Below are 57,671 nucleotides of genomic sequence, written 5' to 3'. Positions count from 1 at the left end.
CCGGAGTTCAATTATGAATTCCGGGCTTTGTCATTGTGCGCCATGCATGACGATTAGCTAGGTGGTGTAAGTCCACTATGGGGGTTTGTAGTTACCAACCATTAGCCAAGAGCAAGGGTGCCCATCGTGAGGTGGGATCTGAAGGAAGCTTAAGGCAAAATTCCGACCCAAGGCACACGAACATCATCAGGCATAAGGTATGGGATGAGTTTGCAATACAAAACGAAGTCCAATCAACTACACGGACATACCAGTGTAAATGATGTGGGTACATGGAATGAAAGTTAATCGTCTTACCGTGGGAGGTCTCATGGACGTGGCAAGATGAACTTCGAACCACGGTTGAAATAAGATTTGTCATGAGAAGTCAGCAGATTCCATAGTACTTGATGAGGTCGACATCATTAAGGAAGGGATGAACCTAGGAGGAGATCAGTAAATGACTGTTACCAATAAAGGAATGAAGTGCCGCCAACTTCTGACAGGCGAAAGCTGCAAAGAAGGCTCACCGCAGAAGAATAGTGCGGAACACGAAGGATATGCGGGAGTGCACAGTTCTTTAAGGATAACTGAAAACAACATCTCCAATGCAAACTTGTCGAAGGGGAATTTGCTAGAGGAAATTTTGGATAGAGACAACATGAATAAAGCATTCAAGAAAATAAAATCCAACAAAGGCTCTCACGGGATTGATGGGATGGGAGTAGATGAACTTCTACAATATCTCAAAGAAAACGGGGACCACCTCAGGCAAAGAGTCCTGGACGGTAAATACCGCCCTAATCCCGTCAGAAGGGTAGAGATACCTAAAGAAGATGGGAAGAAAAGAAAATTAGGCATACCTACAGTGGTAGACAGGGTAATCCAACAAGCAATAGCCCAAGTACTATCTCCAATATATGAGGAGCAATTCTCAGATAACAGCTATGGTTTTCGCCCTGGACGCAGTACTCATGATGCAATTAAGAAAAGTCAACAAAACATAAATGAAGGATACAAATATGTAGTAGATATGGACTTGGAGAAATACTTTGACACAGTAAACCAGAGCAAATTGATAGAAGTGCTATCTAAGACAATAAAAGACGGTCGAGTAATATCTCTTATCAACAAATATCTAAGAGCAGGAGTAATGATCAAACACACCTATAAGGATACAGAAGTTGGCGTGCCCCAGGGCGGGCCTCTTAGCCCTATCCTCAGTAACATAATGCTCCACGAATTGGATAAAGAACTTGAGAAAAGGGGGCACGAATTCGTCCGCTATGCGGACGACCTGCTAATCTTTTGTAAAAGCAGAAGAAGTGCCGGACGCACCTTGAAGAACATACTACCCTTCATCGAAAATAAACTATTTCTCAAAGTAAATAAAGATAAAACTGTAGTTGCCTATGTAGGAAAGGTAAGATTTCTTGGGTTTGGCTTTTACAGACATAAAGGAAAAGCCAGATTAAGAGTTCATCTTAAATCAGTTACAAAGATGAGAACGAGAATAAAAGAACTCACATCTAGAAGTTATGGAATAAGCAACGAAGCCAGAGCAAAGAAACTTAGCCGATACATTATGGGTTGGGTTAACTACTTTAAACCAGCTGATATGAAGAATCTGTTAATAAATACTGACAGTTGGATGAGAAGGCGTATTCGCATGATTTACTGGAAACAATGGAAGAAAGTGAGAACAAAATTTAAAATGCTCAAGTTCTTTGGAGCCAATAAATACAAAGCATGGGAATATGCAAACACAAGAAAGGGCTACTGGAGAATTTCCAATAGCCCCGTCTTATCCAAATCCCTTGGAAATGATGTAATCAAAGGATTTGGTTTCCTATTCTTTTCGGAATATTATCGACAAGTTAAAGCGTAAACTAGGAACCGCCGTGTACCGAACGGTTTGCTCGGTGGTGTGAGAGGTCGGTAGATAAAATAATTATCTACCTCCTACTCGATTGATGGATTATAGTGAGATTATTCGGGGTGGTACATCTAAAACTCCTCAACAGTAGAAATAAAGCTTCCTGATCAACTGCTCATCCCTGAACATGATCAGAAAATAACATCCTGTTTTTTGACTTAAATTCTACTATTGATCGTTAGATGTAATATCAACCCTTCACAAATTCATTCAATCAAAGAGTTCAACTATCAATAACGGAGTAAAACATCGCTAAAATGATAATAAATTGACAGGAACTTTTGGCTATGTGTCGAATTTTAAATAAACAAGTTATCTCTTTAATGTACAAATGTATAAAATTGAATTTTATACTCAAATATTTTAAAATTTCCATGGAATTTAATTTAAATTTAGCAATGCAAGCTGTAAAGCTAGCTATTGAGAAAGATGATTCGGGGATTTAATATAAATATTGATAATATATAGAAACTTGGTAATAGGAGGGATAAGGATGAGTAGATCAATGTTTTACATTACTGCTGAAAGTATGGAGGATGCTGAGCAACTCGCAAAACAACTTGTGGAAGATCGTTTGGTAGCTTGTGTAAATGTAATACCTAAAATTAAATCTTTCTTCTATTGGGAAGGAGAGGCCCAATCCGAGGAAGAAGTTTTATTATTCGGAAAAACTAAAACTGAAACAGTCAGCAAGTTAGTAGAAAGAGTTAAGGAACTCCATCCTTACGATGTACCTTGTGTAGTTACTTGGGAAATGAAAGATGGTAATCCGGATTTTCTAAAATGGATTGATGATGAAGTGAATCAATGCTAAAACAAAATGGGGGATACTATGTATAAATTAAAAGAAGCTAAACTAGCTAGCCAAAAGGCAAAATTTGAAGATGTGGAAACTAGAAACACAGTGACCAAGATAATAGATCAAGTAAGGACAAATGGAGATAAAGCACTATTTGAACTGACTCAATCTTTGGATAATTGCTCTCTATCCAAATTGGAAGTTAGCCAAGAATATATGAAACAATGTTACGACAATTTAACGGATAAAACTAAAGAAGCGCTTAATTTTGCTAAAGACCAGATTGAATTTTTTGCAAGTCAGCAACTTGCAGGATTTAAAGAAATAGAATGTGAAAATATCCCTGGAGTAAAACTTGGTTACAAGATCAAACCGATTTCATCATGCGGTTGTTATGTACCTGCTGGTAGATATCCCTTACCTTCATCTGCTTTGATGTCTATAGTACCTGCCAGGGTAGCGGGAGTTGAGAGAATTGTGGCTATTGCTCCACCTGTCAGGAAATATGGTGGAATCCACCCGGAATTACTGGCAGCTATGTATCTAGCAGGGGTAGATGAGGTTTATATTGTAGGCGGTGCTCATGGAATTGCTGCTTTGGCATTGGGCACTGAGACAATATCTAAGGTTGATTTTATTGTGGGACCAGGAAATAAATACGTGACTGAAGCTAAGCGACAATTGAATGGTATTGTTGGAATAGATCAATTGGCTGGCCCAAGTGAAGTGTTGATAATTGCCGATAATACTGCCTCTTCAACTAATGTTGCTGCAGATTTATTGGCACAAGCGGAACACGACCCCGATGCCGTTTGTGTACTAGTGACCACTTCAGAACAACTAGCTAAAGAAGTGAATCAGGAAATTCATCGCCAGCTAGATGAATTGTTAACCTGGGAAACAGCAGCTAAAAGTTGGGAAGATTACGGAGAAATCATACTAGTGGATAATCTCGACCAAGCTATTGAAATTTCTGATCAGATGGCACCGGAACATTTACAATTGATGACCGATAATAACTCAAATATTATGGAGATGGTTAATCACTATGGTTCCTTATTTGTTGGAGAATGGGCCTCGGTAGCTTTTGGAGATTATGTATCCGGTACAAACCATATTTTGCCAACGGGTAATAGTGCCAGGTTTTCAAGTGGGTTATCTGTAGGGAAGTTCTTAAAGATGTCTTCATATCAAGTTTTAACAGAAACGGGTGCTCATGAATTATCAGATAAATGTATGCACTTAGCTGAGTTAGAGGGACTTGAAGCACATAAAAAGTCAGCTGAGTTACGAGCTGACAACAATAACCCAAAGGATTAATTAGTTAAGTGATATCTTTAAGTAATTTTTGTATCTTATAAGCAATATTGAGTATTATCAGTAAGGGTCAGATATAGACCCTTACTTTTTATTTGTTGATCTCTATTGGCGTCTTTATATTTATTGTTGATACTTTAAAAATTTTCAATTGAACGGATTAAGCGCGTTTAGTAATGAATCTTAACGCCTTTTATTAATTATTAGGGATAAATTGAAGTCTTATCAGGTAAACTAAGAGCTAGTTAATACTATACCTGAAATAAACCTTTATTCGAATTTTGTATTGTAATAAATCATACATAAGCGAAAGGAGAATTCTATGGATATGAGTCAAACAGAGTTAGATACGGGTATAAGGCTCCACTATATCCCAAAAACTAACTTAAAAACAACTTTAATAAAAGTATTCTTTCACTGGCCTTTAGGAGATTATAACGGTCACATGGCTGTTATCCCTAAAGTTTTAGAGCGAGGACCTAGTCCCTATCCATCAATTACAGAATTTTATCGTCAATTAGAGGAAATGTACGGAGCGGAATTAGTGACTGGTGTTCACAAAAAAGGAGAACGTCAGATGATAGAGTTTAGGTTAGAAACAGTTAGCCAAGACTTTTTATTGGAACAGGGAAAACAATATGTTAATTTAGATAAAGTTATTAAACTTATGAGTCAGGTTATCTTTGAGCCAGTAACAAAAGGGGCTGGATTTAAAAAAGAATTGGTTGAACAGGAAAAGAAAAACCAGATTGACCGGATAAAGAAATTGAAAGATGATAAAACAAATTATGCTGTAGAAAGATTAATTGCACATATGTGTGAAAATGAACCTTTCAGTAAATCAAAATTTGGCACAGAAGAGGAAGTAAAGAGCATAACTCCATATAGTCTTTATGAACAGTACAGGAAACTATTATCTTCTGCTCCTATTGATATCTTTGTAGTAGGACATTTTTCGCAGGAAGAACTGAATTCTGCTATTCAAAAACATTTTAATTTTCCTGATCGAGAAAACATCCCTAATTTTACAACAGAGATTATAAAAGATGTAGATGAAACAAAAGAGGTTAAAGAAAATGAAAAAATTAACCAAAGCAAATTATGCTTAGGGTTCAGAACACAAATTTCTTTCAAAGATGAATTGATATTCCCATTAATGCTATTTAACGGTGTATTAGGAGGATTCTCCCATTCCAGGCTATTTCGAGTAGTCAGAGAACAACATAGTTTATGTTATTATGTTTTATCTAGATTGGAAAAAAGTAAAGGTGTTATGGTTGTTAATGCCGGAATCCAAAAGGAAGATTATGAAAAAACGGTGGAATTAATCACAAAAGAATTAGAAAAATTGAGACAGGATGATATACAAGATAAAGAGTTGGATATGACTAAACAGTCCCTGTTGTCAGCTATGAGACAGATTGAAGACAATCCTGATGCTATCTGTGAAACAATTTTAGAAGGTATTATCAATGACAGAGTCATGACACCTGAGGAGATTAAAGAAAAGATTGCAAATGTAGACCGGGATAGAATACTAACTGCTGCTCAAAAAGTAGCATTAGATACAGTTTATATTATGGCAGATGCAAAACAAGAAAAGGTGGGTGTTACATAATGAGAACCATTGAAAAAACTCAGGAACGATTTCATCCTTTATTAAAAGAAACCATTTATTATGATAAAATATCCCCTGGACTTGACACCTATGTATTTCCCAGAAAAGGGTATCAAAAAAAATATGCAGTATATGCAGTGAATTATGGTTCTATTGATACACGGTACCGAAATCGTTCTGGTAAAATTGTGAAATTACCTCAAGGTACAGCTCATTTTCTTGAACACAAAATGTTTGAACAAAAAGACAGGAATGTGTTTGATGAATTTTCGAAAAAAGGAGCAAGTGCAAATGCATTCACATCATTTGGACACACTGCATATCTCTTTAGTGCCACTGAAAATTTTTATGAATGTTTGAATACCTTATTAGACTTTGTTAATGAACCATATTTTACTAAGGAGAGTGTAGAAAAAGAACAGGGGATAATTTCCCAGGAAATTAGAATGTATCAGGATAATCCAGATTGGAAAGTATTCTTTAATATGCTTGAAGGAATTTACCATAACCATCCAGTAAATATCAATATAGCTGGAACTGAAGAGGAAATAGGTACTATTACTCCTGAATTACTTTATGATTGTCACAAGACTTTTTATCATCCTTCTAATATGGTGTTGTTTATAATTGGTGACCTGGATGTAGCTGAAGTTTTTTCTGAAGTTGACAAAAATCTGTCGGCCAAAAACTTATCTCCTAGTTCTGATTTAGACCACAGAACTTTACCAAGTGAACCAGAAAGTGTGTTTATGTCACAAAAAACTGATGAACATGACATTTCCAAACCAAGGGCTTATATAGGTTTTAAAGATCAAGTGACTAAGCAAACAGAAACTCCCAGTCTGAAAGATGAAATCGTGACAGACTTTTTATTGGAATTAATCTTCGGAAAAGGTTCAAAAATTTACCAGTCCTTGTTGGAAGAGGGGCTGATTGACAATCAATTTGAATTTTCGTATTCTCATGGAGAAGGTTTTGGTTTTTCCCTAATCGGAGGACCAACGAAGGATCCAGATAAATTAATACATAAACTGGAAAAAGGGATAGAAACGACATTTGAAGAAGGAATTGACAAAAGGGATTTTCAAAGAATTAAAAACAAATTATTAGGTGATTATATCCAGGGATTTAATTCTTTAGAATACCTGGCCAATACCTTTTTAAATTTATATTTTTCAGATGCCTTCCTATTTGATTACTCTGAAATTCTTAATCAAATCAGTATCGATGAACTTCATAATCGTTTGGCTAATCATCTGTATACTGAAAACAAAACCAAATCTCTACTTTATCCTTCCAATTAGATCTATCCGAAAAATATCATAAAAAAACAGGAAAAAAAGTCAATTTTGCAGAATACTTTATATGCCACAAAAGATATTCCTATATTTTAGTAAGGATGGGAGGTATCTGAATAATGACCAATAAGGACCGGTTAAAGGAACTGTTTTTTGAATTAGCGGAGATCGATAGTGAATCAGGGAAAGAGCGTCAAATGGCAGATCGTCTGAAGGAGAAGCTGCGAGAGTTAGGCGGAGACCCTTACGAAGACAATGCCGGGGAAAAAATGGGGACTGAAGCTGGTAATGTAATATGCAGAATAGAAGGTGATAATTCTAAAGAACCAGTAATTTTAAGTGCTCACATGGATACTGTTAAACCTGGGGTTGGGAAAAAACCTGTCATAGAAGGCGATGTGATTAAAAGTCAAGGAGATACTGTTTTAGGTTCAGATGATGCTGGGGGAATAGCAGCTATTTTAGAAGCGATTAAAACAGCTCAAGAACGTAATGAAAGCCACGCACCAATAGAAGTTGTTTTTACAGCTTATGAAGAAGGTGGATTGAATGGGTCTAGAAGAATGGATTTTAATAGGTTGACAGCTAAGAAGAGTTACATATTTGATAGTAATGGACCTGTGGGAACCATGATAGTTGAAGCACCGGGACAAGATAAATACGATATTAAAATTAAAGGACGATCAGCTCATGCAGGTTTAAAACCAGAAGATGGAATTAATGCTATTAAAGTAGCGGCTGAAATAATATCTGACTTGAAGCTAGGCAGATTAGATGATCAAACGACAGCTAATATTGGAGTTATTAGGGCTGGAGAAGAAACTAATGTGGTTTGTCCCCTGGCGAAAATGGAAGGGGAGGCTCGTAGTCGTGATGAACAACGGTTAAAAGAAGTTACTGAAAAGATGCGCCAAACATGTGAAACATACTGTGAACAGTATGGTGCTGAACTAGAATTTGATGCACAACGACTTTACTCAGCATATAAGCTTGATCAAAAAGATGAAGTAGTTCAACACTGTTTGAATGCTTTGAATAAAGTGGGCTTACAACCTAAATATGAAGCAACTGGCGGCGGTAGTGATGCTAACATTTTTAATGCCAATGGAATTGAAACAGTTAATCTTGGAATGGGTTACGAAAAAGTTCACACTACTGATGAATACATTCCTGTTAAAGAATTGGAGAATGCAGCCGATTTAGCTTATTACTTAATAACGGTTTAATTTAAAACCCCTATATCTTAACTGTCAGGGGTGGTAAACCCGACAATTTTATAATAGAGTATATATATGAAGAGGGTAAAGGAAGTGACAATTATGAAATCTAATGATGAGTTCTTGGTAAAACAATGTCAAAATGGTCATTTAGATGCTTTTGAAGAGCTAGTACATAAATATCACCAAAAGGTTTATTCACTGTGCTATAGGTTTTCAGGAAATCACGATGATGCTAATGACCTGGCACAAGAAGCTTTTATTCGGGTTTATCATTCCATAAACAAATTTCATTTTAAATCCGCATTTTCAACCTGGTTGTACCGAGTCACTTCTAATGTGTGTCTTGATGAAATGAGAAAACGGAAACGTAAATCTTCAGTATCTTTAGATTCGCCTATGGAAACTGATGATGGGGAATTGTATTTTAATTTACCTGATCAAAAATTCAATCCGGAATTAATGGCAGAGCGTAAGGACGTTCAAGAAATTGTACACAAAGCTATTCAAGAACTACCAAAAGATCAAAAGTTAACATTGCTTTTACGAGAAATGGAAGGTTTTTCATATGACGAAATGGCAGAGGTGATGAATGTTTCCGTGGGAACTGTCAAGTCGCGTTTGAGTAGGGCTAGAAACAATTTAAAGGAAATCTTAGTCCAAAAAACGGAACTTTTTCCAGATAAATCACATCTAAAGGGTAAGGAGGTGTAACAGACAATGAATTGCAGTTGGATAATAGAGCGGCTTTCAAGTTACTTGGATGATCAACTTTGCCCTTTAGATGTGAAAAAAGTTGAAAAACATTTGAAAAACTGTGAAACTTGTAGTGCTGAACTGAACAAACTAAAAAATACCAGTACTTTAGTGAGTTCTTTAGAAAGGGTATCACCCCCTGCAAATTTTGTTGAAAGTGTTTGTGAGCAAGCGACTGGAGTAGAACAAGTACAACAGGAAAATAAGCAACACTTTATTTTTGATAACTTGTTATCGTTAAAAAATGTAGCGGCAGTCTTATTAGGAGTGCTTTTACTTGGAAATGGAATGATATTTGCTTTTTATGAAGGTGACGAAATGGCAGAATCTGAACATGAAATTAATTTAAGTGAATCCGAACAAGAAAAGTTTATTGAGAAAATGGCAGGGGTTTTAGATAGAGATTACTATCACCCCGACGCAGGAGAGGCTGATGTTAGAATGGCTTCCTCTGTTGGGGAAATTGATATAAGCAAGTACGAGGAAACTGGTGAAGACGCGGATGAAACAAATTCAACACCATTTATGATATTCAATGGTGCTTTTTTACCCATTGCCGCATCAATGGTGATTATATTTAAAAATCGCGAGAGAGGGGAATAATTCCCCTCTCTTTGTTTGCAACGGGGGGATAGAATTTGAATAGTAATGATTACCAAGCCAATGATAAATTTGTTGTTATAGATGGAAACAGCTTATTGAATAGAGCTTTTTATGCCCTGCCTTTATTACAAACAAAGCAGGGTTTTTTCACAAATGCTATTTATGGTTTTACAACTATGTTGTTAAAACTTGTTCAGGACGAATCACCTAATTACCTGGCAGTAGTGTTTGATACCAAGGCAAAAACATTTAGACACCACAAGTTTCCCGAATACAAGGGTCACAGGGATAAAGCACCTGATGAGATGCGTCCACAAATGCCCATGTTGAAAGAACTGCTAGAGGCGATGAATATTAATTACTTTGAAAAAGATGGTTATGAAGCAGATGACTTAATTGGAGCTTTCACTAAAATTGCAAAACAAGAGGATAAAGAAACAATGGTGGTTACTGGTGATAAGGATTTATTACAATTACTCGATGATAAAACAACTATATTACTGACTAAAAAAGGCATTACTCAAATGGAAAGCTATGATGGAGAAAAAGTTAAAGAGGAATTTGGTGTGAATGTCGATAAACTAATTGACCTAAAAGCGCTTACAGGTGATAAATCAGATAATGTGCCGGGTGTCCCGGGTGTAGGTAAAAAAACCGCCTTAAAATTACTTAATAATTATGGTGATTTAGAGAAACTATATAAAAGTTTAGATGGAGTAGGTGGAAAACTACAATCTAAGTTAGCAGACAATAAAGATAAAGCTTTTTTAAGTAAAGAATTAGTTACTATTGACTGTGAAGAATCCCTGATTGAAAACCTTGACTGGAACCAACTTTCTAAATTCGAAATTGCTTCTCCAAAAGCGCGTGAATTATTACAAGAATGGGAAATGAATAGTATTCTAGAAAGATTACCTGCCAGTGATGAAGAACAGAAGAAAGACCAAAGCCCAGTAAATGAGGGGAAAACCTCTAGTTTTAACTGGGATAATTTTTATTACATATCCGAATTTCCCCATGAGAATAGTGATAATCTTGAAAGTGAATTAGAAAAATTCATTCAAGACGGAAACCATAAAATGGCTTTGTATAGGCATTTACCCAAAAAATTAAGTACTGCTAAGCAAAAAGATAGTTATCCTGAACCCGAAGGTGGTTTGGTTGTTTCTATTAATGATTTAATTTTTTATGTTCCTGAAAAGCTGCTTAGTCAGGTGTTAGCTGAAACTATTGCGCCTAAACTGATAAAAGGGAATGACAAAGGAACTGAAACAGAGGATGCACCAAAATTAAAAATAGCTTCCTATAACATTAAGAGGATTTGGCATTTATTTAAAAACAATACAGAACTTGATCTTTACGATTTAGATACAAATAAATTTTTATTTTATGATACCGAACTAATGGCTTATTTGTTAGAACCTACTGAAGCTCCACATTCCATTGAAGACATGATGAATAGGTATTATGGACAATTTGACTTAACGCCTTATGGTCAAGATTGGCAAGCTGTTTGCGAGAGAGGAGCAATCTTGTTGGATTTGATTTCTCCTTTAGAAGATATATTACAGGAAAGAAATCAATGGCAATTATACAAGAATATCGAGTTACCATTAGCTTTTATACTGGCAAGAATGGAATTTAGAGGTATTAAAGTAGATGCAAGGGTTCTGACGGAAATGGAAGCAAATATTGATCATAGGCTGTCTGAGATCAGCACTAAAATATTTGAAATTGCAGGGGAAGAGTTTAATTTAAATTCTCCCAAACAGCTAGGTTATATTTTATTTGAGAAACTTCAACTACCAGTTGTTAAGAAAACAAAGACTGGTTATTCTACCGATGCTAAAACATTAGAAACTTTGTCTCATGACTATGAGATTTGCAAGCTGCTATTAGACTATCGCCAGTTACATAAATTAAAGACGACCTACTTGGTTGGACTAAAAGACTTGATTTCTAAAACAACCGGTAAAATCCATACAACTTATAATCAAACAATTACTGCTACAGGAAGGCTCAGTAGTACAGATCCTAACTTACAAAATATACCAATAAAATTAGAAGAGGGTCGTAAAATCAGAAAGGGATTTGTGATACAAAATAGCGATCAGTTGTTCTTGGCTGCTGATTATTCCCAAATAGAGTTGAGAATTCTAGCCCATGTTTCAGAAGATACTAATTTAATTCAGGCTTTTCAAGAACAGCAAGATATTCATACACAGACAGCAGCCCAGGTCTTTGAAGTAGAATCAACACAGGTTACTAGGGAGATGAGATCCCATGCGAAAGCTGTCAATTTTGGAATTGTGTACGGGATAAGTGATTATGGATTATCAAGACAACTGGGGATTTCGAGAAAACAAGCTAAAACTTATATTGACAACTATTTAACAAGATTTTCGGGAGTCAAAGAGTATATGGATCAAATAGTTAACCAAGCTAAGATGAATGGTTATGTTGAAACTTTGTACAATCGAAGAAGAAACTTACCAGATATAAGCCACAGAAATTTCAATATTAGGTCCGCTGCTGAAAGAACAGCCATTAATACGCCTATTCAAGGTACTGCTGCTGATATCATTAAAGACGCTATGGTAAAAGTGGAAAAGGAATTGGAAAAACAGGACTTACTTGATAAGGCCGCTTTGCTTTTACAGGTCCACGACGAATTAATATTAGAAATTAATAAAGAAGTTCTATCAGATGTTGCCACTAAAGTTAAAGAAATAATGGAAAATATCATTGAATTAAAAGTCCCTCTAACCGTTGATCTAAAAACTGGACCAAACTGGTACGATTTAAATCCTTATCAATCAGGAGAGTGATTTTCGTGCCCGAATTACCTGAGGTAGAAACAATTAAAAAGAGTCTCCTTTCGGATCTGACCGGTGATAGAATAAGTCGGGTAGAAATATATTTTCCAGGAATGTTACAAAACATGAGTCCCGAGGATTTTAAGGAAAGTGTAATTTCTAATCAGATTAAAGATGTAAAGAGGCGGGGAAAATATCTTCTGATTTATGTGTCATGTAATGGCAAAATGAAGGATCAAGTAAAAGTGATAATTATACACTTGCGAATGACTGGTAGATTGATCTTAAAAAACAACGAGGTCGAGAAGTCTCACAATCATTTAGATGATGAGGAAATCATCCAAGAATACCGGCATCTTCGATGTTTATTTCAATTACAATCTGGTATTACTTTAGAATTCCATGATCAAAGAAAGTTCGGTACTATGGCTCTAGTTAATCAAGGAGAAGAATTCTACTGGAAAGGTTTGGCTAACTTAGGACCTGAACCCTTAAGTGAAGAGTTTGATTACGAGGACTTTTATAAAGGTGTGAAAAAATCAAAAAAGCCCATTAAAGGTATTCTCTTAGACCAAAAACTAGTGGCAGGTATAGGAAATATTTATGCGGATGAAGTCTTATTTGCATCTGGGATTCATCCGGCTCGAAAGGGCGAAGAGTTAACAGAACAGGAAGTTGGGAGTTTGTATAAAACAATAATACAAATATTAGAACTGGGAATAAAATATCGTGGAACAACTTTTAGCGACTACCGTGATTCGGAAGGTAATAAGGGTAATTTTCAGGACCTATTAAAGGTTTTTAATAGGAACAAAGAAGAATGCCTGATTTGCCGTAGAGAAGTTCAAAAAACAAAAGTTGCCAATAGAGGCACCTATTATTGTCCAAACTGCCAACCCCTTTAAACAGAATAAAGGACATGCACTCCGGCTTTGTTCCTCCCATATATTATTATTAACTGTCTAGTTTTAGGGGGGAAACAAATGCCGGAGCTTTTTCCTTTAGTGGCATTATCACTGGCTGTGAGTTTAGACGGATTGGCAGCTGGTTTTGCTTATGGATTAAAAAATATTAAGATACCACTAAGCTCTTTGCTATTATTAAGTGTAACATCGGCAATATCCATTGCCATATCTATGTTTTTTGGCAGGATAGTTGCCGATTTAATTTCACCAGGTATCGCTGAGATAATGGGGGGCGTTATATTAGTAGTTTTAGGTTTTTGGTTCATCATTCAAAATTTAGCTATTACTTCCAAAGCATATCATCAAGAAGAAAATGATCAGGCTGATAGAAAAAATATTATAGAAAATGTGATGGATGATCCTATAAAGGCTGATTTAGATAGTTCTGGTGTGATATCATTAAAGGAGGCAATTATTTTAGGGATCGCACTAGCTATGGATGCATTTAGTGCGGGTTTTGCTGCTTCTTTAATGGGCTTTCACTCAATAATTACTCCATTTTTTGTAGGCTTATGCAAGTTTATTTTTGTTCCTATGGGAGTTAACTTTGGGTTTAATCTATTTTCAAAAGTGGATCGGTCTAAAGTCGCTTTTTTACCAGGCATTATTTTAATTATGTTGGGTTTATTGAACTTTTTCTAAATTGGAAAATTTCTTTATACCTGTCAAAATACCTATCAAACCCGCAAGAATCTGTTTAATCAAATATTTTACAGTATCTATAACTATATATTTATCAGCGCCTAAGATTAAGAAAACAATAATACTACAGTGAAAAGGATGATTATTATGATTGTAGGATTAACCGGTGGTATTGCTTCAGGAAAATCTACAGTTATGCAAATACTTTCAGAATTAGGTGCCGCAACTATAGACGCAGATAAAATATCTAAAGAACTTACTGAAAAGGATTCTCCGGTTTTAGATGAAATATGTCAGGCGTTTGGCCATGAATACTTTACGGAAGAAGGCTGTCTCAATCGGGCAAAACTTGGGGAAAAAGTTTTTAGCGATAAGCAGGCAAAGCAAAAATTAGAGGCTATTTTGCATCCTAAAATTAACGAAAGATTGAAACAAGAGATTTCTAAATTTCAGGCTGAAAACCAGAATAAACTCGTAGTAGTTGAAATAGCTTTGCTATTTGAAACAGGTCAAGAAAAGCAATATGATGAAAGTTGGGTAATATGGGTAGATTATCACACACAATTAAAAAGGTTAAAGGAACGTAATGGACTTACAACTCAACAAGCTCGTGATAGGATAAATGCTCAAATGTCATTGGATAAAAAGAAGCAATTAGCCCATCGAGTAATAGATAATTCTGGCACTTTTGAAGAGACAGAATTGCAGGTCAAGCAGATTTATTCAAAATTGCTATAGTAAATCGAGATAGTTTGTAATACAATATGAACAGAAATCGATATTAGAGGTGTCTTTAATAATGAATTTGCAAAATTCACGTAAAAGATATTTAATTGCGTTAGTTATAATAATTATAACAGCTTTGTTAACATATTGGTTTGCAATGCCCAGAATTTGGGAATATCTGTATCCTAAACATTTTCAAGAGGAAGTTTATTCTATAGCTGAAGATCATGAATTAGATCCTTATTTACTATTTGCAATTATAAAAGTTGAAAGTAAGTTTGATGAAAAAGCTATTTCAAATCAAGGGGCCATGGGATTAATGCAGCTTATGCCTACAACTGGAGCTTGGGCTGCTCAAAATGTCACTTATAACTCCTTTGAACATGATGACTTGTTTGATCCTAAAACTAATATTGAATTAGGAAGCTGGTATTTAGATTACTTGCTATCAGAATTTGATCAAGATTTAGTAGTCACTCTAGCTGCTTATAATGCAGGACAGGGTAACGTTCGTCAATGGATGGAAATGAATATATGGGATGGCAGCTATGAAGAATTAGATAATGTACCTTACAATGAAACTAAACATTATGTAAAAAATGTGCTTAGAGATTACGAACGCTATCGCGAAATATACGAAGAATCTTATGCCGGAGAATAAACTTGACAGCTAGGTTGAGTCAATTGTATAATAATTGAGGCTTGTATATATATTATATGTGTATTTAATCTTTAAATTATCTGTGCGGAAGTGGTGGAACTAGGCATACACGCAGTCTTGAGGGGGCTGTGCCCTGCTGGGCTTGCGGGTTCGAATCCCGCCTTCCGCACCATTAATTATTATTTGGTAGGGATTTATTACAACGTAAAGTTTTACAATTAAAAAAGATATAAAATAAACGGTGTAAACCTTCTGTAATTCATGAGCAGGAGAGGTTTACACCGTTTTTTTACTCGATATGAAAGTAGTTGTTTATACCTTTAAAATTAGTAGTACAAGCGTTGAAACAATTAAAATTTGAATCTATTAACATCTTCTTGCATATCTTCAGCTAGTTGTGCTAGTTTCTCACTTGCTTTTGCAATATCATCCATAGATGCAGTTTGTTCTTCAACAGAGGCTGATGCTTGTTGGGTAGATGAAGAATTTTCTTCTGCTATTGATGATAAATTTTGAAGTTTATCTACAAATTCTTTTTTCTTTTCTTCCATCTGTTCTCCTGTTTTATTCAGTTTATTAATCAGTTCTTGAGAGGCCTGGATCGCTTCAGCTATACCTGTAAATTTATCTTTAGTATCATTTACACTTTCAGATTGATTATCCATGAGTCTTTCTGCTGTTTCCATAGCATTTACAGCATTTTCGGTTTTTGTAGTTAATTCTGATATAATCATAGATATTTCCTCGGAATATTCATTAGACTCTTCAGCTAATTTTCGGATTTCGTCAGCAACTACAGCAAATCCTTTTCCTGCTTCGCCTGCTCGTGCTGCTTCAATATTGGCATTTAGAGCGAGTAAGTTTGTTTGTTCTGCAATATCTTTAATCATATCACTTGCTTTTTCAATTTTTTGTGTGCTCTCTCTAGTCTCATTAATGATAGCCCGGACTTCTTTAATGGAATTACTATTCTCACTAGCTGTATTTGCTAAAGTCTCTATTGTTTCGAAACCTTCTTCCTTTAGTTTATCAACTGTTTCTGTTTTATCAGTTACTTCTTTTAAGTAATGCTGATCTTGTTCAATCAAATTATTAAACTCTTCCATCTGATTATTAGCTAGCTCTACATCTTCCGCTTGGTTTGCGGCACCATTTGAAATGTCTTCAATGACCTTAGCTACTTCATTAACTGTTTGTGTATTTTCTTCACTGTTTGAACTCAATTCTTGAGATGATGCAGCTAATTCATCCGATTTTTCGTGAATACTTTTTATAAGTTCTACTACATTAGATTGCATATTAGCCAGGCCATTTGTAATTTGACCTATTTCGTCCTTTCTAGTTAAGTATTTTGAGGCTTTATCATTCTCATCAAAAGATAGATCATAATTAGACATTTTTTCAAAGACTTTATTAAGTTCTGTAATTGGAGTAGTTATATTTTTGGAAATATATTTATAGGCTATAAAACTGACCAATATTAAAATAATTATTGGAATTAACACCATGTTCTGACGAATAGTATTTGACTCAGCAAAAACCAGCTCTGAATCAGCTTCAATGACAATTCCCCAGCCTAAATCATCTAAAATAATTCCATGAGCGGCTATATTATCTTCTTGGAAAAAACCAGTTTGTCCATCCAATAATGAGTCAATAAACCCTCTGTTATTTACTGTTTCGGCAGCACTATCAAGATCTTTTTCAGAATGTGCTATCAGTTCACCTTCTGAACTAATAATGTATGTTGTACCATTATACTCAACATTCATTTCACCGACATAATCCGAAATATGACCTAATCCAAGATCAGCTGCGAAAACTTGCTCATTATCAGCTTCCATTACTTGTGAAGAAAATGTTATTACTGGCTCACCTGTATCAACATCAATATAAGGCTCTGTTACAAACAATTCTTCATTATTAATGGCTCCTTGATACCAAGGTCGTTCACTTGGTACATAATCATCACCTAACTCTTCATCTGAAACCATTATCATATTTCCTTCTTCATCACCCACATAAAAATCAATAAATTGTTCGTTATTATCTAAGAAAAATCCAAAGTTTTCTCGAATTTCATTTATCTCGTTTTCCCAGTTGTTTTCATAATAATTATTAACAGTTTTTACAATGTTTTTGTTTTGTTCTAAATAATTTTGGACTTCTGTTGCAACTATCTCACTTTCTTTTGATAATGCGTCTTTTGCCTGTTCTTCTATGGTGCTTGCTCCTACAATGACAGAAAATATACCTACTATAAATATAGGAATTGCTATACAAAGTAAAATAAAAACAATAAATTTAAATTTTAAACTATGCTGCATTAGTTTCACCTCATCTTTACTGAAGAATTTTTTACATCAAAAAAGTAGGGTATCCTTCAAAAGATAAAGCCTTGTAAAAGGTTTAAAAAGTTAAGGATACCCTACAAAATAATTATCGGTTCCATTCTGTATAAACTAAAATTATTTATTTCGTCGATTTAATCGTCTTAAATTACTGGGTTCTAGACTAATTTCATTCCCGCTCATTAATGCAGAAACTCCAGTGGAATCTTGTCCGATATGTTCACAATCTGTACAGCTTTCCTTGCCACATCCTTTAGTTTTATCTTTAGGTTCGGAATATTTAGAAATAACTCCTTCATAATTCCTTAAAACTACACTGTCTGGTGATTGAGAGATTAAATACTGCGGCATTACTGGAGTTTTTCCTCCACCTCCTGGAGCATCCACAACAAAGGTAGGTACTGCATAACCACTAGTATGACCTCTTAATGATTCTATAATTTCTAGACCAGCGGAAACAGAGGTTCTAAAGTGCTCTATTCCCTGGGATAGGTCACATTGATAAATATAATAAGGTCTCACTCTGTTTTTAACAAGTTCGTGAACAAGTTCTTTCATTGTAACAGGACAATCATTAATTCCTCTTAACAATACAGATTGGTTTCCAAGGGGAATTCCAGCATCTGCAAGTTTAGCCAAGGCTTCCTTAGCTTCCGATGTTATTTCTTTTGGATGATTGAAGTGAGTATTTAACCAAATAGGATGATATTTTTTCAATATACTTATTAAATTATCTGTAATTCTCTGGGGTAATACCACAGGTGCACGAGTACCAATTCTAACGATTTCAACGTGTTCAATTTTATAAAGTTCATTCAAGATATATTCTAATCTTTCATCTGAAATTAATAATCCATCTCCACCTGAAATTAATACATCCCTTACTTGAGGAGTATTTTTAATATAATCGATGGCTTTATCAATAACTTCGATAGGGGCAGCTTTATCAGTAGAACCGGCTAATCTTCTTCTAGTACAGTGCCTACAGTACATTGAGCACTGATCTGTTACCAAAAATAGAACACGATCTGGGTAACGGTGAGTAATACCTTCAACTGGAGAATCGGAATCCTCACTTAACGGATCTTCTAAATCAAACTCAGAAAAATTAAGTTCAAGAGAACTAGGTACTGCGTGTCTTCTGATGGGACAGCTTGGGTCATCTTTATCCATTAATGATGCATAGTAAGGGGTGATAGCCATCCTAATTGTTTTTAAGGTTTGCTTGATACCTTCCTCTTCCTCCTCAGTTAGATTGATGATTTCTTTTAAGCTCTCTACATCTGTTATTCGATTATTTAATTGCCATTCCCAGCTTTGCCACTCTGAATCAGAAATATTACTATACTTTGGAATTGATTCTAGATTGGTTTTAGACATGTTATCTCTCCTTTCAATTTATGTGACTATACTTATTGTTCATAATTTAAACATATGCAATTTTCATGCCAATAGACAAACATAGTACTGAAATTTAAAAGAGTAAAAATTAATTATTAAATATTTTGTTGTAATATTGATTTCAGTGATTTTATCAAAGGTTTCGGTTTATGATGTTCATCAGCTTAATTTGTGAAAAGAAACACAAACCGCATAAGCCGATCCGATATTGCATCAGAATGTCGAATCCTATAACAGCGGTTTGTTTGATGTCATTTCTTGTCGTCCGTTGATTCATTTGTGCATCATTTTTCTGAAATATATAGTTGGTATTTGCGTGACTCTTTTGTAAGTTGTCTTTAATTATTTTTCTCAAACTTTTTAAAAAGTCTGGCAAAAGGTTTCCTAAAGAACTTTTTAAAAGATGAGCTATAAAATTTGGCATGTTATTTGCATGTTATTAAACTAGATACAAAAGTTCTGACTTTAACAAGATGTTCTTTTTAAATAAAAAAGTACTGATAATATCAATTTCTCTGGGTTTCAAAGTACAACTGTTATATGGATGGGAAAGATTTTGATGCAATCTTAGATCATATTGATCTAAGATAATATTAAATTCATTATATTCAAAGTGATTTTTTTAACCATTAATTATCAAGAAATTTTTGACTCAAATAGGGGGTGTTATATGAGTTAGCAGGTGGACATTTAAACGTACATAAAAAATAAATAGAAGTTATTATAAAGAAGTATTATGAAACTAAAAAATTTTTTGGAGGTGCCTTTAAAATGGAAGAGATATGTGATAAAAATAACATGAAGCCTACCTTAGGTCAGGCATTAATACCGATAGTTTTTCTAATTATAGCTTTAGGTTATGGAATTGTTGTATTAGAAGTTGATCCACATATCCCATTATTAATTGGTGGAGCAGTGGCAGCACTAGTTGCTATGAAAATAGGTTATAAGTGGGATACAATTGAAGACGGTATTTTTAAAGGGATTATGATAGCTATGCAGGCTATAGTGATATTAATGATTGTAGGTACTTTGATTGGAAGTTGGGTTGAAGCCGGGGTAGTACCTTCTATGATTTATTATGGATTGCAAATTCTATCACCCCAAATATTCTTAGTTGCCACGGCAATAGTATGTACCATTGTGTCCGTATTTGCTGGTAGTTCTTGGACAACAGCCGCAACCATTGGTATTGCTCTTTTAGGAGTTGGAGAAGGATTAGGAGTTCCTGCCCCTATAACTGCCGGTGCTATAATCTCAGGAGCTTATGTTGGCGATAAAATGTCTCCATTGTCCGATTCTACTAATTTAGCAGCAGGTACAACAGGGGATGTAGACCTCTTCGATCATATAAGGCATATGTTATATGTAACTATTCCTGCTTACATAATCACATTAATCATTTATGCTATAATTGGTCTACAATTTGCGGGAGAAAGTTTAGATGAAGGACATATCAATGTTATAATTGATGCTTTATCTGGAGAGTTTCAAATCGGTCCTATGATGTTAATTCCAGTTGTATTTGTTTTAATTCTAATTGGTTTTAAGATACCTCCGATACCTGGTTTGCTTTTAGGGAGCATCGTTGGTGCACTATTTGCAATAATTTTCCAAGGAGCAGCTCCAGCAGAAGTGATTGGATCTATGCACTATGGATTTGTGATGGATTCTGGTGTAGAAGTGGTGGATGATCTATTAACAATAGGTGGACTTGACGGAATGATGTGGACCATTTCACTAATTTTGGTAGCACTAAGTTTAGGAGGAATTTTAGAAAGGGCTAGATTTTTAGAAGTATTTGTTGAGAACATTTTAAAACTTACCAAAACAATCGGATCATTATCTCTTGTAACTCATATAACAGCTGTATTTTTCAACATCGTTACTGCTGATCAGTATTTAGCGATAGTACTAAATGCTCGAATGTATAAAAATGCTTATTAAAGAAATGAACTCACATCCTAAGAACTTATCAAGAATTGTTGAAACCTCCGGAACAATCACATCACCACTAGTCCCATGGAATACTTGCGGTGCTTATATGTATGGGGCTTTAGGCGTTAATCCATTTGCTTATCTGCCATATGCATTCTTTAACTTGATCGCTCTATTACTTTCAGTTATTTACGGTTTAACAGGCATAACTATGAGCGAGTGGAACGGTGGTAATGAAGAGAGTGAAGAAGCAGTTAATTAAGATAATGTTCTGACAGCAATATACTAGGGTATATATAAAAGTAGTTAAGTATGCCCGATAGACTAAATATTTTCAATAATATTAATAGAAAAGGTGGTGTTAAGATGGAAAAATTGATTATTACTGCTGCAATTTGTGGAGCTGAAGTAACAAAAGAAGACAACCCTAATCTCCCAATTACAGCAGAGGAACTAGCGGAAGATGCAGTTAAAGCTGAAAAAGCAGGGGCTTCAATTATCCACCTGCATGTTAGAGATGAAGAAGGCAATCCTACACAAGATGGCGAAGTATTTAAAAAGGCCATTGACGCAATGAAGGAACGTGGTGTTTCAGCAATTATCCAGCCATCAACAGGTGGAGCAGCTGGGATGAGCTTTGAAGAAAGGGCTCAGCCGATAGAATTAAAACCTGAAATGGCCACTTTAGATTGTGGTACAACAAATTTCGGTGACGCGATATTTGTAAATGATTTGCCCATGATGAGAGAATTTGGTAAGGAGATGAAAAGGCTAAATATATTACCAGAGTTAGAATGTTTTGAACCTGGACATGTTTACAATGCACTTCAGTTAGATAAGGAAAATTTGTTACCTAACCACTTGCACTTTGACATGGTCTTAGGGGTACCTGGAGCGATGAAAGCTTCTTTAAAGAATTTAATGTTTATGGTAGATCTTTTACCTGAAGGTTCAACTTGGACAGTGGCTGGTGTAGGAAGGCATGAACTGCCATTAGCTACTCATGCTATTTTGATGGGTGGTCACGTAAGAGTAGGGTTTGAAGATAATATTTACTATAAAAAAGGAGTACTGGCAGAAAGTAATGCCCAGCTGGTGGAAAGAATAGCTCGACTTGCTGAAGAACTTGGAAGAGAAGTGGCTACTCCAGATGAGGCTAGAGAGATTCTAAAGATTAAATAAAACATAAATGAGGAGGCTGATTTTAATGACAAAAGGAAACAAATTTGGAACTCACAGAGTGATTGAGCCAGAGGGTGCTTTACCACAACCGGCTTGGAAGATCGATAATACTATGGAGATATACGATAATGAGGTTCTAATTGATGTTGATACATTAAATATTGATGCAGCTAGTATGACTCAAATAAAAGAACAAGCTGGAGGAGATGTTGAAAAAATCAAGGCTAGGATGAAGGAAATAGTGGCAGAGCGTGGCAAGCATCATAATCCTGAAACAGGTTCAGGTGGGATGTTAATTGGCACAGTAGAACAAGTAGGAGAAAAATTAACAGACAGAGATTTACAGCCAGGAGATAAAATAGCTACATTGTCTTCATTATCATTAACTCCTTTACAAATTGATGAAATTAAAGAGGTTAACACAGATACTGATCAGGTGAAAATTTCAGGAAAGGCGATTTTATTTGAATCTGCCTTGTACTCAAAATTACCTGAAGATATGGAAGATACATTAGCCTTGGCAGCTTTAGATGTGGCCGGTGCGGCTGCACAAACTGCAAAACTAGTTAAACCTGGAGATACTGTGTTTATTATTGGTGCTGGTGGTAAGTCAGGTCTGTTGTGTCTGCATGAAGCCAAAAAGCGAGCAGGTGTGAGTGGAAAAGTTATAGGTATTAGCAGAAGTGACGCTGGCTGTGAACGTATTAAAGAAACAGGATTAGCTGATGTAGTACTACAAGGAAGTGCTAATGAACCTATGAATATTTTTGAAATGGTTGAAGAATCGACTGATGGTGAATTATGTGACGTTACAATCAATAATGTTAATGTTCCAGATACTGAAATGGGCTCTATCCTACCAACTAAAGATGGAGGAATTGTTTACTTCTTTAGTATGGCAACAAGCTTTACCAAGGCTGCCTTAGGTGCTGAGGGAGTAGGAAAAGATGTTAATATGATTGTAGGAAATGGCTACACCAAAAATCATGCTGATATAACACTAGAAATTTTAAGAGAGAACAAGACGATAAGAGAAATATTCAATAGGCAATACGTTTAATGATATATACACCTTAATCCAACTAAGATATAATTTTCGTAAACGAAACTATAATAGGAGGGATTTGAAAATGGAAAAGCCAGTCGAAGCAACTATTAGACTTAGAATGAACGAGAAGGATGTTCACTATGCTGGTGGAATTGTAAACGGTTCTAAAATGTTAGATTTGTTTGGAGATGTTGCTACAGAACTTTTGATAAGGAATGACGGAGACGAAGGGCTATTTAGAGCTTATCAGGAAGTGGAATTTCTTGCTCCAGTTAAATCAGGTGATTTTATTGAAGCAAGGGGTGAAATCACTCGGGTAGGTAACAGCTCTAGAGAGATGAAATTTGAAGCCTACAAAGTTATTGAAAATGCAGGAATTGAAGAACAAACAAGTGCTTGCAATGTTTTAGAAGAACCTGTTCTTGTATGTAAGGCAAAAGGCACTTGTGTTGTACCTAAAGATATGCAGAGGGGTAAACAAGAGTAATCTAAACTGACAAGAATTAGTAACAAAGTTCCATAATTATCTTAATTCATCACAGTTACCCCCCTGAATTCAAACGGCTGAGCAGTGGGGTAACTGTGATAGTTCAATGCTATATAACAAAATATTAACGTAGAATATTAAGGAGGGAGTTAACCTTGAATTTTGAATTATCGAATGAACACAAAATGGTTCAAAAAACAATACGCGAGTTTGCTCAAAACGAAGTAGAGCCAATTGCAGCAGAGATAGATGAAACCGAGAGATTTCCGACAGAAAATGTAGATCAGATGCAAAGATATAAAATGATGGGAGTAAATGTTCCGAAAGAGTACGGTGGTGCAGGTGGTGATGAGTTAGCCTATGCCATAACAGTAGAAGAGCTCTCAAGAGCTTGTGCAACTACTGGTATCATTTGTTCTGCTCATACGTCATTAGCATGCTGGCCCATTTTAAAGTATGGAACTGAAGAGCAAAAGCAGAAATATCTAAAACCATTAGCATCAGGTGAAAAAATTGGAGCTTTTGGCCTCACAGAGCCTAATGCAGGTAGTGATGCTGGTTCCCAAGAGACAAGAGCAGAACTAAAAGACGATCATTATCTAATAAATGGCACAAAAATCTTTATTACAAATGGTGATGAAGCAGATACTTATATCGTCTTTGCAATGACAGAACCCGATAAAGGTGTAAAAGGAATCTCAGCCTTTATAGTAGATAGAGATACTCCTGGCTTTTCAGTAGGTAAACGTGAAAAGAAAATGGGCATCAAAGGTTCAGCTACAACTGAACTAATCTTTGAAAATATGAAGGTACCGAAAGAAAATCTATTAGGCAAAGAAGGCCAAGGTTTCAAGATAGCTATGAAAACTTTAGATGGCGGTAGGATAGGAGTAGCTGCACAAGCCCTGGGGATAGCACAAGGCGCTTTAGATGAGACAGTAAACTACACCAAAGAAAGAGAACAATTTAACAGGCCAATAGCTAAATTTCAAGGACTTCAATTTGAAATGGCAGACATGTCCACTCAAGTAGAAGCAGCAAGACTATTGGTATATAGAGCAGCTATGGCAAAAGCGCAAGGTAAACCCTACACTAAAGAAGCAGCTATGGCCAAGCTATATGCTTCAGAGGTAGCTATGCATGTAGCAAATAAAGCCATTCAACTACATGGTGGTTACGGATACACCAAGGACTATCCAGTAGAACGAATGTTAAGAGATGCAAAAATCACAGAGATCTATGAAGGAACATCAGAAGTTCAAAGAATGGTAATTTCAGGAGATCTGTTAAAATAGCAAAAGTAAACAAGCTCACTACTAGTTTTCTAGTCTATAATAAGTTGTCAAAGGAGGAATTAAATTGAATATAATAGTTTGTGTAAAACAAGTGCCGGACACAAACGAAGTGAAGATAGACCCTGAAAAAGGAACCTTGATTAGGGAAGGTGTACCGAGTATATTAAATCCCGATGATCAAAGTGCTTTAGAGGAAGCTCTTAGAATCAAGGATGAAAATACGGATACAAAAGTGACAGTCCTAACAATGGGACCACCCCAAGCAGAAGAAGTCCTAATAGAGGCAATTTCTATGGGAGCAGACGAAGGGGTATTATTATGTGATAAAGCCTTTGCCGGAGCAGATACTTGGGCTACTTCAAACACATTGGCAAAAGCCATCGAGAACATTGGTGACTACGATCTAGTATTTTGTGGAAGACAGGCCATAGATGGTGACACGGCTCAAGTAGGTCCTCAGATAGCAGAAAGATTAGGTCTCCCTCAGGTAACTTATGTAAAAGAATTTGATATCAAAGACGACAAAGTAACGGTAAAAAGAAGCCTAGAAGATGGTTATGAAACCATTGAAGTTGAAAAACCAGCCCTGTTTACAGCAATTGAAGAACTAAACAAGCCGCGATATCCATACATTGACAAGATCTTTGACGCCTATAGAGAGAAAAAGATAAAGGTTTGGTCAAATGATGAACTGCAAATTGAAAAGTCAGAACTAGGTTTAGACGGATCTCCAACTCAAGTAAAGAGAACCTTCACACCCGATAAGAAAAAAGAAGGAGAAATGATAGAAGGTTCACCTAGAGAACAGGCCAAGACTTTATTAGTAAAACTTAAAAGCAGAAATGTAATATAACGACAAGGGGGATTTAAGAATGGGTGTTAAAATATTAACAGATAAATGTAAGGGTTGTGCTTTATGTGTAGATGCATGTCCCTTCGAAGCTATTGAGATGAAAGATGATATAGCTGTACTAAATGAAAGCTGTACAAACTGTGGTGCTTGTATAGAATCTTGTAAATTTGGTGCTATTATAAAAGAAGAAGAAGACACTACTCCAAGAGGTACTGTTAATATAGATGAATATAAGGGAGTTTGGGTCTTTGCTGAACAAAGAGACGGCGAATTAATGCCCGTTACAATCGAACTACTAGGTGAAGGTAAAAGGATAGCAAAAGAAATAGGAGAAGAGCTAAGTGCAGTTCTAATAGGGGACAATGTAGAAGACCTTACTAAAGAACTGTTTGCCTATGGTGCAGATAATGTATATCTTTGCCAAGATGAACTATTAAAGAACTTCACAACAGATGGATATACAAAGGTTTTAACAAACATGATCAACGACTACAAACCAGAAATCATCTTAATAGGAGCAACCCATATAGGAAGAGACTTAGCCCCTAGAGTGGCTTCAAGAGTCAACACAGGTCTAACAGCAGATTGCACTCAATTGGATATAGATAGTGAAGACAACAAATTGCTGCAAACAAGGCCAGCCTTTGGTGGAAATATAATGGCAACTATAATCTGCCCTGATCATAGGCCGCAAATGGCTACAGTAAGACCAGGTGTAATGCAAAAGGCAGAAAAAGAAGACAGTCGTGAAGGAAAAGTAGTAAATGTAGAAGCAAACGTGACACATGATGATATCAATATTTCAGTCAAAGAGATCAAAAAAGAGAAAAAAGCCGTAGTTAACCTAGAAGAGAGCGATATTATAGTATCTGGTGGTCGAGGCCTTGGAAATCAAGATGGATTTAAAATGTTACAGGATTTAGCCGATAAATTAGGCGGAGTTGTAGGGGCCTCTAGGGCAACAGTAGATGCAGGCTGGATTGATAAAGACCATCAGGTTGGACAAACAGGTAAGACAGTAAGGCCTGGTTTATATATTGCGTGTGGAATATCTGGAGCAATCCAGCATCTAGCAGGAATGGAAGGTTCAGAGTGCATTGTAGCAATAAATAATAACCCTGATGCACCAATCTTTAAAGTTGCCGATTACGGCATAGTAGGGGATGTATATGAAGTAGTCCCTAAACTTATAGAAGCTTTAGATAATGAGGAAGAATTAGAAGAAGCAGTTAAAGAAATTACGGCTGATTAAAATTAAGTAAAGGTTGAACAATAGAGTAGAAGTTGTTTAAATAGTCCCGGCAAGTAGCCGGGGCTTATTTGTTTGCCCGGCATGCCTGCCGCGCCGATGGGTTGAAAGAAACCCTGTCACCTAACCAGCAGGAAGACAACCATAAGGCAAGGGCGTCACCGGTGACGGTGGAGTCTGAAGGAAGCTGAAGGGGGAATTTGGAACATAGTGAGAACAAACCGAGGATGGCCTTTTAGGTGGGTAACCTTGCAAATTATGGGAAAGCCCGAAAGCTGGATAACCTAAAAGGTTAGGACGGATGCGTTCAAATTCAGGCAAGCAGACTTAACCGGGGAGATACCTGTATTGTCTTGTGACGACAAGTAAAGTTAAGACAAGTGGAAACATGAGTTTTAACTAAAGCAGTGCAGGAGGCAGATGAACCCGTAGTAGTGAAGAACTTTCGGCCAAAGAAAGCTGGTAACAGTCTGGAGGATAAAACCGAAAGGACACTACACCTGGTTGTAGTGGTGCATAATGACCGAAAGGGGAATTATGTAGTGTGAAGGGGTGAAAGTAGACCAAAGAGTGTAGCAAGAACTCGAGTAGACACTTTAGGTAGGAAGAAAACTGAAGCTGAAATGCTAAAGGGAACGGAAAGTCAGGTGGTGACGAGCTTACTTGCTTTACCGTCCGCCTAGTGGAAGTAGAGCGTACCCTGATAGGTAAGATTGCCAAAGAGCTAGAGACACCGTTAAGCACGTTCAAAGAAACCACAACTAAAAGTGTAGAAAGAGGGAAGGCACACAGCGAAAGAAGGTGCAATTGATGAAGAAATGGTACAGTTTAATAGACAAGATTTATTCCAAAAAGAATCTAGAAGACGCCTACCGCAGGGTCAGAGCTAACAAAGGTAAACCCGGCATAGACCAGGTAACCGTGGAGGCTTATGGCTCCAACCTAGAAGAAAATCTGGAAACCCTTCATCATGACCTTAAAATTGGCGCATACAAACCACAACCTGTGAGGCGAGTTAAGATACCCAAACCAGATGGAAGTACTCGCCCATTAGGGATTCCAACCGTAAAAGACAGGGTAGTCCAACAAGCAACCTTAAATATACTTCAACCGATTTTTGATCCAGACTTCCACCCGTCAAGCTACGGATACAGGCCTAATCGCTCATGTCACAAAGCAATAGCTAAATCAGAACAGTTCATTAATAAATACAATCTAAGACATGTAGTAGATATGGACCTATCTAAATGCTTTGATAAATTAAACCATGAGTTGATTATCGAAGAAGTAGCCAAGAAAGTTAGTGATGGAAGTGTTCTCAAATTAATAAAGAAGTTTTTGAAGTCCGGAGTAATGGAAGATGGAGCCATAGAAGACACAGAAATAGGGAGCCCTCAAGGTGGAGTGATATCACCACTACTAACCAACATTTACCTAGACAGATTTGATAAAGAAATGAAGAGTCGCAATATCCGAATAGTAAGATATGCCGATGATATTTTAATATTCGCCTACACACCAAGACAAGCGAAAAGATATAAAGATATAGCTACTGAAATATTAGAAGACGAATTAAAACTAACAGTTAATAAAGAGAAAACTCACATAACAAATGACCGCAAAGGTGTTCCCTACCTAGGAGTTATCATAAGGAGTCAAAACATATCCATCCAGCCTGAAAAGATACAGAAATTCAAAGAAAAAGTCAGAACTCTTACACCAAGAAATCATGGTAGAAATCTATCCGAAATCATAAAAGAGCTAAATCCAGTATTAAGAGGATGGGCAAATTACTTCCGAATAGCCAATTGTAAGAAACAATTTGAGAACTTAATGAAATGGATTAGAAGAAGACTTAGGATGAAGAAAATGCGAGAATGGAAAAGTTGGAAACAACTACACAAAACTCTTCGCAGAAAAGGCTACAAAGGGGAATTTGAGAAAATCTCCATGAATAAATGGAGAAACTCATCAAGTCCTCTCATAAGTTTAGCACTACCCAATAAGTGGTTTGACGAGATAGGTCTAATTAATATTAGTACCTATCAAGTTGGTATTTTGCATCACTTTAGAAAGTGATCGAGGTCTACTAGGAGCCGTGTACGTGGCCCGTAAGCACGGTTCTGTGAGAGGAACGAAGCCACAGCTAATTACTGTGGCTTCTACCTACTCGATATTTTTAAAAAGGCTGTATTAAAGTCGATTTTAGAAAATTATTAAAAAAAACATTTAAAAGGTTTTTCAATGGTAATATAGAATATAAGATTAATAGAATAAAAGAAAGATTATGGGAGAATTATAATTATGGAGTTTTCAAAATTATTTATTTAGCAAGTTTAGTCATATTTCAAAATTATGAGAATAGTCTGAATTTGAATCTGTTTAAAACAGAACTCAAATTTAAGGAGTTAAGGAGGGTTTTTAATGACTTCTGAAAAACTAATTTTAAAAGAAATGAAAAACGATTCTGTTGCCCTATTGAAGATTAATCGTCCCAAAGCATTAAATGCCTTGAATGTCGAAGTCTTGAAGGAACTATACAATGAATTACAAGAGATTGAAAAAGATGAGACTGTTAAATGTGTAATTATCACGGGTAGTGGTGAAAAAGCTTTCGTAGGAGGCGCGGATATAGGGTCAATGAAAGATATGGATACTGTTGAAGCGAGAAAGTTCTCTGAATTTGGAAACGAAGTCATGACCTACATTGAAAATTTAAAAATTCCAGTTATAGCTGCAATAAATGGTTATGCTCTTGGTGGAGGTTTAGAACTTGCTTTATCTGCTGATATTAGAATTGCTTCTGAAAACGCTAAATTTGGAACCCCAGAAATTAACTTAGGGATTTTTCCTGGTTTTGGAGGTACCCAAAGGCTTCCCAAAATTGTAGGACTACATAAAGCTAAAGAACTTATTTTTACCGGTGAAATAATTACAGCGGAAGACGCCAAGGAAGCAAACTTAATTAATAAGGTGGTAAAACAAGAAGAACTGATGGAAGTTGTTACTAAAATGGCATCAAAGATAGCTTCAAAAAGTAGTATACCTCTTAAGTTAGCTAAACAAGTTATAAATAGAGGTTATGAAGAACCCATTGAGACTGGTTCCTTGATGGAAACTAGCTCTTTTAGTGTATGTTTTTCAACTGAGGACCAGAAAGAAGGAATGGAAGCATTTTTAGAAAATAGGAAACCAACTTTTAAAGATAAATAAGAAGGGAGGAAATTATTATGAACAAGGCTTTAGTAGTAGGTGCTGGTACTATGGGTTCTGGAATAGCCCAAGTTTTAGCAACAGCTGGTTGTGAAGTATTCTTAAATGATGTAAACAAATCTTTTATAGAAAAAGGTTTGGGTAAAATTGAGAAACAATTGGATAAGCAGGTGTCAAAAGAAAAGATTGATCTGGCTAAAAAAGAGGAAATAATGAGTAATATAAATACTCATGAAGACCTAAACCAATCAATTGATGTCGACATAGTTATTGAAGCTGTTTTGGAAGATATTGAAGTTAAGAAAGAAGTATTCAATAAGATCTCTGAAAATTGTCCTCCTGAGACAATTTTTGCTACTAATACATCTGCCTTAAGTGTTACTGAAATAGCTAACGAAACAGATAGAAAAGAACAATTTATAGGTATTCATTTCTTTAATCCAGCTCCGGTAATGCCTTTAGTTGAAATTGTCAGGGCAAAAACAAGTGATGAGGAAATAGTTGAAAAAGGATATGAGTTTGCTAAACAAATTGGAAAAGAACCTTTGATTGTCAATGAAGCTCCGGGTTTTGTAGTGAATCGAATTCTAGTTCCTATGATAAATGAAGCTGCGTTTGCTGTAATGGAAAATGTGGCCAGCGCAGAAGATATTGATAAAGGGATGAAGCTTGGTGCCAACCACCCCGTTGGCCCCCTTACTTTGGCAGATATGATAGGTCTTGACGTTTGCCTTGCAGTAATGGAAACGCTATACGATGAATTTGGAGATCCTAAATATAGACCATGTCCATTGTTAAGAAAACTTGTACGAGCTGGATATGTGGGTAAAAAATCAGGAAAAGGATTTTTTGATTATTCCTAATGGAAGTATTAAATTCCCAAATTAGGCAGAACCATTTCTTAAAAATTACTTACAGGATTGGGTTCTATATTCTAACTATAGGACTCAATCCTTTTATTTTAGCTATGTTATATTAACCTTTGATACTAAAAAATTTTATATAGCTATCAAAATTCATCTTAATACAGCCTTAGATTATGAAATGAATCATTAGCTCAATCAAAGGGTGAAAGAACCAGTGGTCTGGTCTGTTGTAGGTAAAGTAAGCCAATAATGTGCCGTGAATTATAATAAAACTTCCAGCCATTAGAGAATAAAACTCTCTTAATTCACTTGAAATCAAAGTTTTATAACTAACAGAATAAGCCAGGACAGTACCAAAAATATATGACATGATATCAAGAAAAACAATAGGTTCTTCGGTGATAGCAGTGTAAGAAAAGAAAAATAACATTATAAAAGATTGTAGAATTAGAATTGCCACTGCTTTTGCAACTAAAAAGTTATTAACTTGATCATTTAAAAAAATATATTGAATCAAACTAAAAAACACGATTGACCAAAATCCCAATTTAAGATGTTCGAAGAGACTTTCATTGACAGGACTTATTATACCAACTAAAGGTAATTCTAATAATTCATAAAGAAAATGAAGAAAAGACCCGACTATTATTACAAATAAAATTCCGGCTACTTCCCAAATAAGGACTCTATTTGAGTTTATAATTGTCATATTGAATTTCTCCGTTTTGAAAGATCTTTTTATTATCTTGTCCAATAAAGAGCGTGAATATAAGAAAATAGGGTGCCATAAATGGCACCCTATTTGTACTAAAAGTGGCTTATATATTAGGCCCTGCGGCGTATACCTGGGAAGGTATATTAGTAAACTGCTTAAAATTTTCCTGGAATTTTTGAGCTAAAATTTTAGCCTTATCATCGTATTCAAGTTTGTTTTCCCAAGTATTTCGTGGTGTTAAGATCTTTGAAGGTACACCAGGGATATTCTCTGGGACTAACACATTAAAAACTGGATCTGGATGAAAAGATGATTTTTCGATTTCTTTAGTCTGGATTGCTGTGATCATGTTCCTGGTATATTCAAGATCAATACGCTTTCCTTTTCCGTATGGTCCACCTGTCCATCCTGTATTAACTAAATATACTTGAACATTATGTCGTTCTATTTTTTCTCCTAGCATTTTTGCATAAACACATGGATCAAGAGGCATAAATGGTGCCCCAAAGCAAGTAGAAAATGTGGCTTCTGGGTAACTCACCCCTCGTTCGGTACCTGCTAGTTTGGAAGTGTACCCGGATAAAAAGTGGTACATGGCCTGTTCCTTAGTCAGCTTGGAAACAGGAGGAAGCACACCATAAGCATCAGCTGCTAAGAAAATAATGACATCAGGACTTTTGGCTTTACCCGAATTAAGTGCTCCGGGAATATTATCCAAAGGATATGCTGCTCGAGTGTTTTCAGTTAAGCTAGTATCAAAGAAATCAGGTTCACCATTTTCACGTTTGATCACTACATTTTCCAAAACTGTACCGAAATTTATAGCTTCATAAATCTGAGGTTCCTTTTCTTTATCAAGGTTAACACATTTAGCATAACAGCCACCTTCAAAATTAAAAATGCCATTATCATGCCAGCCGTGTTCATCATCCCCAACTAAGAACCTGTTTTCATCAGCAGATAATGTAGTTTTTCCTGTACCCGATAATCCAAAAAATAACGAAATATCACCATGTTTACCTATATTAGCTGAACAATGCATAGGAAGGACATTTCGTTCAGGAAGCAAACAATTAAGTACTGTAAAGACGGATTTTTTAATTTCTCCAGCATACTCAGTACCGCCAATCAAAATAATTCTTCTCCGGAATGAAATTATCACAAAAACTTCTGAATTTGTTCCGTCAATTTTGGGATCTGCTTTGAACCCTGGTGCGTTGATAACTGTAAAACCAGGATATAATAAAGAATCATTATGGTGTATTGGTTTGTTGTCATTAATAAATAACTGTTTTGCAAACAAGTTGTGCCAGGCGCGTTCAGTAATAACATGAATTGGCAAGGTGTATTCTTCTTGGGAACAAACTTTTCCGTTAAATTTATAAATTTTTCTTTCGCTAAGATAATTTAAAACCTTATCATAAAGCTTGTCAAAGGTTGATTCAGGAATAGGGCAATTGATTTCTCCCCAATTTATCTTATCTTTAATCTCTGATTCATCAACGATGAATTTGTCCTTAGGAGATCGCCCGGTATATTTGCCAGTTTTGACTGTAATTGCCCCTTGTGAAGTTAATTTCCCTTCACCATTGACAATCACTTCTTCAACTAAACTTGAAATCGGTAAATCTGCAACTCCCTGTAAGGTTAAGTCATTTAGTTTTCTCGGAAGACATTTTAAAGAGATACTTTGTGAGTAAACCATATTTTTCCCCTCCCTAATCACATCTCTATTACGTTATGTAATCCTAAGTGACATATTTCAAAAAATATGATGGAATAATCCAAAAATTATGATACAACATTTACCTAAATAGTGCAACACATTAATGTAATTTTGTAAAAATGTAGTCAATATCACTAATTTAGCCACTGTTTCACTAGGCCAAGGTGTAATTTAAGTTAGTCTATTGACAAACATGGTAGCACAGGGTAAAGTTAATCTGATTAATCATGTAAAATTCGCTGTAGTTATTTCAGTAGGTACTGATATTTACTTGTTAATACTGTAAAATTTTTAATAGAACGGATTATGCGGTTTGACAGTATATCTTATTATCATTTTTGTTTGAGGTGAGAAAATGTTACTTTCAATAAAAGGTTTGATTTTAGGATTTATTATGGTCCTTCCAGGGATGAGCGGTGGAAGTGTATTTGTGATATTTGGAATGTACGAACAATTAATTAAGGATCTTGTCCAGTTCAAAATCAAACCATATATGCCTTTGATGGTTGGTATGGCCGTTGGGATATTTTTAAGTGGTCTTCTGTTTTCCCTGTTTTTTGAAAATTATCGAGATGAAACAGCAGTGTTTTTATTAGGTTGTTTACTTGCCTCTGTGAGAGCTTTACTGCGAGATAGGGAAAGTTTTAATTTTGCCAGGGTGGGGTTATTTACTATTGGGATCGTCTTTGGATTGATTTTGGGTGATGAACCCATGGGAGTTGTATCATCAAACGAAAATGTTAGTAATGGTTATCTATTCATGGGAGGGGCTTTTTCAAGCGCCACAATGATTTTACCAGGTCTTCCGGGAAGTTCTGTGTTAATTGCTATGGGTATATATGACACAGTACTGTTTTATTTACGTGATTTGGTTATTGGCAAATTGTTTGTTTTTGGTGTCGGTGGTGTGGTAGGAATTTCCTTGTTAGTTAAATTATTGGAACAAGTATATAATCGTTATAAAGATTTAGTATTATATTTTTTCTCTGGGTTAATAATTGGTTCAGCCAGGGCATTGCTCCCCTACGAATTATCTCTGTTTGTCGTAATACTTTTTATTACTGGCTTTATATTTGTTTGGACTTGGAGCGGAAAATCTTAATCTATTTTTTTATTTAATTCTTTTATTCTCTCATTGATTCTTTCTTTTTCTTTATTCTGGACTGGAGTAGGTTGATAATTATTTCGCTCCTTTTTAGAAGATATACTTATGGGAATAATATTGTGGTCTACTTCTTCAATTTTACCATTTTTAAATTTGAATTCGTTTTGGAATATCATACTATCTTTATCTGAAGGATTTTTATTACCACCAAAACAGAAGTTTCCTAAACTATAAGCTATATAGCGTTCTTCGTATTGTTCTATCCCTTGAAGCACATGAGGATGATGCCCCCATACCATATCTGCACCGCTTTCTATGGCCGATCTTCCTAATTCTTTTTGAGTATCATTAGGGACATATTCATACTCATTTCCCCAGTGAAAAGTGACAATTACTGCATCAGAGTTTGCTTTTGCCTGTTCTATTCTTGAACTCAAATAATTTTTTCGCTCCTGATTAACGTACCATCCGGTGAATCCTAATATAGAAAACTTTTTACCTTTCACTTCTTTGGTAAATTCCAGGTCATAGCCGAAGTAGCCAATTCCTTTTTGTTCCAAAGATTTTTTAGTGTCTTGAAACCCTCTGTTTCCAAAATCCATAGTGTGGTTATTTGCCAGGTTTACTGCATCAATATGCCCTTTTTTCAAAATTTTGGCGTACTCTGGTTTACCTTTAAAAGTAAACTTTTTGTTCTTAGGTTGATCATGATTTGTTAAGGTACCTTCTAAATTTAAAATTGAAATATCGCTGTCTTTAAAAATTTCTTTTACATTGCTAAAAAAATAATTATAATTTTTGCCTTGTCTTTCAAATTCATGATCAAAACTATTGTAATAACCAAAATCTTCATCATAACCAAGAGTTGTATCACCAGCAACACTTATAATTATAGATTTTACTTCATCGTTGTTTACGACTTCTTCCTTAGTTTGATACTCTTTTTTCATTTCTTCAAAAACGTGTATTAGGTTACAATCGATATGGTTTATATTATAACCCCCAAGATTCATAGTTAATAAAAAATTAAGAATTAATACCCATAAACTCATTTTGCCAATCACAATTGCTCACCCCAATATAAAATCAAAAGTTAATATAAAATTTTCAGAATTATCATCAAGATAGGTATATGAGATAGAAGATTAGTTATGAAATTAAAGTTAGAAAAAGCACCCACAAAACTCGAGCGATTTGTGGTATATAATTCATAAACTTCAAATACTACAACCAAATTATTTTTGTAAGATACTGTTTGGACTAAGATTAAAAATTATTAAATAAGAGATGTATTAGGGGAGGAATAATAATGACGACATCTGAGAAAGCATCTATTCAGATAATCATAGAAGGAATGAACTGTGCATCATGTGTTAAACAAGTGGAAAAAGAAATAGAAGACCTTGTAGGGGTTTACGAAGCCAGTGTAAACTTTGCTACAGAAAAGGCTTTAGTGAAATACAATCCCAGGGAAGTTTCTGAAGGAGATCTTTTAACTGCTGTTGAGAGAGCTGGTTATCACGGCGAATTACTTCCAGAGTATGGAGAGAAATCGAAAGCCAAGAAAAAATCAGGTGACAATCATGAACATAATTTTCAAACTGGTGATAAGGGGAAAAAAAGCGTAAAGCAGGCCTTTGGTTGGGAAGAAGCGGATTTATCCATATCAGGGATGACCTGTGCTGCTTGTCAGCAACGAGTGGAAAAAGGTTTAAATGAATTGGAAGGTGTAAGTGCAACAGTAAATTTGTCAACTGAAAAAGCTAGAGTTACATATGATCCGTCAATAATAGACTTATTATCAATTAAAGAAGCTGTTTCAAAATTAGGTTATGAAGCTGAAGAGGTTAAGGAACTGCAAGGAAAGGGCGGCGCCAGTATTGCAGAGGAAAGCCAAGCAGAAAAGAAGTTAAAAAAAGCGGCCTGGCGTATGTGGTTAGCAGTTGCTTTTGCTGGGCCTTTAATGATATTAATGATGATTCATATGTTTTTGATTCAAATTCCCTATTACTTTGCGTTAAGCGCTGTATTAGGTTTTCCAGCTATTTTTATAGCTGGTTCTGAAACTCACAAATCAACTCTAAAAAACTTACGTCGTCTAAATGCTAATATGGATACTTTGGTTACTCTAGGATCTACAGTTCCGTATATGTTGAGTTTTCTTGGCATCTGGTTTCCCATAACAACTTTTATTGAAATGGCTGCTACCATTCTTACTTTGCATTTAGTAGGTCGTTTTTTGGAGGCAAAAGCTAAAGGAAGAGCTTCAGAAGCTATTAAACGACTTCTGGCCATGGAAGCAAAAGAGGCTCGAGTTATTAGGGATGGAGAAAAACTTAGTATACCAGTTGATCAAGTGGAACCTGGTGATATTATGGTGGTGCGCCCAGGCGAAAAAATTCCTACTGACGGTAGAGTTATGGAAGGGAATAGTTTTGTAGATGAGTCCATGGCTACCGGTGAGTCACTACCAGTAGAAAGAAAAGCTGGAGATGAAGTGATTGGTGCAACAGTTAATAAACAAGGAGCTTTACAAGTAAAAGCTACAAAAATTGGTAAAGATACATTTTTATCCCAGGTAATAAAAATGGTTGAAGAAGCCCAAGGCAGCAAGGTTCCTATTCAGGAGTTTGCTGATAGAGTCACAGGTTATTTTGTTCCAGCAGTGCTAATAATAGCTCTGTCTGCTTTTATATTTTGGTTAATTATTCCAAGTTTTTTCCTAGGCATAATTACAGCAGCAGAACAATATTTACCTTGGGTAAATCCAGATGCTCCTCAATTTACCTTAGCCTTTTTAGCAGCAACTGCTGTTTTAGTAATTTCCTGTCCTTGTGCCCTTGGTCTTGCCACTCCTACTGCCTTAATGGTAGGTAGCGGCAAAGGGGCAGAACAAGGTGTTCTTATTCGCAATGGAGAAGCAATTCAGATGATGAAGGATATAAAAATGATTGCTTTCGATAAAACAGGAACCATCACAAAAGGGAAACCAGAAGTAACTGATATTGTTTCTACCTCAAGTTATAGTACTCAAGATATCCTTTTTTATGTAGGAAGTTTGGAGGCTTCATCTGAACATCCTTTAGGAGAGGCAATAGTAGTTAAAGCAAGACAAGAAGCGGAGAAGCAAAATTTTAATCTGGCTCAGGCAGAAGAATTTTCTGCCATAACAGGCCAAGGAGTAAGGGGACTAGTAGATGGTCAAGAAGTTTTAGTTGGGAGCAGGAAACTTATGGAATCTAAAGGTATCGATATTAATCAGATAGAAAGGGAAATGGAAAAACTTGAAAATAAAGCGAAAACAGCAATGCTTGTGGCTATTTCAGGAAATTTGGCGGGTATTATAGCTGTTTCTGACACTTTAAAGGAGGATTCAAAAGAAGCAATCAGGGAAATTGAAGAGATGGGCCTTATCACTTGCATGATAACAGGGGATAATCAACGAACAGCTGATGCAATAGCTAGGGAGGTAGGAATAAGTAGAACAGTTGCCAATGTTCTACCAGATGAAAAAGTTAATGAAATAAAAAGTCTCCAAAAGCAATATGGAATGGTATCTATGGTAGGAGATGGAATAAATGATGCACCAGCACTTAAGCAGTCAGATGTTGGAATAGCAATTGGGACTGGTACTGACGTTGCTATTGAAGCCGCTGATCTCACCTTGATAAGAGGGGACTTGAGTGCAGTGGTATCTGGAATTAAATTATCTCGAGCTACTTTCAGAAAGATTAAAGAAAATTACTTTTGGGCTTGGTTTTATAATGCCATAGCCATACCGTTAGCTTTTTTTGGATTACTTCACCCCATCATTGGTGCGGCAGCTATGGCTTTTAGTTCTTTAAATGTCATTCTCAATTCGACCAGGCTTAAAAAAAATAGATATTTCCTCAGATTTTGTTACTTCTAGCCCTGTCGACAAATAATGATCACCTTAGAGTTATTTTACAAATTTATCAAATTTAGCTAAAATAGAACTTAGGACAAGCTTAAACATCTGGATGTCCTATTTATTTTGAAAAAACTTGTGAAACAAATAACAAAAAAGTAAAGGGGGAGGAGTTTGTGTTTAAGAATGAGGAGTTGAGTAAAAGAATAAACCACTACTTAGTTAACACTTCAGAGTATGTAGAAAAAATCTTGGCTCTAATTTTAATTTTAGGGGTCTTGGGAGGAATAATATTATTATTTCAAGACCTATCAAACTTCGGGGGAGATACTCCTTACGACCAATTTAAAAATTTTGTAAGTTATGTTTTGATTTTAGTTATAGCTCTGGAATTATGTGAAATGTTACTCAATCGTAAACCCGGGACTATTATTGAAATATTTTTTCTAGCCATAACCCGTAAATTACTCGTTTATTCCAATGAGACATTTGAGTTAGTTTTAGGCGCTATTGCTTTGGCGGGAGTGTTTGCTATCCGCAAATACTTATTTATTGAAGACTTTGAGCCAGCTGATACCGTAGTAGTAGGAGGCTGTACTTTAGTTAAAGATGCCAATACTATTGCAGGAGTAGACATACTTTCTCATGAGAATCAAGATATAACTTTAAATCAATTACTGCACAGAATTGCTAAAGATGAGGGGCGTAAATTACAACAAGATAGTAGTTTTAGCATAGGTGGTGCTGAAATAACTGTACTTGAAATGTATGGGAACACTGTCACGCGTGTTAAAATAAAAAAATTAAATAATCATTAAAATAATTTTTTATGATTGTTTAAAATTGTTTTTGGTCGGTATTACTAGTGGATCTTACATAATAGCTTGATTATGAGAAAAAATATAATTGATGAGTTATCATATCAGCTAAAAGGAGGTTTCCAAGTGAAAAAAGTTGCCTTGGAAGAGGAACTGAATTTTTTGAGAGAAACCCTAAGAGAAAATGGGTATACACCCGTTTCAATTGACACAGATGACATGGTATCTGCTGCTATTATCACAGGTAGAGACGAAAATATGATGAATATTCAGGACGTAGAACAAGCAGTACCAGTTATTGATGCTAGAGGAATGGATGAAAGACAAATTATTCAAGAATTAGATAACAGAATCAGTTAGTGTTAACACTTTTTGAAAAAAATTAATAAAAAAAGGACAGTGAATCAAAGATACATAGATTCACTGTCCTTTTTTATGCTAAATTAGAAAATCATTAGAATATTTACACTAACCAGCGGTTGACAGTTTTAGTTTGAGATTTTTCGGGAAAAAATTTATGAAAAATTTTAAAATAGAAATATTCTTCTTTTGATTTAAAATCAATTCCGTGTTTTTCTTTGTTATCATAATATTCTTGGTCAGTGATTTCCGAGTCTATGATTTTTTCCATAGCTTTTTCGTTTCCTGATCCAATGCCAAACTGGGCTTTTTTGCGCCATAAAACCTGCTCAGGTAAGTCTCCATCAAAGGCCTGACGTAAAATTAGTTTTTCCATACCATTTCCTGAAATTTTCCAATCACAGGGGATCTTTAGGGCGTAATTTATGATATAAGAGTGTAAGAAAGGCATTCGACAATTTAATGAATGAGCATTTGTCATTCGATCAACTCTTTGCAATCCACCATTATGTAAACCTTTCAATAATCCTTCTAAAGCTTCATTTAACTGTTCATCACTTTTACAATCTTTTAAATGATGATATCCCCCAAAAAGTTCATCAGCACCTTCACCTGATAGTGTGATTTCAAAATTATTAGATTTTGCGAGTTTCGAGACCAAATAATTGGCAATAGAACTGTTAACAAGCTCAACATCAAAGGATTCAAGATAGTAAATCACCTCTGGTAACACTTCAAACATATCTTCTTCTGTATAAGTAAGAACCGTATGTTCTGTACCAAGATATTGACTAACTTCTTCGGCATTTTTTATATCTTCACTGTCCTCAATCCCTACAGCGAAGGTGTGAATAGGTTTATCAGTTAAATTGGCTAAAGCTGCAGCTACTACTGAACTATCAACTCCTCCACTCAAAAAAATGCCAGGCTCTTTGCCTGTTTCCCAACTGTCGGCTACTGCTTTAATTAACAAATACTTTAACCGAGCAGACTTTTCATAATAGTCCTTAGAACCTGGTTCTTCATCAATATTTGATTCGAAATGAGGTATACTGGTATACTTGTTAAAACCATCATCTTGAGAATAATAATAACCTGGAGGGAAAATTTTTATTTCTTCACATATTTCTGTCAAAGCTTTCATTTCTGATGCAAAGTAAATATTGTTTGAAGAATCATGACCGTAATATAATGGTCTTCTACCAAAAATGTCTCTTGCAGCATAGAGTTCTTTGCCATCAGTATAAATCAAAGCAAATCCATCTCCCAAAAACTTTACAAATTCAGGACCTTCCCTTTGAAATAATTTAATTAAATCATTTCTTGATAGGCGCTTACCTTCCATGAGGGGTTCGCCATCTAGTGCTAAATTAATATTGTGATTTTTGTTGTCTATAGGATTTTGGCTTTCATCAATTTTACTCAATTCGTATTCTAGATTACATTCTCCGATCAAAACATTGCTTGCATAGCTTGGAAATATATTTTGTTTTTGAGGACCTCGGTGTTTAAGTTTGTCTAACATTTTGACCATAGTATCTTTATAAGCTTGGGTACCTTTAATAGCAACAATTCCACTCATTTCGTTCACTCCTAATTAAATTCTAAGAAGTTAAGTTATTATAGTGCTATTTTTAGAATTCTCCAATGATATTTTTTATATTATACTTTTTAAGGGTTGTTTTATTGAAAATTAAAATTTCACAGTGTTCTGAACAATAAGTGTTGTGCTGTTATATTGAGTTGTTGATACTAGAATTCTTTAATTAAACGTATTATGCGTAATGTCTGTTAATCAAATGAAAAACCTCGGAGTTATAGCTCCGAGGTTGAGAGTTTCTGTAAATTATTTGGCTAAGAATCATGTGATATTAATAAATTTTTTGATATTGTCAAAATCAATGAATAATGCAGCGAAACCATAAACTACGTAAATACTAAATACTACAAAAGCAGTGGCTGGAAAAATAATAAATAATACCATAATGATGATTGGAAATAAAAAATGTCCATGTTTTTTTGGATGATGAGCTTTAAAAGAGGGATAGGGTATTTGGGTTACCATTAAAGGTGAAACAATTAAAATAATCAATGCTTCTATCGTGAATGGAAACCAATCTAGATATCCCATAATAACCAATAAAATACCTGCTGCATTTATGGGTAGCCCTAAAAGAACATTTTCAGCCGATCCATATATGAAATCAGTGTTGTATTTGGCAATTTGATAGGCGCCACATAATAGGAAAAAAATTATAAAGACGTAATGAAGTAAAGTTACATTCCCCTGGATAAGCAGATAAAACAGTGATGGAGCTACTCCAAAAGAAAGATAATCACTTAAAGAATCCAATTCTTTACCCACAATACTTGATACATTAAATTTTCTAGAAAGTCGCCCATCAATTCCGTCAAAAAATAGGGCTAGGATCAATAAAGTTAATGATAGCCTGAAGTGTTCTGAATATATAAATGTCATTGCCAAAAACCCCAGTGTAAGGTTTGCAAAGGTAAATATTGTGGGTAACCATCTTTCAACATGTTGCATTAATAATTCCTCCAGTTAGGCTCAATTTTAGCTAGTGTTTATTACTTCAATCTCTTGATAGTATATAATATTCTCGAGAGTAATTCAATTACCTTTAAAAATATCTAAAGTTTTGACAGGAGATTTAAGTTTATGATAAAAATTAGTTATGTTAAAATTAGTTTAATAATTGCTTTGGTTACTATATCCAGTTGTACGATTTTGTCAGATTCATGTCAGTTAAATAGGTACTTACAAAGATAGGTGATACTTGATATGAGTATGGAAAACAAATTATTTTTAGTAGCTATACCTCGAGGGAGATTGTTATCGGTAGCTAGTTCAATCCAGAGAAAGCTAAATGAAATTTTTGATATTTATGATGAAAAGTTACCCCCTTTACATGTAACAATTGACCACTTGACAATTAACAATCAAGATGAATATGATAAAGCTGTACAAATAATAGAAAATATATGTCATAGTAAACCACCATTTAATTTACAAGTGAATGGATTCAGTTTTTTTGGTCCTCCTCATAAATCAATAAACTTGTATGTGGAGAAAACTACACAGTTGCAGGACTTATCCTTAGAGATCCATGAGGCACTGGAGCAAGAAGGGTTATCAAGCCGTCCTATTTATAATGAATGGGAATACCATATTAGTTTGATAAATACGACTTTTGCTCTGCGTGAATGGAGTGAAACTGAATTTACAAAAGCAAAAGAGTTAGTAAAAGAATGGAACGTCAATATGAGTTGTAAAGTAGAATGGCTAGAGCTTTGGAAACCCAAATTCCAACCTCACTTGGAAATTGAAGAATTTTTTACTCTGGGGAAAGGGGAAAACTAATCATCTGTTATTGGTCAGGAAGGGGAGAGTGATAATATTTCTGAAATACTTTATGATAAAAAATATACTTGTCCAGTTTGTCAAAAAAAGTTCACATCCAAAAAACCTCGCCATTCTAAATTACGTCTAAAAGAAGAGCATGGTGACTTTTTTAAAGAATACGAACAATTAAACCCTAGTTATTACATGGTAAATGTATGTTATCACTGTGGTTACGCCTATACTGATCAATTTTCATCTCCTAAACCTGCTCAAATAAAAGAAATTAAAGAACAAGTCAGCGAAAATTGGGTTCCACGGGATTATGGTTCTATTCGCGACTTTCAAATGGCTGTCGAGTCTTTAAAACTTGGAATTCTTTGCGGACAGTTGAAAGGTGAAAAATACAATATCCTGGCTACATTACTTTTACATACTGCATGGATACATAGAGAAGCCCAAGATTATAATAACGAAAAACGCTTTTTAAATTTAGCCAGGGAGTATTTTCTAAAAGTTTATCAAGAAGATACTTCAGGTCAAGTTGATCTCCCTAAACTTCTTTTTTTGCTAGGAGAACTAAGTAGAAGATTGGACAAGCGTGACGAAGCCCTTTCTTGGTTTTCAAAGTTAGTCAGTGATAAGGGGATTAAAGACGAAAAAATGATTAACAGGGCAAGGGAACAATGGATGCTAATCAAAAAAGAAAAGGAAAGACAGAGTGGTGAAGGATAAAAATTTTATACATGAATTCCGCGAGAATCTAGAAAATGTTTTACAACGATTTACCCTTAAAACTACCAAAGTTTTGAATAAGATGAGTTAGTGGATATATTAAAAGACCTGCTTAAACAGTGCCAAACTTGTCACATAGAACATCAAGATATTTTAATAATGATATTGGCGTAATTTTTGAGAAAATAATCAATTTTTAAACTACAAGTTTTTTGTTTTCTAAATGATTAGAGTTTAATCCAATTTACTCAATAACGGAGTATAACAGCGCCTTCAAAAAAAAAACCGGGTCTAAAGTACCCGGCTTTTTCATAACTACATTAAATATAATTGTCTTATAATTAATTTCTACGTGGAGTTTGAAAAGCAGGTGGTGTGGGTTGAGGGGCACTAAAGTGTTGTCCTGGTGTAGATAAATCAAAGTATAGTCTAGCATCTTGATCTACCCCGAAATCTTTGTTTGATCCTTTACTCTGAACTTTATTTAAAGCTTCACGGAACAGTGCGTTATGAGCTTCTTCTCGGTTTAATAGAAAATCAATGGTTTCACGCACTCCATTATCATTTATTTGTCTATAAAGATATTCATAAACCACCTTGGCGCGTTGTTCAGCGGCAATATTGGAGAGTAAATCTGCCGCTAGATCTCCAGTACTATTTACATATTGAGCGGACCAAGGATTACCAGAAGCGTCCTGGAGTAATGGTGTTAATCCACCAACAACTTGAGGTTCTACATTACCTGCACGGACAGAGGTAGTTGCGGGATCGTGGCCGTATAACATATTGATTGTTGCTGCTACCATTTCCATATGACTTAACTCTTCAGCTCCGATATCTAAGAAAAGGTCTTTAATTTCAGGATCTTTAATTCTAAAGCTTTGAGATATATATTGCATTGCTGCTTTTAATTCTCCATTTGGTCCACCCAATTGTTCTTGAAGCATAGCTGCATAAGTTGGGTTAGGCCGATCTACTTTAACTTGTTGTAATAACTGCTTATCGTGATTAAACAAAATATTCCCTCCTTAAAATTGTTGTTCCGAGGTTCTGTATTATTTTGCGTAATATGGGAATTAATATGTATTTACCAATATTAATCTGGAAAAAACATTAAAAACAAAAGAAAATTTACTAATGAAATTGCTCACTAAATCTGATAATATATACTGGGGGATAATAACAATTAACACAATTATTGAAAATAGTTATATATTATTCTTTAACAATAAGGAGGCTAAACATGAATCAACGGGGAGAAGCGCCGATTTCAGTGATTAAAAGATTGCCGGTTTATTTAAGGGTACTTGATAATCTAGTAAAACGTGACATTGAAGTTGTGTCTTCCAAAAGTTTGAGTAAGGAAACTGGCTTTACAGCAGAACAAATTAGAAAGGATTTAGCTTTTTTTGGAGCCTTTGGTACCCGAGGGACTGGATACAATACCAACTATTTACGAGAAAGAGTTCTGAGAATCATCGGCTTAGATAAACAAACTAATGTTGCTATAGTAGGTGCAGGACACTTGGGAACTGCATTTGCAAGGTATAACGTGAGAGAAAACCCGTATACAAGTGTAGTAGGACTTTTTGACGTCAGTCCTGACATAGTTGGAGAAAATATTGAAGGGGTACCTGTATATCATTTGAATGATTTACAGGAAATAGTAAGAAAAGAACGTGTTCAAGTAGGTGTAATTACTGTTCCAGCTGTTCACGCTCAGGAAGTAGTTGACCGTCTTGTAGAAGAAAATGTAAAAGCTCTTTTGAACTTTGCACCTGCTAAATTAACTGCTCCTGAAGATGTGAGGATTCACAATGTTGATTTGACTATTGAGCTGCAAAGTTTGATTTATTTTGCAAAAGATGAGCTGAATGAAGAGAGTACTCAAGATTTGGAATAATAATTTGGATTTTTTTAAAGAAAGCTATTGACTTTAGGGTAATGGTTATGTATAATTTAAAAGTGCCGACGATGAGAGGCAAAACTTAATAAACACGCGGGGCTGTAGTGAAGTGGCTCAACACGCCGGCCTGTCACGCCGGAGATCGCGGGTTCGAATCCCGTCAGCCCCGCCATTTTTGCGGGAATAGCTCAGTGGTAGAGCACCGCCTTGCCAAGGCGGGGGCCGCGGGTTCGAATCCCGTTTCCCGCTCCATGTGGAGACAAGGTGGGATGGCGAAGTCTGGCTAACGCCGCGGACTGCAAATCCGTTATTCGCGGGTTCAAATCCCGCTCCCACCTCCAATATACATATGAATCTCAAAAGCAAAGCGTCTGTAAAGGCGCTTTTTTTTATTGGCTGTATTAAAGTAGTTAAGAGTTGATAACTGTGAAATTTCAAATTCACTAAAAATGCCTAGGTTTTGCTACATCTAATACTCCTGAATTAATTAAGTGACTATAAATAGTAACTATTATAAAATTAAAAGAATATATTGAATTAATGTCAGTCTTATTATAAGTCTAAATTTATTGGCTAAAATTATAATGAGGAGAGATTCATTAATGGTTAGTAAACCAGAAGTGAAAGATTATAATCTTGAGCCTAAAACTGGATTGACTGAAAGGCCAGAAACAATTGGGATAACTTATCATCATACTGGTGTTTCAGACCGACCAATTACCAGACATGATGAATTCCACAGAAATGTTAGAGGTTGGCAAATGGTCGGTTATCATTATCAAATACGTAGTGATGGTACTATTGAGTTAGGTCGACCTCATGAGAAGCAAGGTGCCCATTCAGGCGGGAATGCAAATCAAAAAACTATAGGCATAGCTTTTTCTGGTAACATGAATGAATCCCAGCCAACTGAACAACAGTATCAAAAGGCTATTGAAATTCATAAATGGTTGAATAGCATTTACTCGAAAAATTTACTCGTTTTTTCACACAGCGACTGGGTATCTACTAATTGTCCCGGTGAAAATACCGATTTAGACTTAATAAGAAACTCTTTACAGGAACAGGAATTAGGAGAGTTACCTGAAATAGAGCGAAAAGTTAGGGGAACTGTATTAGACGAGGAAGTATCAGATGGGTTTCTCATTGATGGCAAAACTTATGTTCCCTTGCGTAAAGTAGTAGAACAGCAACTTGGATATAGTGTGAACTGGGACAGTAGTCTTGGTGAATTTGAAGTTACAAAAAACAGTAACAACTAACTTTTTTATTAATTTAGGAATACTAGTTTAAGCACCAATTATGGTGCTTTTTTTGATTATTTTGTATAAATTAGGGAAATAATAGTAATGAATGGATAATCGAGGACTCTAAAAAATTAAACTAGACAAAATCCATAGAAATTAAGGGAGGAGATAAAATATGAATGATACATTATCAGCATTAGTCATCAAGTTTTTAATGACTTTTATCGTTGCCAGTGTTGCCTTTATTGGCCTTGATGGTAATCCATGGGGGTGGGTATTTGGATTTGCTATCCTGGCTACGGCACTGAACTATGTTGTTGGAGATTTATATATTTTACCAGAGTACGGAAATATTTACGCTTCGGTGGGAGATGGAGTACTTGGATTGGTTGCGGCTTATGTAGTGAGTTTAGTGACAGTTTTCCAGACAACTATAGGTTCTTTGATTTTATTTGGAATTTTGGTTGCTGTAGGAGAATACTTCTTTCATAAAGTCATTGTTAAAGATGAAGATGTGTCACCAAATACAAAATAATCAGGATAAGACGGAATACGATCACAAAAAATAATGTTAGTAAAACAAGTCATATATAATAAAAAAACCTCACTTTTTTAAGTGAGGTTTTTTTGGGCTTTGGTGCCGGGGACCGGAATCGAACCGGTACGGACAATTTGATTGTCCGAGGGATTTTAAGTCCCTTGCGTCTGCCAGTTCCGCCACCCCGGCATGTTTTCTCTCCCATCGACGTAAATAAGTATAGCAGATAATAAACTGTTTGTAAAGAGCATAATAAATAAAAATTTGTTTTTTTAGGATTAGATTTTATTTACTGGGAAATCGCAAAAAATAAAATTAAACTGCAAAAATCTACCTTTTTCTGAGCTGATATAAAAAGTATAAAAGCAATTTTACAATAAAGGATATAAATAGACGCTAATTGACATACATTACAATTATACAGGAGAGTGAGCAGAAAATGCAACAGGAAACAAAAAAATATTTAGCAGCTTTGAGTGGAGTGCCATTTATTATGGTTCTGGGAAACTCTTTAATTATTCCAGCATTCCCTGAGATCCAAAATCAGCTCAATCTAACACAACTTGAAGTTGGATTGCTTGTAACAACTTTTTCTATAGCAGCAGGGATTACAATACCTATTGTTGGTTTTATTTCCGATAAATATGGTCGTAAAGTAGTACTAGTACCTTCTGTTTTTTTATATGCTATAGGAGGCTTAATAAGTGGCTTTGCACCTATATTTTTTAATTCCGCTTATCCCTGGATAATTTTTGGGAGAGTTGTAAAGGGAATAGGAGCTGGTGGAACTGGTCCCATTGCTATGGCTTTAGCAGGTGATTTATTTCAATCAGGTGAACGAAGTGAGGCTATGGGGGTTCTGGAAGCGGCTAATGGTATAGGAAAGGTTGTAAGTCCTATCTTAGGTGCTATAATAGTTGTTTGGATATGGTACTCAGTTTTTTTTGTTTACACTATATTTTCTTTGCCAGTTGCTATCATGTTATGGGTGGTTTTAAAAGAGCCAGAGCAAAAGGCAGGAGGTAGTAGTCAAGAAGAAAAAGGTTATTTTACCAGGATTTTTGATGTTTTCAAAGATAAAAAGATGGTATTAATAGCTACTTATTTGGCGGGATTCACTGTATTATTTTCTTTATTTGGTACTCTATCATACCTTTCGGATATTTTAGAGATAAGATATAATTTAGAGGGAGCACCTAAGGGAATAGTTATAGCGCTTCCTGTAATTGTCATGGCAGTTACTTCTTACACTACAGGGCATTTCATTCAGTCCAAATTACTTATGAGTAAATTGGTTGTAACTGGTTTGACAATTATCGGGCTTTCTTTTGGCGGAATAATTTTATTGTTGGATAATGATTACGCTTTATTTGCTGGTATAATTTTAATAGGTGTTGGTACTGGTCTTGTTTTAACATCAGTTAATACTCTAGTAACTAGCACTGCGTCTGGAAGGGCCAGGGGTGGAGTTACTTCTTTATATGGTAGTGTAAGGTTCTTCGGAGTGGCTTTTGGGCCACCGGCTTTTGGTCTGTTAGTTGAAATATCTAGGATTGCTATGTTTGGTACTGCCGGGATAATTGCTATACTTGTTATGGGTGTTAATTTAATTATGATAAAATTTGGTATAGGGAGAGAACTTAACCTATCAAACTCAAATTAATGAATAAATGACATGACCCTAGTGAGTGACCCTTATCTTAGATTAGATATGATGGCTGATCCTATCCAGAGGAACTGATGTGGTTATAAATAAATAATAAATGGAGAGGAGATACTATGAGTAAGAGATTATTACAATTAGTTTTATATGTGTTTTTATTTATTATAGGTTGGGCTGCGATTATAGCAGTTATTACATATTTAGTGGACTAGCCCTGAATTTTGTTGCATCTTACTTAATTTTAGGTGCTATATATTTATTTGTTGATACTGTAAAACTTATAAATTGTACGGATTATGTGGGTTTGACAGTATATCTTAATTAATAATAAAGTTGCCTATTTGTTGAGGTGATCTTTTGGATAATATTAAAATTATACTAAACAACAAGAGGGAAAAAACAGTTTTTACTCAGTTCGGTTTTTTTAGCTTATTGTTTGTCATATTTTTTAGTTTAGGATTAGTTTTGACAATTCAACACCCTTCATCTGTCTCTGCTGATGACGATAGTGATCAGCAGTATGAAAGAATTGATGATCTGAAAGTAACAGTTAACGAAAAAGAAATAAAGTTGCAGAATGATATCAAAGTGCAAGATGGACGAATTTTAATGCCGGCCCGGTCGGTTTTTGAAGCTATCGGTGCAACTATGGAATGGGACGGCGATAAACAAGTTGCTTATGCCCAAAGAAATAAAGACAGGGTGGCATTGCCAATAGGCGAGGATGTAGCAATAATTAATGGGGATAGAACAAACCTAGATGTTTCCTCACGGCTGATAAAAGGGCGTACATACATACCCTTTAGATTTACTGGTGAGGCCTTTGGTGGTTACGTAGAGTATGACGGGGAAGAGGGAATTGTTGATGTCATACTCCCCGATGAGGAACAACAAACAAATAAACAAGAATCGGCAGGAGAATCAAACCACAATAAAGAATTTGATGAAAGCGAATTCAAAGAAAACGAACAAGAAAATAATTTTCCTTTAGATTTCCCTGAAAGTCCTGAACACCCTGATCCTCCTGAAACTCCTAATCAAGATTAATGAAAATATACAGGAGGTGATAAATATGGCAAAGACAGCTTTTAAAGGATATTTATCAGGTTTAGTTCAAGGAGTGGGTATGAGATATTCAGTTAGTCAAGTGGCAAAAGAAATAGGGGTTTCTGGCGGTTATGTCAGAAACTTACGGGATGGAAGAGTTGAAGTGTATATTGAAGGAGATGAAGAAAGAGTTGAAGAACTTAAAAGAATTCTTGAGAGTAATGAAGTAGGAACTGGCCAAATAGAAGAAGTTGAAGGGGAATGGCTAGAACCCCAGGAAAATTTAACTGAATTTGAGATCAGAAAATGATTTGCTTTAAATTGCTTTACACCGGTTTTTTCCGGTGTAACTTTTATTTTTTCTTCGAAGTATTTGTTTAAAAGAGGAAGGGGGAGCTTGAGTGAGTGTAAAGTTTTTGTTAGGCCGGGCCGGAAGTGGAAAAACATCTTATATTATAGACAGTATTACAGAACAACTAAAAGCAGCTCCAGATGGGGATCCAATAATTTTTTTAGTACCGGAACAGGCAACTTTTCAGATGGAACAAGCTATTTTAAGGCGATCCGATATCTCAGGTTTTAGTAGATTACATATCTTGAGTTTTCAGAGATTGTCACAAAAAGTTTTGGAGGAACAAGGTGGGATAGCAAAAGCTGATCTTTCTGATACTGGTAAAGAAATGATTATTAAGAATATTCTCCTCCAACGTAAAGATGACCTGGAAATATTAGAAAAGGTGGCAGTGAAGTCCGGCTTTTCTGAAAAATTATCGCGCTTAATTTCTGAAGCCAGGATGTATGAAATAACTCCTGAAATGCTTGAACAGATAAGTCAAGAATTAGATCTAATTCATTTAAAACAAAAATTACAAGAAATCTCTCAAGTGTTTACTGATTACGAAACTTTTTTGCAACATCAGGGTTATCATCATCAAGAAGATAGGTTGAGTAAAGCCGGTCAAAAAATGGAAGGTAACAATATTTCTTTTTTAGCAGGATCCACTTGTTATATTGACGGTTTTTCCGGCTTCACTCCCCAGGAATTGAAATTATTGGAGGGTTTATTGACCAAGTGTTCAAATATTGAACTCGCCCTCACTTTACCTCCCCAGTTTACTGGTAAAATAGATGACGAGTTACATCTATTTCATCCTACTCTGAAAACTTATAATCAGGTATGGGAACTTGCTGTTAATAATGATATAGAGATCAAAAAATCTAAGCACTTTCCTAATGAAAACGAAGAACATAGATCAGCTTCATCTCTTCCAAGATTCAAAGATAATCCTGCTCTAGCTCATCTTGAGAAAGAATGGGGTAAGAACAAAATAAATCCTTACGATAGTGAGCCAACAGGTTTATCAATAGTTGAAGGTACTAATCTGAGAAATGAAATTGATAAAATCGCCCGTGAAATTAAATTATTGGTTCGAGACCATGGCATGAGGTATAAAGATATTGCCGTAATAGTACGAGAATTAGAAAGTTACGAACCTGTTATTAAAGCTGTATTTAACGATTACAAAATTCCTCATTTTTTAGATCGAAAGGAACCTGTACATCACCATCCCTTAGTAGAATTTTTGCGTTCTTCTGTAGAAACTGTAATTTCTAACTGGGATTACGAACCCCTATTTCGTATGCTTAAAACAGGCCTGTTACCTATCTCTAGTGAGGAAATATTTCAAGTAGAAAATTATGTACTTGCACATGGAATATCTGGTAAAGACTGGAAAAAACAGGGGAAGTGGAATTTTATTGCCAACTTTGATCTGGAAAGGGAAAATATTGCTCCCAGTAACAGAAATAAACAATATTTAAGTGAAATTAATTCAATTAAAGGTAAAGTTAGAGATACACTTTTAGAGTTTGATAGCAAATTGAGGGGGATAAATAAATCTGAATCATTATCTGCACAGTTTAAAAACCAAGAGGCAGAAGAGGATAATTTATTATCAGTAAGGGAGATTTCCACTTATCTGTGGGAATTAATAGAACAGTTACAAATAGAATATCAATTGGAAGAATGGTCACTTGAAGCAGAAGAAAGAAAAGATTTTGTGGAAATGCAGTTGCACAATCAACTGTGGGATACAGTTATTGATTTACTTGATCAAATGGTCACTTTTTTAGGAGAGCAAAAGGTCACTTTGTCTGAGTATTTACAAATAATCGAGTCTGGACTTGCTAATATAAAATTGGGACTGCTACCGGCGACCCTTGATCAGGTCTTGGTTGGCACTGCAGATAGAAGTAGATATCATGAAATTAAAGTATTATTTATGGCAGGAGTTTCTGATGGTTTGTATCCTGCCAAAATAGATGATGATGGCATTATAGATGATCGAGAAAGGATAACATTGCGCCAGCATGATGTAGAATTTGCACCCACTACTGAGCAGAAATTATATCAGGAACAGTATTTAATTTATAATGTTTTAACTCAACCTTCTCAAAAGCTGTATCTTAGTTATCCAGCAGCTGATTCAGAAGGTAGAACTATGAGCCCATCTACCATAATTTCAGATATCCAAGAGATGTTTCCCGAGTTATTCCAGGAATACCAAAATGATGGTCCTGAAAATGACGAAGATTTTAGACAATATATAATTGATGGTAAAAAAGCAGTATCTAACTTAATTAAATTAATTAATAAAGTAGGTCATCCCGAAAAATTAGCTGAAGATAAACAACAGTTATTAGCATATTTGATTAATGAACATCCTGATTTGTTCTATTCGACGCCAGAAATTAAGGCCTTAGATTATAAAAAAAGTTTGTCTCCTCTCACTCAAGAAGTTATTGATAAGCTGTATCCCAACAAGATTGCCACATCTGTGTCGGGACTTGAAAGTTTCTGTCAGTGTCCATTTAGACATTTTGCCGAGCAAAACTTGAGGTTAAAGGAACGAGAGTATTTCCGGCTCGAACCGGCAAGTTTAGGTCTATTTTACCATGCTGGGTTGAAATTATTTTGGGATAAATTACAGGAAAATAATTTAACCTGGCATAAACTTAAAACCGAAGAGCGCGAGGCACTTGTTTCAGAAATCGTAGAGGTATTATCCGAGCGGCTTAAAAATAGAATTCTCCTGGCTAGTGAGAGGTATAAATACTTCAAGAAAAAACTCCATGAATTATTATCGAGAGCAGTGGAGGTACTGTCCTGGTATAGTGATGATAAGGGATTTTATCCAGTAGGTTCTGAAATTGGTTTTGGTAAGGATGAACCCTTATCTACCCTAGAATTAGAGCTACCGTCTTTTCCGAATAAAAAAGTTCAATTAAAGGGTCGAATTGACAGGATAGATACTGGAAAAAAAGATGGTGACCTATACCTAAGAGTTATAGATTATAAAGGAAAATCCAAGAATTTGGAATTAAGGGATTTATATTATGGTCTCGACTTACAACTAGCAGCTTATATGACTGTGGCTATGAGAAATAGTGACAAATTAACTGGTGATCAAATGTTTCCTGGTGGAATGCTTTATTTCGGTGTAGAAAATCCGGTAGTTCCTACGGATAAGCCTGTTTCACCAGCTCAGGCTAGGGACAAGCTGAAATCTACACTGAAGATGAGGGGTTATTTAATTGATGATGAAGAAGTTCTTGATTTAATGACTAGGGAAGATGAAAATTCTCAGGACTTATTACCGTATAAGTTAAGGACAAGCTCACCGGGATTTTATAAAAACAGTAAAGTATTGAGTGAGCAGGAATTTTTAGCAGTGCTGAACTATACTGAATCAAAACTTGTTGAGCTCGCGGAGCGGGTTTTATCAGGTGAAATAGCACCGTATCCTTATAAAGACGGGGGTTACAGTGCATGTACTTACTGTCCATATCTTGCAGTATGTCAATTTGATTTGAATTATAAAGAGCATAAATTTTGGAATGTACCAGCCAAAGGCGATTATTTATCCTTAATACTGGAAGAGATGGAAGAAGTAAAGGAGTGACATTATGGTTCAAGAAAATAACAATACCCAGTCTAAATGGACGGATAGTCAGAGACAGGTAATTGATGAAAACTATCATCATATCTTAGTTTCTGCTGGTGCAGGGGCAGGAAAAACGGCAGTACTAGTGCAGAGGATTATTTCCAAGCTCATTGACCCCCATGATGATTTAACAGTTAATGGCTTGTTAGTAGTTACTTTTACAGAAAAAGCTGCTAATGAGATGCGTGATCGAATAGCCAGAGAACTGAAAAAGGCTTTATCGCAAGATCCAGAAAATGATCACTTGAAAAAACAACTATATCTATTGAATAAAGCTAATATTTCAACTCTGCATTCATTTTGCCTGGAAATACTGCGCCACTACTTTTATTATTTAGATATTGACCCTGCGTTTTCAGTGGCTAGTGAATATGATGTAGAATTACTTAGACAAAGTGTCATTGATAATTATTTAGAAGAAGAATATGGCTTGGGCGAACAATCGTTTTACCTTTTAGTAGACTCTTATGGCGGCGATAAAAATGATGAAAAGCTAAAGAAAATGATATTAACTTTACATAGATTTTCTAGAAGTCATCCTCGGCCGAGGAAATGGTTACAAAGTGTCAAAGACCATTTTGAGGTCTCAACTGATGATGATTTGACAAACACTGTGTACTATCTCGAAATACAAAAAGATATCGAAACCCTTTTTAAACAATGTATTAATTACTTTAAAAGAGCTTTGCAAACAAGTGAACAGCCGGGAGGCCCCTATCAATACGCCGAAACTTTATTAGAAGAGATAGAACAAGTTCAGAATTTTACTCAACAGTTAGTAGAGGTTGAGAACCACAGTTTTGATTGGAATTCATTTGCTGAGCGGGTTGCTGGTTTTAAGTTTTCAAAACTACCTTCTGTATCCAAAAATGACGATGTTGACGAAGATCTTAAAAAAGATTGTAAAAAACTTAGGGATCATGGTAAAAAAACTTTTCAAAAGTTGGTCCAAAATTATTTTACTAGATCAAAAGATGAACTATTACGCGATCTACAGCAGTTATCTCCATTGATGAATAAGTTGATAGATATGGTTATAAATATGGATGATAAATATGAGGAAGTTAAAAAGCAACGAGGAATTATGGATTTTTCTGACTTAGAACATTATGTTTATGAATTACTAGATCAGTACCCAGAAATAGTATCTGAACTGCATCAGCGCTATGATGAAGTGATGGTAGATGAATACCAGGACATTAATCAAGTTCAAAATGCAATTTTAGAAAAATTAACTGGACAACAAAGTATAAGCCCTGACTTGTTCATGGTGGGAGATGTAAAACAGAGCATTTACAGGTTTAGATTAGCAGAACCTGAACTGTTTTTAAACAAGTATGATACCTTTGATCAAAGATCAGAAGAAGGTAGTTTAATTGAATTACAAGAAAACTTCCGATCTTCTCCCATGGTTCTTGAAAGTGTTAATTATTTATTCAGTCGGATTATGACTGGCTCCTTATCGGGAATTGAGTATAATGAGAAAGTCAAGTTAATTCCCGCCAGTAAACCTAGAGAGCTATACTTAAATGAAGATGATAATGAAGATGATAAATATGAAGGACAAGCAGAAAATGAAAATCAGGTTATTGATGGTAGGACGGAAGTACATCTTTTGGAAAACAAGGATACAAACTCTCGAGAGGAAGATACAGAGAGGGAAGCCCAGTTGATTGCTACTACTATTAATAGCTTGGTAGAAGAAGAGTATCGAATATATGACCGGGATTTAGACGACTATAGGAAACTTGATTATAGTGATTTTGTTATACTATCACGAAAGACAAAAGAACAAGCGGAGTTAGTTACTAATGTTTTCCAGGAACATGGAGTTCCTTTATACGCAGAACTTGATACAGGTTATTTTGCTGCTCAAGAAGTACAAGTAATGCTATCTTTGTTAAAAATTATTGATAATCCTCGTCAGGATATTCCCTTGGCTGGTGTATTGAGATCCCCCTTGGTAGGTTTAGATAGTAATGAACTAGTTGAAATCAGACGATCTAACCCTGGAACGGATTATTATGAAGCATGTAAGCGAGTTTTAACAAATTCTATTGAACAACAGAATCAATGCTCTGAAAAAACAATTCAAAAAATGCAGAAGTTTTTCAGCCAGTTGGAGAGATGGCGTAGAATTTCGAGAGAAAGAAGCCTGGCAGAGTTGATCTGGGATATCTACCAAATTACGGATTATCTCGATTATGTCGCAGGTTTTCCAGGTGGTAGAGAGAGACAGGCTAATCTGTGGAGTTTTTATGATAGAGCTTTGCAATTTGATTCCTTTTCACACTCAGGTCTAGTAAAGTTTTTGAATTTTATAGAAAAACTAGTAGAGCAAGATTTTGATCTGGGAAAAGCCAGGACTGTTAGTGAAAATGAAAATGTAGTTCGCTTAATGAGTATTCATAAAAGCAAAGGACTGGAGTTCCCCGTAGTTTTTGTCATGGGTTTGGGTAATAACTTTAATTTTAATGATCAAAAGGGAGATCTTCTCCTACATAAAGATCTGGGATTAGGGCCTAAATTGGTTGATCTTACAAACAGGATAAAGTACCCTACCATTGCTCATCAAGCAATTAAAGGCTCCTTAGGCCGAGAAACCTTAGCCGAAGAAATGAGAATACTATACGTGGCCATGACCAGGGCGGAAGAAAAATTGTTCTTAGTAGGTTCAGGCAAAGATATTGAAAGTAAAATTTCAGTTCCAGAAGAACCTGCTGCAGCACAGAACTATTTAGACTGGATTTATCCACAGTTAGGAGAAGACTCTGAACTGTTTCACAAAATTTGGAATGATATTCCTGGCCAACAGGATGGTAAATCTGTTGAATACAATTGGAAATCCTATTTTGAAAGCTTGCTATCTCAAACTTTTACGTGGGAAGTGGATCAGGAAGAATTTGAAGATCAAAAACGAACACTGGAACAGGCTATTTCTTATAGCTATCCATATAATATTGCTACAGAAATAGTAGGGAAAATGTCTGTGACCGACTTGGCTAAATCCGACACTTATATAGACTCAAAGATAGTCAGTCAAAATCAATCTCTATCTTCTGTTCAGGATCATTATAAAAAGTTGGCTGCAACTCAAATTCCAATGTTTTTAGAAACAACTGAAGATGCCGGTGATAATAAATATGAATCATACAAGGAGCATCATACACCATCTAAAAGGCCTGAGTTCTTAAAATCCAATTCCGGGTTAACTGGAGCCGAAGCGGGTACAAGTATTCACTTGGCATTTCAGCATTTACCTATTAATTCTGATTTAAACAGCCAGGAGTTTAGTGAAGAACAAATAAGTAATCAGTTAGACGATCTAGTCAATAAAGAAA

The 57,671-nt window shown here is 35.4% G+C and carries 46 protein-coding genes and 5 tRNA genes (1 of these 51 cut by a window edge); 42 read left to right on the top strand and 9 right to left on the bottom strand.

The genetic code is table 11. The features are described from left to right. The first annotated feature begins 439 nt into the window (after positions 1-439). The 14 genes from ltrA (NTHER_RS09620) to NTHER_RS09555 all read left to right on the top strand — a co-directional run bounded on the left by ltrA (NTHER_RS09620) (position 440) and on the right by NTHER_RS09555 (position 15,505). Positions 440-1,867 carry a group II intron reverse transcriptase/maturase gene (gene ltrA / locus NTHER_RS09620; RefSeq protein WP_012446632.1) on the top strand — a complete coding sequence of 476 codons (1,428 nt, stop codon included), beginning with the start codon at positions 440-442 and terminating at the stop codon, positions 1,865-1,867. A 541-nt stretch (positions 1,868-2,408) separates the two neighbouring features. Beyond that, the gene (gene cutA, locus NTHER_RS09615; RefSeq protein ID WP_012448334.1) at positions 2,409-2,729 is read left to right on the top strand and encodes a divalent-cation tolerance protein CutA; all 321 of its coding nucleotides are present in this window, start codon (positions 2,409-2,411) and stop codon (positions 2,727-2,729) included. 18 nt (positions 2,730-2,747) lie between these two features. Further along, positions 2,748-4,034: a histidinol dehydrogenase gene (hisD, locus tag NTHER_RS09610; protein ID WP_012448333.1), complete on the top strand. Its 1,287-nt coding sequence runs from the start codon at positions 2,748-2,750 to the stop codon at positions 4,032-4,034. 325 nt (positions 4,035-4,359) lie between these two features. Next, positions 4,360-5,649, top strand: a complete 1,290-nt coding sequence (gene yfmF, locus NTHER_RS09605; protein ID WP_158438248.1) for an EF-P 5-aminopentanol modification-associated protein YfmF — start codon at positions 4,360-4,362, stop codon at positions 5,647-5,649. Further along, entirely contained in the window at positions 5,649-6,953 is a 1,305-nt protein-coding gene (yfmH, locus tag NTHER_RS09600) for an EF-P 5-aminopentanol modification-associated protein YfmH (protein WP_012448331.1), read from the top strand. The genes yfmF and yfmH overlap by 1 nt, the downstream gene beginning before the upstream one ends. A 113-nt stretch (positions 6,954-7,066) precedes the next feature. Then, entirely contained in the window at positions 7,067-8,173 is a 1,107-nt protein-coding gene (locus NTHER_RS09595) for a M20/M25/M40 family metallo-hydrolase (protein WP_012448330.1), read from the top strand. A gap of 66 nt (positions 8,174-8,239) precedes the next feature. Continuing rightward, entirely contained in the window at positions 8,240-8,878 is a 639-nt protein-coding gene (locus tag NTHER_RS09590; RefSeq protein WP_148206844.1) for an RNA polymerase sigma factor, read from the top strand. Positions 8,879-8,884: 6 nt separating this feature from the next. After that, positions 8,885-9,523, top strand: coding sequence for an anti-sigma factor family protein (locus tag NTHER_RS15260; protein WP_012448328.1), 639 nt, complete (start codon positions 8,885-8,887; stop codon positions 9,521-9,523). Positions 9,524-9,558: 35 nt separating this feature from the next. Beyond that, positions 9,559-12,351, top strand: coding sequence for a DNA polymerase I (gene polA, locus NTHER_RS09580; RefSeq protein WP_012448327.1), 2,793 nt, complete (start codon positions 9,559-9,561; stop codon positions 12,349-12,351). 5 nt (positions 12,352-12,356) lie between these two features. Continuing rightward, on the top strand, positions 12,357-13,244 hold the full coding sequence (mutM, locus tag NTHER_RS09575) for a DNA-formamidopyrimidine glycosylase (protein ID WP_012448326.1): 888 nt from the start codon (positions 12,357-12,359) through the stop codon (positions 13,242-13,244). A gap of 78 nt (positions 13,245-13,322) precedes the next feature. Further along, entirely contained in the window at positions 13,323-13,946 is a 624-nt protein-coding gene (gene ytaF / locus NTHER_RS09570) for a sporulation membrane protein YtaF (protein WP_012448325.1), read from the top strand. Between the two features lie 147 nt (positions 13,947-14,093). Continuing rightward, positions 14,094-14,684, top strand: a complete 591-nt coding sequence (gene coaE, locus NTHER_RS09565; protein ID WP_012448324.1) for a dephospho-CoA kinase — start codon at positions 14,094-14,096, stop codon at positions 14,682-14,684. A gap of 61 nt (positions 14,685-14,745) precedes the next feature. Beyond that, positions 14,746-15,333 (top strand): lytic transglycosylase domain-containing protein, encoded by a 588-nt coding sequence (locus NTHER_RS09560; protein ID WP_012448323.1) that lies wholly within the window; start codon positions 14,746-14,748, stop codon positions 15,331-15,333. A gap of 84 nt (positions 15,334-15,417) precedes the next feature. Then, a tRNA-Leu gene (locus NTHER_RS09555) sits at positions 15,418-15,505 on the top strand. 178 nt (positions 15,506-15,683) lie between these two features. On the opposite strand, the gene NTHER_RS09550 is transcribed toward NTHER_RS09555, so the two are convergent. Continuing rightward, positions 15,684-17,660 (bottom strand): methyl-accepting chemotaxis protein, encoded by a 1,977-nt coding sequence (locus tag NTHER_RS09550; RefSeq protein ID WP_012448322.1) that lies wholly within the window; start codon positions 17,658-17,660, stop codon positions 15,684-15,686. A 141-nt stretch (positions 17,661-17,801) separates the two neighbouring features. Further along, the gene (kamA, locus tag NTHER_RS09545) at positions 17,802-19,064 is read right to left on the bottom strand and encodes a lysine 2,3-aminomutase (protein ID WP_012448321.1); all 1,263 of its coding nucleotides are present in this window, start codon (positions 19,062-19,064) and stop codon (positions 17,802-17,804) included. A 792-nt stretch (positions 19,065-19,856) separates the two neighbouring features. Here kamA and nhaC point away from each other — a divergent pair. The 11 genes from nhaC to NTHER_RS09495 all read left to right on the top strand — a co-directional run bounded on the left by nhaC (position 19,857) and on the right by NTHER_RS09495 (position 31,213). Continuing rightward, on the top strand, positions 19,857-21,032 hold the full coding sequence (gene nhaC, locus NTHER_RS09540; RefSeq protein WP_238526095.1) for a Na+/H+ antiporter NhaC: 1,176 nt from the start codon (positions 19,857-19,859) through the stop codon (positions 21,030-21,032). After that, a complete protein-coding gene (locus NTHER_RS16265) occupies positions 21,022-21,285 on the top strand; it encodes a Na+/H+ antiporter NhaC family protein (protein ID WP_238526094.1) in 264 nt (87 codons plus the stop codon). The genes nhaC and NTHER_RS16265 overlap by 11 nt, the downstream gene beginning before the upstream one ends. Before the next feature lie 104 nt (positions 21,286-21,389). After that, complete coding sequence (gene kce, locus NTHER_RS09535; RefSeq protein ID WP_041367075.1) at positions 21,390-22,205, top strand: 3-keto-5-aminohexanoate cleavage enzyme; 816 nt, start codon at positions 21,390-21,392, stop codon at positions 22,203-22,205. Positions 22,206-22,230: 25 nt separating this feature from the next. Then, positions 22,231-23,265 (top strand): L-erythro-3,5-diaminohexanoate dehydrogenase, encoded by a 1,035-nt coding sequence (gene kdd / locus NTHER_RS09530; RefSeq protein WP_012448319.1) that lies wholly within the window; start codon positions 22,231-22,233, stop codon positions 23,263-23,265. A gap of 70 nt (positions 23,266-23,335) precedes the next feature. Next, a complete protein-coding gene (gene kal / locus NTHER_RS09525) occupies positions 23,336-23,740 on the top strand; it encodes a 3-aminobutyryl-CoA ammonia lyase (protein WP_012448318.1) in 405 nt (134 codons plus the stop codon). A gap of 155 nt (positions 23,741-23,895) precedes the next feature. Continuing rightward, entirely contained in the window at positions 23,896-25,035 is a 1,140-nt protein-coding gene (locus NTHER_RS09520; RefSeq protein WP_012448317.1) for an acyl-CoA dehydrogenase, read from the top strand. A 64-nt stretch (positions 25,036-25,099) separates the two neighbouring features. Continuing rightward, positions 25,100-25,888, top strand: coding sequence for an electron transfer flavoprotein subunit beta/FixA family protein (locus tag NTHER_RS09515; RefSeq protein ID WP_012448316.1), 789 nt, complete (start codon positions 25,100-25,102; stop codon positions 25,886-25,888). A 19-nt stretch (positions 25,889-25,907) separates the two neighbouring features. Then, positions 25,908-27,140 (top strand): electron transfer flavoprotein subunit alpha, encoded by a 1,233-nt coding sequence (locus NTHER_RS09510; protein ID WP_012448315.1) that lies wholly within the window; start codon positions 25,908-25,910, stop codon positions 27,138-27,140. 807 nt (positions 27,141-27,947) lie between these two features. Further along, positions 27,948-29,216: a group II intron reverse transcriptase/maturase gene (gene ltrA, locus NTHER_RS09505; protein WP_012447437.1), complete on the top strand. Its 1,269-nt coding sequence runs from the start codon at positions 27,948-27,950 to the stop codon at positions 29,214-29,216. A gap of 345 nt (positions 29,217-29,561) precedes the next feature. Continuing rightward, positions 29,562-30,350: an enoyl-CoA hydratase-related protein gene (locus tag NTHER_RS09500; RefSeq protein WP_012448314.1), complete on the top strand. Its 789-nt coding sequence runs from the start codon at positions 29,562-29,564 to the stop codon at positions 30,348-30,350. 17 nt (positions 30,351-30,367) lie between these two features. Next, positions 30,368-31,213 carry a 3-hydroxyacyl-CoA dehydrogenase family protein gene (locus tag NTHER_RS09495; RefSeq protein ID WP_012448313.1) on the top strand — a complete coding sequence of 282 codons (846 nt, stop codon included), beginning with the start codon at positions 30,368-30,370 and terminating at the stop codon, positions 31,211-31,213. Positions 31,214-31,382: 169 nt separating this feature from the next. On the opposite strand, the gene NTHER_RS09490 is transcribed toward NTHER_RS09495, so the two are convergent. Further along, positions 31,383-31,925 (bottom strand): DUF6512 family protein, encoded by a 543-nt coding sequence (locus tag NTHER_RS09490; protein ID WP_012448312.1) that lies wholly within the window; start codon positions 31,923-31,925, stop codon positions 31,383-31,385. Positions 31,926-32,034: 109 nt separating this feature from the next. Continuing rightward, entirely contained in the window at positions 32,035-33,636 is a 1,602-nt protein-coding gene (pckA, locus tag NTHER_RS09485) for a phosphoenolpyruvate carboxykinase (ATP) (RefSeq protein ID WP_012448311.1), read from the bottom strand. Positions 33,637-34,012: 376 nt separating this feature from the next. Between pckA and NTHER_RS09480 the strand changes: the two genes are divergently transcribed. After that, positions 34,013-34,759, top strand: coding sequence for an undecaprenyl phosphate translocase family protein (locus NTHER_RS09480; protein WP_012448310.1), 747 nt, complete (start codon positions 34,013-34,015; stop codon positions 34,757-34,759). On the opposite strand, the gene NTHER_RS09475 is transcribed toward NTHER_RS09480, so the two are convergent. Continuing rightward, complete coding sequence (locus tag NTHER_RS09475; RefSeq protein ID WP_012448309.1) at positions 34,756-35,826, bottom strand: CapA family protein; 1,071 nt, start codon at positions 35,824-35,826, stop codon at positions 34,756-34,758. The genes NTHER_RS09480 and NTHER_RS09475 overlap by 4 nt on opposite strands. A 245-nt stretch (positions 35,827-36,071) precedes the next feature. Between NTHER_RS09475 and NTHER_RS09470 the strand changes: the two genes are divergently transcribed. The 3 genes from NTHER_RS09470 (at position 36,072) to NTHER_RS09460 (ending at position 39,829) form a co-directional block, all read left to right on the top strand. Next, positions 36,072-38,672, top strand: coding sequence for a heavy metal translocating P-type ATPase (locus NTHER_RS09470; protein ID WP_012448308.1), 2,601 nt, complete (start codon positions 36,072-36,074; stop codon positions 38,670-38,672). Between the two features lie 155 nt (positions 38,673-38,827). Further along, positions 38,828-39,469: a hypothetical protein gene (locus tag NTHER_RS09465; protein WP_012448307.1), complete on the top strand. Its 642-nt coding sequence runs from the start codon at positions 38,828-38,830 to the stop codon at positions 39,467-39,469. Positions 39,470-39,541: 72 nt separating this feature from the next. After that, positions 39,542-39,829 (top strand): YkuS family protein, encoded by a 288-nt coding sequence (locus tag NTHER_RS09460; protein WP_052291969.1) that lies wholly within the window; start codon positions 39,542-39,544, stop codon positions 39,827-39,829. Positions 39,830-39,932: 103 nt separating this feature from the next. Here NTHER_RS09460 and NTHER_RS09455 read toward each other — a convergent pair whose 3' ends face one another. Continuing rightward, positions 39,933-41,411, bottom strand: a complete 1,479-nt coding sequence (locus tag NTHER_RS09455) for an asparagine synthase-related protein (RefSeq protein WP_012448305.1) — start codon at positions 41,409-41,411, stop codon at positions 39,933-39,935. A gap of 279 nt (positions 41,412-41,690) precedes the next feature. Beyond that, entirely contained in the window at positions 41,691-42,377 is a 687-nt protein-coding gene (locus NTHER_RS09450) for a CDP-alcohol phosphatidyltransferase family protein (RefSeq protein WP_012448304.1), read from the bottom strand. A gap of 255 nt (positions 42,378-42,632) precedes the next feature. On the opposite strand from NTHER_RS09450, the gene NTHER_RS09445 reads away from it, so the two are divergent. Continuing rightward, positions 42,633-43,211 carry a 2'-5' RNA ligase family protein gene (locus NTHER_RS09445; protein WP_012448303.1) on the top strand — a complete coding sequence of 193 codons (579 nt, stop codon included), beginning with the start codon at positions 42,633-42,635 and terminating at the stop codon, positions 43,209-43,211. 9 nt (positions 43,212-43,220) lie between these two features. After that, positions 43,221-43,925, top strand: a complete 705-nt coding sequence (locus NTHER_RS09440) for a DUF2225 domain-containing protein (protein ID WP_083762767.1) — start codon at positions 43,221-43,223, stop codon at positions 43,923-43,925. Positions 43,926-44,266: 341 nt separating this feature from the next. Here NTHER_RS09440 and NTHER_RS09435 read toward each other — a convergent pair whose 3' ends face one another. Further along, positions 44,267-44,941: a manganese catalase family protein gene (locus tag NTHER_RS09435; protein WP_012448301.1), complete on the bottom strand. Its 675-nt coding sequence runs from the start codon at positions 44,939-44,941 to the stop codon at positions 44,267-44,269. Between the two features lie 227 nt (positions 44,942-45,168). Between NTHER_RS09435 and NTHER_RS09430 the strand changes: the two genes are divergently transcribed. The 6 genes from NTHER_RS09430 (at position 45,169) to NTHER_RS09405 (ending at position 47,613) form a co-directional block, all read left to right on the top strand. Then, positions 45,169-45,828, top strand: coding sequence for a redox-sensing transcriptional repressor Rex (locus NTHER_RS09430; protein WP_012448300.1), 660 nt, complete (start codon positions 45,169-45,171; stop codon positions 45,826-45,828). A gap of 98 nt (positions 45,829-45,926) precedes the next feature. Then, positions 45,927-46,003 (top strand) — tRNA-Asp (locus NTHER_RS09425). Positions 46,004-46,008: 5 nt separating this feature from the next. After that, a tRNA-Gly gene (locus NTHER_RS09420) sits at positions 46,009-46,083 on the top strand. An 11-nt stretch (positions 46,084-46,094) separates the two neighbouring features. Further along, a tRNA-Cys gene (locus tag NTHER_RS09415) sits at positions 46,095-46,172 on the top strand. A 261-nt stretch (positions 46,173-46,433) separates the two neighbouring features. Next, complete coding sequence (locus tag NTHER_RS15255) at positions 46,434-47,093, top strand: N-acetylmuramoyl-L-alanine amidase (RefSeq protein ID WP_012448299.1); 660 nt, start codon at positions 46,434-46,436, stop codon at positions 47,091-47,093. A 160-nt stretch (positions 47,094-47,253) separates the two neighbouring features. After that, positions 47,254-47,613 (top strand): DUF2512 family protein, encoded by a 360-nt coding sequence (locus NTHER_RS09405; protein ID WP_012448298.1) that lies wholly within the window; start codon positions 47,254-47,256, stop codon positions 47,611-47,613. Positions 47,614-47,713: 100 nt separating this feature from the next. On the opposite strand, the gene NTHER_RS09400 is transcribed toward NTHER_RS09405, so the two are convergent. Then, positions 47,714-47,805, bottom strand: a tRNA-Leu gene (locus NTHER_RS09400). Between the two features lie 250 nt (positions 47,806-48,055). On the opposite strand from NTHER_RS09400, the gene NTHER_RS09395 reads away from it, so the two are divergent. The 5 genes from NTHER_RS09395 to addA form a co-directional block, all read left to right on the top strand. Then, a complete protein-coding gene (locus tag NTHER_RS09395; RefSeq protein ID WP_012448297.1) occupies positions 48,056-49,279 on the top strand; it encodes an MFS transporter in 1,224 nt (407 codons plus the stop codon). Positions 49,280-49,636: 357 nt separating this feature from the next. After that, positions 49,637-50,326, top strand: a complete 690-nt coding sequence (locus NTHER_RS09390) for a copper amine oxidase N-terminal domain-containing protein (RefSeq protein ID WP_012448295.1) — start codon at positions 49,637-49,639, stop codon at positions 50,324-50,326. A 25-nt stretch (positions 50,327-50,351) separates the two neighbouring features. After that, a complete protein-coding gene (locus NTHER_RS09385; RefSeq protein ID WP_012448294.1) occupies positions 50,352-50,636 on the top strand; it encodes an acylphosphatase in 285 nt (94 codons plus the stop codon). A gap of 91 nt (positions 50,637-50,727) precedes the next feature. Next, entirely contained in the window at positions 50,728-54,288 is a 3,561-nt protein-coding gene (gene addB, locus NTHER_RS09380) for a helicase-exonuclease AddAB subunit AddB (protein ID WP_012448293.1), read from the top strand. Between the two features lie 4 nt (positions 54,289-54,292). Further along, a protein-coding gene (gene addA, locus NTHER_RS09375) for a helicase-exonuclease AddAB subunit AddA (RefSeq protein WP_012448292.1) crosses the window boundary here: on the top strand, positions 54,293-57,671 show its 5' portion. The gene runs 470 nt beyond the window's last position; 3,379 of the gene's 3,849 nt are visible here — the first part of the coding sequence; its start codon is at positions 54,293-54,295; its stop codon lies off the right edge, out of view.

It is taken from the genome of Natranaerobius thermophilus JW/NM-WN-LF (assembly GCF_000020005.1).
GTDB classification, from domain to species: domain Bacteria; phylum Bacillota; class Natranaerobiia; order Natranaerobiales; family Natranaerobiaceae; genus Natranaerobius; species Natranaerobius thermophilus.
The sequence above is the reverse complement of the archived record's forward strand: the minus strand, read 5'-3'. Positions and strand labels throughout refer to the sequence as shown.

Bases quoted from the DNA above. Each gene is read 5' to 3' on its own strand.
- ltrA (WP_012446632.1), top strand. From the start codon at position 440: ATGACTGTTACCAATAAAGGAATGAAGTGCCGCCAACTTCTGACAGGC.
- cutA (WP_012448334.1), top strand. From the start codon at position 2,409: ATGAGTAGATCAATGTTTTACATTACTGCTGAAAGTATGGAGGATGCT.
- hisD (WP_012448333.1), top strand. From the start codon at position 2,748: ATGTATAAATTAAAAGAAGCTAAACTAGCTAGCCAAAAGGCAAAATTT.
- yfmF (WP_158438248.1), top strand. From the start codon at position 4,360: ATGAGTCAAACAGAGTTAGATACGGGTATAAGGCTCCACTATATCCCA.
- yfmH (WP_012448331.1), top strand. From the start codon at position 5,649: ATGAGAACCATTGAAAAAACTCAGGAACGATTTCATCCTTTATTAAAA.
- NTHER_RS09595 (WP_012448330.1), top strand. From the start codon at position 7,067: ATGACCAATAAGGACCGGTTAAAGGAACTGTTTTTTGAATTAGCGGAG.
- NTHER_RS09590 (WP_148206844.1), top strand. From the start codon at position 8,240: ATGAAGAGGGTAAAGGAAGTGACAATTATGAAATCTAATGATGAGTTC.
- NTHER_RS15260 (WP_012448328.1), top strand. From the start codon at position 8,885: ATGAATTGCAGTTGGATAATAGAGCGGCTTTCAAGTTACTTGGATGAT.
- ytaF (WP_012448325.1), top strand. From the start codon at position 13,323: ATGCCGGAGCTTTTTCCTTTAGTGGCATTATCACTGGCTGTGAGTTTA.
- coaE (WP_012448324.1), top strand. From the start codon at position 14,094: ATGATTGTAGGATTAACCGGTGGTATTGCTTCAGGAAAATCTACAGTT.
- NTHER_RS09560 (WP_012448323.1), top strand. From the start codon at position 14,746: ATGAATTTGCAAAATTCACGTAAAAGATATTTAATTGCGTTAGTTATA.
- NTHER_RS09550 (WP_012448322.1), bottom strand. From the start codon at position 17,660: ATGCAGCATAGTTTAAAATTTAAATTTATTGTTTTTATTTTACTTTGT.
- kamA (WP_012448321.1), bottom strand. From the start codon at position 19,064: ATGTCTAAAACCAATCTAGAATCAATTCCAAAGTATAGTAATATTTCT.
- nhaC (WP_238526095.1), top strand. From the start codon at position 19,857: ATGGAAGAGATATGTGATAAAAATAACATGAAGCCTACCTTAGGTCAG.
- NTHER_RS16265 (WP_238526094.1), top strand. From the start codon at position 21,022: ATGCTTATTAAAGAAATGAACTCACATCCTAAGAACTTATCAAGAATT.
- kce (WP_041367075.1), top strand. From the start codon at position 21,390: ATGGAAAAATTGATTATTACTGCTGCAATTTGTGGAGCTGAAGTAACA.
- kdd (WP_012448319.1), top strand. From the start codon at position 22,231: ATGACAAAAGGAAACAAATTTGGAACTCACAGAGTGATTGAGCCAGAG.
- kal (WP_012448318.1), top strand. From the start codon at position 23,336: ATGGAAAAGCCAGTCGAAGCAACTATTAGACTTAGAATGAACGAGAAG.
- NTHER_RS09510 (WP_012448315.1), top strand. From the start codon at position 25,908: ATGGGTGTTAAAATATTAACAGATAAATGTAAGGGTTGTGCTTTATGT.
- ltrA (WP_012447437.1), top strand. From the start codon at position 27,948: ATGAAGAAATGGTACAGTTTAATAGACAAGATTTATTCCAAAAAGAAT.
- NTHER_RS09500 (WP_012448314.1), top strand. From the start codon at position 29,562: ATGACTTCTGAAAAACTAATTTTAAAAGAAATGAAAAACGATTCTGTT.
- NTHER_RS09495 (WP_012448313.1), top strand. From the start codon at position 30,368: ATGAACAAGGCTTTAGTAGTAGGTGCTGGTACTATGGGTTCTGGAATA.
- NTHER_RS09490 (WP_012448312.1), bottom strand. From the start codon at position 31,925: ATGACAATTATAAACTCAAATAGAGTCCTTATTTGGGAAGTAGCCGGA.
- pckA (WP_012448311.1), bottom strand. From the start codon at position 33,636: ATGGTTTACTCACAAAGTATCTCTTTAAAATGTCTTCCGAGAAAACTA.
- NTHER_RS09480 (WP_012448310.1), top strand. From the start codon at position 34,013: ATGTTACTTTCAATAAAAGGTTTGATTTTAGGATTTATTATGGTCCTT.
- NTHER_RS09470 (WP_012448308.1), top strand. From the start codon at position 36,072: ATGACGACATCTGAGAAAGCATCTATTCAGATAATCATAGAAGGAATG.
- NTHER_RS09460 (WP_052291969.1), top strand. From the start codon at position 39,542: ATGAGAAAAAATATAATTGATGAGTTATCATATCAGCTAAAAGGAGGT.
- NTHER_RS09455 (WP_012448305.1), bottom strand. From the start codon at position 41,411: ATGAGTGGAATTGTTGCTATTAAAGGTACCCAAGCTTATAAAGATACT.
- NTHER_RS09450 (WP_012448304.1), bottom strand. From the start codon at position 42,377: ATGCAACATGTTGAAAGATGGTTACCCACAATATTTACCTTTGCAAAC.
- NTHER_RS09445 (WP_012448303.1), top strand. From the start codon at position 42,633: ATGAGTATGGAAAACAAATTATTTTTAGTAGCTATACCTCGAGGGAGA.
- NTHER_RS09430 (WP_012448300.1), top strand. From the start codon at position 45,169: ATGAATCAACGGGGAGAAGCGCCGATTTCAGTGATTAAAAGATTGCCG.
- NTHER_RS15255 (WP_012448299.1), top strand. From the start codon at position 46,434: ATGGTTAGTAAACCAGAAGTGAAAGATTATAATCTTGAGCCTAAAACT.
- NTHER_RS09405 (WP_012448298.1), top strand. From the start codon at position 47,254: ATGAATGATACATTATCAGCATTAGTCATCAAGTTTTTAATGACTTTT.
- NTHER_RS09395 (WP_012448297.1), top strand. From the start codon at position 48,056: ATGCAACAGGAAACAAAAAAATATTTAGCAGCTTTGAGTGGAGTGCCA.
- NTHER_RS09385 (WP_012448294.1), top strand. From the start codon at position 50,352: ATGGCAAAGACAGCTTTTAAAGGATATTTATCAGGTTTAGTTCAAGGA.